This is a genomic window from Bdellovibrionales bacterium, from assembly GCA_018266295.1.
Lineage (GTDB): Bacteria > Bdellovibrionota > Bdellovibrionia > Bdellovibrionales > Bdellovibrionaceae > JACMRP01.
On record JAFEAQ010000011.1, the window covers coordinates 916,212 to 973,882 of the forward strand.

At 47.3% G+C, this 57,671-nt stretch carries 56 protein-coding genes and 1 pseudogene (1 of these 57 only partly in view); 26 read left to right on the plus strand and 31 right to left on the minus strand.

Annotation, left to right across the window (positions count from 1 at the left end):
* From JSU04_13205 to sfsA, 3 genes are all read right to left on the minus strand, one after another.
* On the minus strand, positions 1-810 hold the 5' portion of the coding sequence (locus tag JSU04_13205) for a hypothetical protein (GenBank protein ID MBS1971260.1). It extends 600 nt beyond the left edge of the window; only the first 810 of its 1,410 coding nucleotides appear in the window; its start codon is at positions 808-810; its stop codon lies off the left edge, out of view.
* A gap of 5 nt (positions 811-815) precedes the next feature.
* Positions 816-1,196: a hypothetical protein gene (locus JSU04_13210; GenBank protein ID MBS1971261.1), complete on the minus strand. Its 381-nt coding sequence runs from the start codon at positions 1,194-1,196 to the stop codon at positions 816-818.
* A 70-nt stretch (positions 1,197-1,266) separates the two neighbouring features.
* A complete protein-coding gene (gene sfsA, locus JSU04_13215; protein MBS1971262.1) occupies positions 1,267-2,001 on the minus strand; it encodes a DNA/RNA nuclease SfsA in 735 nt (244 codons plus the stop codon).
* Positions 2,002-2,071: 70 nt separating this feature from the next.
* On the opposite strand from sfsA, the gene JSU04_13220 reads away from it, so the two are divergent.
* On the plus strand, positions 2,072-2,998 hold the full coding sequence (locus tag JSU04_13220; GenBank protein ID MBS1971263.1) for a magnesium and cobalt transport protein: 927 nt from the start codon (positions 2,072-2,074) through the stop codon (positions 2,996-2,998).
* Between the two features lie 63 nt (positions 2,999-3,061).
* Here JSU04_13220 and JSU04_13225 read toward each other — a convergent pair whose 3' ends face one another.
* Together JSU04_13225 and JSU04_13230 are read right to left on the minus strand one after the other, a co-directional pair.
* Positions 3,062-4,081, minus strand: coding sequence for a hypothetical protein (locus tag JSU04_13225; protein MBS1971264.1), 1,020 nt, complete (start codon positions 4,079-4,081; stop codon positions 3,062-3,064).
* Positions 4,074-4,847 (minus strand): DUF4423 domain-containing protein, encoded by a 774-nt coding sequence (locus tag JSU04_13230; GenBank protein MBS1971265.1) that lies wholly within the window; start codon positions 4,845-4,847, stop codon positions 4,074-4,076. The genes JSU04_13225 and JSU04_13230 overlap by 8 nt, the downstream gene beginning before the upstream one ends.
* A gap of 224 nt (positions 4,848-5,071) precedes the next feature.
* On the opposite strand from JSU04_13230, the gene JSU04_13235 reads away from it, so the two are divergent.
* From JSU04_13235 to lpdA, 3 genes are all read left to right on the plus strand, one after another.
* Entirely contained in the window at positions 5,072-5,584 is a 513-nt protein-coding gene (locus JSU04_13235; GenBank protein MBS1971266.1) for a hypothetical protein, read from the plus strand.
* A gap of 210 nt (positions 5,585-5,794) precedes the next feature.
* A complete protein-coding gene (locus JSU04_13240; GenBank protein ID MBS1971267.1) occupies positions 5,795-7,462 on the plus strand; it encodes a dihydrolipoyllysine-residue acetyltransferase in 1,668 nt (555 codons plus the stop codon).
* A gap of 10 nt (positions 7,463-7,472) precedes the next feature.
* Positions 7,473-8,915, plus strand: a complete 1,443-nt coding sequence (gene lpdA / locus JSU04_13245; protein ID MBS1971268.1) for a dihydrolipoyl dehydrogenase — start codon at positions 7,473-7,475, stop codon at positions 8,913-8,915.
* A gap of 52 nt (positions 8,916-8,967) precedes the next feature.
* Here lpdA and JSU04_13250 read toward each other — a convergent pair whose 3' ends face one another.
* A complete protein-coding gene (locus JSU04_13250) occupies positions 8,968-10,179 on the minus strand; it encodes a HEAT repeat domain-containing protein (GenBank protein MBS1971269.1) in 1,212 nt (403 codons plus the stop codon).
* Positions 10,180-10,316: 137 nt separating this feature from the next.
* On the opposite strand from JSU04_13250, the gene JSU04_13255 reads away from it, so the two are divergent.
* Entirely contained in the window at positions 10,317-10,499 is a 183-nt protein-coding gene (locus JSU04_13255) for a hypothetical protein (GenBank protein MBS1971270.1), read from the plus strand.
* A 69-nt stretch (positions 10,500-10,568) separates the two neighbouring features.
* Here JSU04_13255 and JSU04_13260 read toward each other — a convergent pair whose 3' ends face one another.
* Together JSU04_13260 and JSU04_13265 are read right to left on the minus strand one after the other, a co-directional pair.
* On the minus strand, positions 10,569-11,072 hold the full coding sequence (locus tag JSU04_13260) for a hypothetical protein (protein ID MBS1971271.1): 504 nt from the start codon (positions 11,070-11,072) through the stop codon (positions 10,569-10,571).
* 298 nt (positions 11,073-11,370) lie between these two features.
* Positions 11,371-13,632, minus strand: coding sequence for a hypothetical protein (locus JSU04_13265; protein MBS1971272.1), 2,262 nt, complete (start codon positions 13,630-13,632; stop codon positions 11,371-11,373).
* A 267-nt stretch (positions 13,633-13,899) separates the two neighbouring features.
* Here JSU04_13265 and JSU04_13270 point away from each other — a divergent pair, with 267 nt between their 5' ends.
* Both JSU04_13270 and thpR read left to right on the plus strand, forming a co-directional pair.
* Entirely contained in the window at positions 13,900-14,454 is a 555-nt protein-coding gene (locus JSU04_13270) for a hypothetical protein (protein ID MBS1971273.1), read from the plus strand.
* Between the two features lie 12 nt (positions 14,455-14,466).
* Positions 14,467-15,084, plus strand: coding sequence for an RNA 2',3'-cyclic phosphodiesterase (gene thpR, locus JSU04_13275; protein MBS1971274.1), 618 nt, complete (start codon positions 14,467-14,469; stop codon positions 15,082-15,084).
* On the opposite strand, the gene JSU04_13280 is transcribed toward thpR, so the two are convergent.
* From JSU04_13280 to JSU04_13310, 7 genes are all read right to left on the minus strand, one after another.
* Entirely contained in the window at positions 15,053-15,712 is a 660-nt protein-coding gene (locus tag JSU04_13280; GenBank protein MBS1971275.1) for a hypothetical protein, read from the minus strand. The two genes, thpR and JSU04_13280, sit on opposite strands and share 32 nt — an antisense overlap.
* Positions 15,712-17,049 (minus strand): hypothetical protein, encoded by a 1,338-nt coding sequence (locus JSU04_13285; GenBank protein ID MBS1971276.1) that lies wholly within the window; start codon positions 17,047-17,049, stop codon positions 15,712-15,714. Before JSU04_13285 ends, JSU04_13280 begins: the two co-directional genes overlap by 1 nt.
* A 250-nt stretch (positions 17,050-17,299) precedes the next feature.
* Positions 17,300-18,499, minus strand: a complete 1,200-nt coding sequence (locus tag JSU04_13290) for a HAMP domain-containing histidine kinase (GenBank protein MBS1971277.1) — start codon at positions 18,497-18,499, stop codon at positions 17,300-17,302.
* 8 nt (positions 18,500-18,507) lie between these two features.
* Positions 18,508-19,179, minus strand: coding sequence for a response regulator transcription factor (locus JSU04_13295; protein ID MBS1971278.1), 672 nt, complete (start codon positions 19,177-19,179; stop codon positions 18,508-18,510).
* Positions 19,180-19,262: 83 nt separating this feature from the next.
* Complete coding sequence (locus tag JSU04_13300; protein MBS1971279.1) at positions 19,263-19,682, minus strand: MaoC family dehydratase; 420 nt, start codon at positions 19,680-19,682, stop codon at positions 19,263-19,265.
* 126 nt (positions 19,683-19,808) lie between these two features.
* Positions 19,809-21,128, minus strand: coding sequence for a PhoH family protein (locus JSU04_13305; protein MBS1971280.1), 1,320 nt, complete (start codon positions 21,126-21,128; stop codon positions 19,809-19,811).
* Positions 21,129-21,275: 147 nt separating this feature from the next.
* The gene (locus JSU04_13310) at positions 21,276-21,782 is read right to left on the minus strand and encodes a PilZ domain-containing protein (protein ID MBS1971281.1); all 507 of its coding nucleotides are present in this window, start codon (positions 21,780-21,782) and stop codon (positions 21,276-21,278) included.
* 99 nt (positions 21,783-21,881) lie between these two features.
* Between JSU04_13310 and JSU04_13315 the strand changes: the two genes are divergently transcribed.
* From JSU04_13315 to JSU04_13325, 3 genes are all read left to right on the plus strand, one after another.
* The gene (locus JSU04_13315; GenBank protein MBS1971282.1) at positions 21,882-22,778 is read left to right on the plus strand and encodes a TonB family protein; all 897 of its coding nucleotides are present in this window, start codon (positions 21,882-21,884) and stop codon (positions 22,776-22,778) included.
* A gap of 65 nt (positions 22,779-22,843) precedes the next feature.
* Complete coding sequence (locus tag JSU04_13320; GenBank protein MBS1971283.1) at positions 22,844-23,416, plus strand: outer membrane beta-barrel protein; 573 nt, start codon at positions 22,844-22,846, stop codon at positions 23,414-23,416.
* 47 nt (positions 23,417-23,463) lie between these two features.
* The gene (locus JSU04_13325; protein ID MBS1971284.1) at positions 23,464-24,447 is read left to right on the plus strand and encodes an aminopeptidase; all 984 of its coding nucleotides are present in this window, start codon (positions 23,464-23,466) and stop codon (positions 24,445-24,447) included.
* A gap of 76 nt (positions 24,448-24,523) precedes the next feature.
* Here JSU04_13325 and JSU04_13330 read toward each other — a convergent pair whose 3' ends face one another.
* Together JSU04_13330 and JSU04_13335 are read right to left on the minus strand one after the other, a co-directional pair.
* Entirely contained in the window at positions 24,524-24,736 is a 213-nt protein-coding gene (locus JSU04_13330; protein ID MBS1971285.1) for a hypothetical protein, read from the minus strand.
* Positions 24,733-25,350 carry a sigma-70 family RNA polymerase sigma factor gene (locus tag JSU04_13335; protein ID MBS1971286.1) on the minus strand — a complete coding sequence of 206 codons (618 nt, stop codon included), beginning with the start codon at positions 25,348-25,350 and terminating at the stop codon, positions 24,733-24,735. The genes JSU04_13330 and JSU04_13335 overlap by 4 nt, the downstream gene beginning before the upstream one ends.
* A gap of 506 nt (positions 25,351-25,856) precedes the next feature.
* Between JSU04_13335 and JSU04_13340 the strand changes: the two genes are divergently transcribed.
* Entirely contained in the window at positions 25,857-27,206 is a 1,350-nt protein-coding gene (locus JSU04_13340; protein ID MBS1971287.1) for a hypothetical protein, read from the plus strand.
* A 33-nt stretch (positions 27,207-27,239) separates the two neighbouring features.
* On the opposite strand, the gene JSU04_13345 is transcribed toward JSU04_13340, so the two are convergent.
* The 5 genes and pseudogenes from JSU04_13345 to JSU04_13365 form a co-directional block, all read right to left on the minus strand.
* Positions 27,240-28,028: a dipeptidyl aminopeptidase gene (locus tag JSU04_13345; GenBank protein MBS1971288.1), complete on the minus strand. Its 789-nt coding sequence runs from the start codon at positions 28,026-28,028 to the stop codon at positions 27,240-27,242.
* A 325-nt stretch (positions 28,029-28,353) separates the two neighbouring features.
* Positions 28,354-28,623 (minus strand): hypothetical protein, encoded by a 270-nt coding sequence (locus tag JSU04_13350; GenBank protein ID MBS1971289.1) that lies wholly within the window; start codon positions 28,621-28,623, stop codon positions 28,354-28,356.
* A gap of 34 nt (positions 28,624-28,657) precedes the next feature.
* Entirely contained in the window at positions 28,658-29,590 is a 933-nt protein-coding gene (locus JSU04_13355; GenBank protein ID MBS1971290.1) for a GGDEF domain-containing protein, read from the minus strand.
* A gap of 140 nt (positions 29,591-29,730) precedes the next feature.
* Positions 29,731-30,846 (minus strand): metallophosphoesterase, encoded by a 1,116-nt coding sequence (locus JSU04_13360; protein MBS1971291.1) that lies wholly within the window; start codon positions 30,844-30,846, stop codon positions 29,731-29,733.
* Between the two features lie 2 nt (positions 30,847-30,848).
* A pseudogene (locus JSU04_13365) lies at positions 30,849-31,592 on the minus strand (hypothetical protein).
* Positions 31,593-32,825: 1,233 nt separating this feature from the next.
* Between JSU04_13365 and JSU04_13370 the strand changes: the two are divergent.
* The 3 genes from JSU04_13370 (at position 32,826) to JSU04_13380 (ending at position 35,023) form a co-directional block, all read left to right on the plus strand.
* Positions 32,826-33,299, plus strand: a complete 474-nt coding sequence (locus JSU04_13370; protein MBS1971292.1) for a hypothetical protein — start codon at positions 32,826-32,828, stop codon at positions 33,297-33,299.
* Between the two features lie 141 nt (positions 33,300-33,440).
* Positions 33,441-34,196 carry a type II secretion system protein gene (locus tag JSU04_13375; GenBank protein MBS1971293.1) on the plus strand — a complete coding sequence of 252 codons (756 nt, stop codon included), beginning with the start codon at positions 33,441-33,443 and terminating at the stop codon, positions 34,194-34,196.
* Between the two features lie 8 nt (positions 34,197-34,204).
* Complete coding sequence (locus tag JSU04_13380) at positions 34,205-35,023, plus strand: hypothetical protein (protein ID MBS1971294.1); 819 nt, start codon at positions 34,205-34,207, stop codon at positions 35,021-35,023.
* An 18-nt stretch (positions 35,024-35,041) separates the two neighbouring features.
* Here JSU04_13380 and JSU04_13385 read toward each other — a convergent pair whose 3' ends face one another.
* From JSU04_13385 to rlmN, 4 genes are all read right to left on the minus strand, one after another.
* On the minus strand, positions 35,042-35,737 hold the full coding sequence (locus tag JSU04_13385) for a hypothetical protein (GenBank protein ID MBS1971295.1): 696 nt from the start codon (positions 35,735-35,737) through the stop codon (positions 35,042-35,044).
* Between the two features lie 237 nt (positions 35,738-35,974).
* Complete coding sequence (locus JSU04_13390) at positions 35,975-36,742, minus strand: hypothetical protein (GenBank protein ID MBS1971296.1); 768 nt, start codon at positions 36,740-36,742, stop codon at positions 35,975-35,977.
* Positions 36,743-36,900: 158 nt separating this feature from the next.
* Positions 36,901-37,809: a bifunctional hydroxymethylpyrimidine kinase/phosphomethylpyrimidine kinase gene (locus tag JSU04_13395; protein ID MBS1971297.1), complete on the minus strand. Its 909-nt coding sequence runs from the start codon at positions 37,807-37,809 to the stop codon at positions 36,901-36,903.
* Positions 37,772-38,944 (minus strand): 23S rRNA (adenine(2503)-C(2))-methyltransferase RlmN, encoded by a 1,173-nt coding sequence (gene rlmN, locus JSU04_13400; protein ID MBS1971298.1) that lies wholly within the window; start codon positions 38,942-38,944, stop codon positions 37,772-37,774. The genes JSU04_13395 and rlmN overlap by 38 nt, the downstream gene beginning before the upstream one ends.
* 275 nt (positions 38,945-39,219) lie before the next feature.
* Between rlmN and JSU04_13405 the strand changes: the two genes are divergently transcribed.
* Positions 39,220-42,897: a hypothetical protein gene (locus JSU04_13405; protein ID MBS1971299.1), complete on the plus strand. Its 3,678-nt coding sequence runs from the start codon at positions 39,220-39,222 to the stop codon at positions 42,895-42,897.
* On the opposite strand, the gene JSU04_13410 is transcribed toward JSU04_13405, so the two are convergent.
* Together JSU04_13410 and rfaE1 are read right to left on the minus strand one after the other, a co-directional pair.
* Positions 42,894-43,226 (minus strand): hypothetical protein, encoded by a 333-nt coding sequence (locus JSU04_13410; GenBank protein MBS1971300.1) that lies wholly within the window; start codon positions 43,224-43,226, stop codon positions 42,894-42,896. The two genes, JSU04_13405 and JSU04_13410, sit on opposite strands and share 4 nt — an antisense overlap.
* Before the next feature lie 50 nt (positions 43,227-43,276).
* The gene (gene rfaE1 / locus JSU04_13415; protein ID MBS1971301.1) at positions 43,277-44,317 is read right to left on the minus strand and encodes a D-glycero-beta-D-manno-heptose-7-phosphate kinase; all 1,041 of its coding nucleotides are present in this window, start codon (positions 44,315-44,317) and stop codon (positions 43,277-43,279) included.
* A 64-nt stretch (positions 44,318-44,381) separates the two neighbouring features.
* Between rfaE1 and JSU04_13420 the strand changes: the two genes are divergently transcribed.
* The 8 genes from JSU04_13420 (at position 44,382) to JSU04_13455 (ending at position 52,509) form a co-directional block, all read left to right on the plus strand.
* Complete coding sequence (locus tag JSU04_13420; GenBank protein MBS1971302.1) at positions 44,382-45,251, plus strand: alpha-ketoglutarate-dependent dioxygenase AlkB; 870 nt, start codon at positions 44,382-44,384, stop codon at positions 45,249-45,251.
* 131 nt (positions 45,252-45,382) lie between these two features.
* Complete coding sequence (locus tag JSU04_13425) at positions 45,383-46,660, plus strand: Glu/Leu/Phe/Val dehydrogenase (GenBank protein MBS1971303.1); 1,278 nt, start codon at positions 45,383-45,385, stop codon at positions 46,658-46,660.
* A gap of 10 nt (positions 46,661-46,670) precedes the next feature.
* Positions 46,671-47,654, plus strand: a complete 984-nt coding sequence (locus JSU04_13430; GenBank protein ID MBS1971304.1) for a quinone-dependent dihydroorotate dehydrogenase — start codon at positions 46,671-46,673, stop codon at positions 47,652-47,654.
* Between the two features lie 5 nt (positions 47,655-47,659).
* Positions 47,660-48,112 carry an 8-oxo-dGTP diphosphatase MutT gene (gene mutT / locus JSU04_13435; GenBank protein MBS1971305.1) on the plus strand — a complete coding sequence of 151 codons (453 nt, stop codon included), beginning with the start codon at positions 47,660-47,662 and terminating at the stop codon, positions 48,110-48,112.
* On the plus strand, positions 48,100-49,233 hold the full coding sequence (locus tag JSU04_13440; protein MBS1971306.1) for a hypothetical protein: 1,134 nt from the start codon (positions 48,100-48,102) through the stop codon (positions 49,231-49,233). The genes mutT and JSU04_13440 overlap by 13 nt, the downstream gene beginning before the upstream one ends.
* Before the next feature lie 4 nt (positions 49,234-49,237).
* On the plus strand, positions 49,238-50,488 hold the full coding sequence (locus tag JSU04_13445) for a glycosyltransferase family 4 protein (protein ID MBS1971307.1): 1,251 nt from the start codon (positions 49,238-49,240) through the stop codon (positions 50,486-50,488).
* A gap of 77 nt (positions 50,489-50,565) precedes the next feature.
* Positions 50,566-50,859, plus strand: coding sequence for an integration host factor subunit beta (locus JSU04_13450; protein ID MBS1971308.1), 294 nt, complete (start codon positions 50,566-50,568; stop codon positions 50,857-50,859).
* 312 nt (positions 50,860-51,171) lie between these two features.
* Entirely contained in the window at positions 51,172-52,509 is a 1,338-nt protein-coding gene (locus tag JSU04_13455) for a chemotaxis protein (protein MBS1971309.1), read from the plus strand.
* Here JSU04_13455 and JSU04_13460 read toward each other — a convergent pair.
* The gene (locus JSU04_13460) at positions 52,506-53,699 is read right to left on the minus strand and encodes an RsmB/NOP family class I SAM-dependent RNA methyltransferase (protein MBS1971310.1); all 1,194 of its coding nucleotides are present in this window, start codon (positions 53,697-53,699) and stop codon (positions 52,506-52,508) included. The genes JSU04_13455 and JSU04_13460 overlap by 4 nt on opposite strands.
* A gap of 198 nt (positions 53,700-53,897) precedes the next feature.
* Between JSU04_13460 and JSU04_13465 the strand changes: the two genes are divergently transcribed.
* The 3 genes from JSU04_13465 to JSU04_13475 all read left to right on the plus strand — a co-directional run bounded on the left by JSU04_13465 (position 53,898) and on the right by JSU04_13475 (position 55,976).
* Entirely contained in the window at positions 53,898-54,191 is a 294-nt protein-coding gene (locus JSU04_13465) for a DUF883 family protein (GenBank protein MBS1971311.1), read from the plus strand.
* Between the two features lie 37 nt (positions 54,192-54,228).
* Entirely contained in the window at positions 54,229-54,567 is a 339-nt protein-coding gene (locus JSU04_13470; protein MBS1971312.1) for a hypothetical protein, read from the plus strand.
* A 377-nt stretch (positions 54,568-54,944) separates the two neighbouring features.
* Complete coding sequence (locus JSU04_13475; GenBank protein MBS1971313.1) at positions 54,945-55,976, plus strand: HNH endonuclease; 1,032 nt, start codon at positions 54,945-54,947, stop codon at positions 55,974-55,976.
* Positions 55,977-55,981: 5 nt separating this feature from the next.
* Here the strand turns inward: JSU04_13475 and genX are convergent, their stop codons facing one another.
* Positions 55,982-57,220, minus strand: coding sequence for an EF-P lysine aminoacylase GenX (gene genX / locus JSU04_13480; protein ID MBS1971314.1), 1,239 nt, complete (start codon positions 57,218-57,220; stop codon positions 55,982-55,984).
* Positions 57,220-57,606: a hypothetical protein gene (locus JSU04_13485; GenBank protein ID MBS1971315.1), complete on the minus strand. Its 387-nt coding sequence runs from the start codon at positions 57,604-57,606 to the stop codon at positions 57,220-57,222. The genes genX and JSU04_13485 overlap by 1 nt, the downstream gene beginning before the upstream one ends.
* Between the last annotated feature and the right edge of the window lie 65 nt (positions 57,607-57,671).

A 57,671-nucleotide genomic window follows, 5' to 3' on the forward strand; every position in this document is an offset into this window, starting at 1 on the left:
GATGGGATCTAGGACAAATTTTTCCGTCGCCCACTTACTGTCCTTCAGGCTTTCTTGGCCGCCAGAATCATTCACCAAGGCCAGGGATGAAAAGCACGAATCAATCGAATGACCCAACTCATGCGCGATCACAGACATCAACACCATATCGGGCATTCCAAGGAGCTGAGGGCAAAGCTGCATCTTATTGCCACTCGGAATATACTTCGCATTTGGCAAAACGCAGCCCTCTTCAAGGAACTCTTCTTCGCTCTTTGGACGGAAACTGGTCCATTGAACTTTTTCGACTCTTTTAATCATGTTATCGATGTATTTTGCGTTCTTAGAATTTCTTCTGGATTTTAAAACATTCACCATGCGCTGCTGAACGTCTTGCCCGATACGCTTCGCCCGTGCGTCTTCTTGGGCAAAGACCTTATCGTATTTCTTCCCGTCAGGGCCCACGAGGAGTGACGGAGTCGCAAACGGATCCTGATCCGCGATTGTCTCGTACTTCTTGGCTTTTCCGTGAACAGAAAGACAGCCTTCGACATTGTCCTGCAAATAGAGAAGATTGTAGTTGATCAACTTACGTCCGGAAGAATCCTGATAGACATAAATTTGCTTTCTATTGGCATTTAGCGGCTCACACATATTAAAGAAGTCGCAGGCTTTACCGGACTCGAACGAGCACTTCGGCGCGCTTCCTGTGAGGCTCATAGCCTCAAGAGCACGCTGAATGCCTTGGAGTTTCATAACGGCCGCTTCTTCGGCATTCATCCCCCAGGCATTTAAACTCAGAAATAAAATCAGCGTTGTCAGATATCTCATGGTGCTTACTTCCCGCTTTTAACGATCACTTGTTGAATCTTTGAAAAGGCCATCGCTATCCGCGCAAATTCTTTTCCTTCAGCGCAGGCATGGATCTCTTTCTTTTTTCCGTTGTCATCAAGGGTGTAGTTGTATTGATTTTCATAGCAAAAGCGGCGCTTTTCATTGGGCATCTTCGCCAGCGTCTTGAGCGATGGCTGAACCTGCGAAACGAGCTTTTTAGGCACGGGAACGTCATTGAAGAATATCTTACCGGCACCTTCAACACGAATCACGTCTTGCTTACGAAAGCCCAAGTGATTAGACACGTAAAGAGTCATCTCGGTTTTCGCTTCAGCAAAAGCAGCACCAATCAGAATGAGTATAAAGACAATAGCAGATTTCATTGAGCGCCCTCTAGATTCTATTCTAGAGAGTCTCTGCACTACGAACAAGCCGATCCTGACCAAAGACCGCTTAGAATTTTACGGGCAGAACTTTATCGCTCAACACGGCTTCCACAGGACTGAGGTCAACGATAAACGGAGAAATCTTTAGCCCTTTTTGAGACGCTTTTCTAAGCAGTTTTCCATACTCAGGATCGATCTCGTCCGCCGGAGAAAACTCAGTGCAATCGCTACGCTGAATTGTGAATAGAATCTCAGCTGTATGCCCCTGATCCATCAAATCCATGAGCTCCTGCAAATGCTTCTGGCCCCGCGTGGTTTCAGCGTCCGGAAACATCGCAAGCTTCCCTTCGGCCAAAGTCACGTTCTTCACTTCAATAAAATGTTTTTTATCTGAGTTCTTTTTAGAAAGCGCAAAGTCCAAACGGGTCTCAGCCGAGATTTTGTACTCAGGCTTTACTTCGTCAAAGCCCGCCCAGTGCTGCCAGTTTTTCGGTAGTTTTCCACTGTCTTGTCCCACAAGACTCATCAGAGTTTCACGGACAACGGTGTTAGGTGTTGACGTATTCACTCCAACCCAAGAACCGCTCGGTGCTTTAATCATCTCCAAAGTTTGTTTCAATTTTCTTTCGGGATTGTCACTATGAGAAAACAGACAAAGCGCGCCGGGATTGTTTACGCTTTTCATGCTGCCGGTGTTCGGCACATGGGCCGTCAACGTTTCGCCCTTCCACTCGATATCTGCAAAAAAACGCTTATAACGCTTTAAAAAAACACCTTCATCTAAGGGGCGGCTGTATTTCATACTATCTCCCGGAAAGCCCTAAATTGACATAAGCCCTGGGGCGGAGCAAGCTTTTAGCCAGCGAGGACGCATGAAACGATTTGAGCATCAATGGCAAGACTTTAAATGGATTGATATCGAAGGACCGAGCCAACAAGATTTCGTAAATCTAGCCAGCGAATTCAACATACCGCTACATCCCCTGGCCAACTGCTTGGATCCCGAGCATTTGCCACGTGCGGAATTTTTCGAGGGCACCGCATTTTTCATTTTGCGTAACCACGACTCCAATGCCAAAGAGTCTGCTTTTACGATGCAGGCCCTGACCACCAAACTGGTTTTTGCCGTCGGCGAAAATTATGTCATGACGATTCACCGCGGCCCGATTGAAACGGTCACAGACCGCCGCGAGAAATGCAATTTCGAAAATCTCACAAAAACTAATTTTCTGCATAACATGATTAACGGCGTGATCCTTAGTTTTGATAGACCCATTGAAACCCTCGAAAGCAAAACCGAGGTGATCGAAGGCCGTGTCTTTGCCCTCCGCCGCCGTAATATCCTCAGAGAAGGCTACAAGCTCAAGCGTCAAGCCTCGACCTACAGGAAGGTCTTTAAATTCACGCTGGACCTGCTGATGAAGCTGAAAATCCGCACGGACTTCCCGATCGACGACGTGAGTGAAATCCGCGAGCCCCTTGATCGAATGATTTTCTATACGGACAATATCTATGAAGAAATCACGGGTCTGTTGAACCTGCATCTGTCATTGATGTCACAAAAAACTAACGAAGCCTCGTTCAAAACCAACGAGATCATGCGCATCCTGACCGTCGTATCGATCTTCTTCCTGCCGCTGAACTTTATTGCCGGCATCTACGGCATGAACTTCGAAAACATGCCGGAGCTGAAGCACGAGCATGGTTACGTCACGACACTCGGAGTGATGTTCTTTATCGCCGTTGCAATTCTTGCGTGGATCTACCGCAAGGGCTGGCTCAAAAAAGAAGACCTCTAGTTTTTAACCAGAGGCCTCGTATAAATCCTTTATGACATCTACTTCCGACCTGGATGGTCGGAACTAAGTGCCCGGCAACTTAATCAATTTCCACCAAGGGTCTTTAAACTGATTCATAGAAATAGAGTTCTTATCCGTCACCCACTTGTTGCCCAATTTGTTAATACGGAAAGAAACCGACAACTGGAAATTATTATTACGGATGCCGATATCGTTTTTGTATTGGCAATTGTTGGAAACGTTGCCCGTGATTTGCACCGTTAAATAGTCGCCTTTGTCTTTGATCTTTTCCCAATGAAGGTTATGGAACAAAGAGCCGCGCGGAGTTCTTGTGATGAGTTCCAAATCAGGGATTGGCAAAATTGGTATTGGAATCGTGAACACCTCGCAGTGAACTTCACGAGCATAGATGCTGCTGATATCCAAAACTTCGTCGCCAACACTCAAAAGAACCTGCGGGAAGCCGTTCAGCAAGTTCGTATTCAAAACACTTGCCGAGATCTCGTTCGGAGACCAAGGAATCAACGGAGTAGAAATGAACTTCTGTTGTAATAACAAAGAAACGCGCACTCCGAGCAAATCAAGCTCTTCATGGCTGTGGTAACCTTGATGATGCCCAAGTTCGTGAACCAAGATCGCCACTGCTTCCGGAATACTTACAGGATCCCAGCTATCGCTGTCACCTTTTGTGTAAAGCAAATCGCTGTTAATAAAGATCGGGCTACCGACATCGTTACCGGTCTTAGCAACGCGTACATTGCCGTCGATCATAAAGAAGCCTGGATTTTGCTTTTCAGAAGAGAATGACAACTGTTTTGCCGCGCGCTCTTGCGGAAGAGCACGATAGATTTGCAACAACAAGCTGCCTTGTTCCGGCGAAAGCTTGCAGGCCGCAGAACTTAAGCAAAGCTGAAGATAAGTATCGAGCTTTTCGTACGCGTAAAGAACATTCTTCTCGGCGATACCGCCACCGTTATTCACGAAAGTGCCGGCAAATGAAGTCATACTCGCCAAAGAGATCACGGCACCTAGCAAGCAACCGTGGACAAGCTGATTCCATTTTCTCAATTCAAACTTAACCATTTTCTTCCTCCGTTGTGCTCTGAAGTTTTGTGAGAGGGAACAGCTGAAAAGAGAGTGTGTAGACTTCAGAAGGCTCCCCAGTTTCTAGCAGATCGTTAATTTTTTTACGAGTTTTTAATAGGATCTGTTTCACCGCTGATAATTTTTCTAGATTGGCTGCGACAGTAACCGAGCTAAACTCACGAAAATCAACCGGGACATTATGCAGAGCCTCTTCTGCTAAGCGCAGGTTTTGGCTGTGATGTTTGCGAATCGCCGCCGAGGGAATATCCGTGGTCGTGGCCAAGTCGCGTCCCGTTTGCACAAGACGACCATGAGCTTTTCTCACAAGTTTTAAACGCTGCAGTCTCTCAATGGCATCTTCTGCTTCTTCGACTTTAATTCCGAGACGCTCTGCGATCCACTCGGGACGCGCTTGATTGTTTTTGATGTTCGCAAGATTGAGCACAGCTACATAATGCCAGTCGGCAATAAGTCGGAACACATCTTCTTCAAGAACCGTCTTATCATCTAATTCCCGAGGACGATTCACATTGTCTTTGTAATCATTCCAGAGTTTCTCTTTTTCAACTGGGGACACCAGTAATTTTTCCATGACCTTCCCAAGATTCGTCTTAGAGAGGCTGCGCTTGTCAGCAAGAACATCAGACAGAGTCGTCGCGCCGATACCTAGATCACGAGCGAAGGCACGCAGAGAATAAGAAGAGTTGCGAGTCTGTCTTCTGGTGAGTTCTTGTAATAATAAATTCTTAATCGTGATTTCCATAGGACCGGTATATCCCGGTCCTACGGCGAAAAGCAAGCGCGTCGGAACGATTTGTCCCGACTTCCAGGATCGGTACACAATGTCCCGATAGGGGGCTAGACAGCCGCGAGCGTTTCAAATATTTCTCTGCATGTTCCCGCAAGGGAGACTTTTTAAAAACAAAACACTGCGAGAAAAAAGTAGTGTCAAAAAATCACCGAGTGAAATCGGTAAGGAGAAATAAAATGAAAAAAATGATCTTGGCTATCGCGATGGTATTAGGTGCTTCATCTGCTCACGCGTTCACAGCTCCAGCATGGGCTTGCTCTTTGAGCTTCAAAGGTGAATCTCAAGGTTTGAAAGTCATCGTTGGTAACTACTCTTTCGACGGGAAAGGTGACCTTCTTTGCGTAACTCCAACGGGTCAAGTTGCTGACTACCCTGTAACAGTCACAATGGAAGCAAAGAAATTCTCTCCACAAGTTGCTTTGGGCCACATGAAAGTTGCGGGTCAAGCTGTTGAGTTCTCTTTATTGAACCTGAACCCAGAAGACGTCTTGGGCACATACTACGTAGCTCAAGGTCAAGCAGCCGTTGCTGGTGGTGTTGGTGTGATCGCAGCTACTAAAGTTGGTTTGCCACAGTTGGCTCTGCAAGTATCTTTGCAGTTCGCTCGTGGTTTGGGCGTGAACTTGGGCCTTAGCAAAATGACTATTGCTTTGGATCAAGAAGCAGCTCCAGCACCAGCTCCGAACTAATCTGATTTAGTGCATAATTAAGCGGCGGAAGTCGCTAGAAATAGAGCCGAAGAGGGTTTCAAGCGTCCCCCTTCGGCTCTTTTCTTTTGTGGCACGAGCTTTCGCTCTATGACCCGCAGCATAAAGCGATGCAATTAGCAGCCCCTGAGCATAGAACCATAGGGTTTAAATCACTATGAATTCTTTAAAATCGAAGGGAGCAATCTCAGCATGGCAACGGATGTAAAACTTCCAGAATTAGGCGAAGGCGTCACTGAAGGTGAATTGGTTAAATGGTTGGTTCAACCAGGTGACAGCGTAAAGGCAGATCAGCCGATCGCTGAAGTTATGACTGACAAAGCTACTGTAGAAGTTCCGACTCCAGTTGCAGGCACAGTCAAAGAATTGAAATTCAAACCGGGCCAAGTTGTGAAAGTGGATTCTGTCATGATCACTCTTGATGGCGCGGGCGCAGGCGCAACTGCGAAACCTGCGACGACAGCTCCAGCGGCACAACCGGCTGCAAGCAAACCAGCTCCGACAGCAACAGCTGCTCCAGCTTCAACTGGTGGAGGCGCTGCGACTCCTGTAAAACTTCCTGAATTGGGCGAGGGCGTGACTGAAGGCGAACTCGTAAAATGGTTGGTAAAACCAGGCGATGCTGTAAAAGCAGATCAACCTGTTGCTGAAGTGATGACTGACAAAGCGACTGTTGAAGTACCAACACCTATCGCGGGCACTGTGAAAGAACTGAAATTCAAATCTGGCGACGTTGTTAAAGTCGACAGCGTGATGTTGATCCTTGAAGGTGGCGCAGGCGCAGCGAAAGCAGCGACTCCAGCTCCTACAGCGCAACCAGCAGCGGCTAAACCTGCTACGACGGCGGCTTCTATGTCTGTTCCAGCAGCAGCGCACTTAAACTTCGGCGCAGCGGCTTCTAACGGCTCTACAATCTACCCGCCTGTTGCGGATTCTAAAGTTTTGGCGACTCCAGCGACTCGTCGTTTGGCTCGCGAAATGGGCGTTGATATCAATGGCATGACAGGCACAGGTCTCGCAGGCCGTGTGACTCGTGAAGATGTATTGGGTGCTAAAGGTGGCGGTATGGGTGCAGGCGCAACTCGCGCAGGTGCGGCAATGCCGGCTCAAGCTCCAGGCGTGACGATTCCTCGTCCAGCTTATCAAGGTGGCCAAGGCGTTGAAGAGCGCGTTCCACTCATCGGCATCCGTCGCAAGATCGCTGAAAACTTGCAACGTTCTAAGCAAATCATTCCTCACTTCACTTTGATGGATGAAGCCAATGTGACGGAGCTCGTTGCTTTCCGTGAGTCTTTGAAAGACTACGCAGAAAAGAACGGCACTAAGATCACTTACTTGCCAATCGTGATGAAAGCATTGATCGCGACTATTCGCGAGTTCCCAATGTTCAACGCTTCGATTGACGACGCCGCTTCTGAAATCGTTTACAAAAAATACTTCAACATCGGTTTCGCAGCAGACACTCCTCAAGGCTTGGTTGTTCCTGTGATCAAGAACGCCGACCAAAAAACCATCGTTGAGTTGTCTAAAGAGATCTTGGATCTTTCTAAACGCGCTCGCGATGGCAAGTTGAAACCAGACGAAATGAAGGGCGCAGGCATCACCATCACGAACATCGGTTCTGTAGGTGGTACGTACGCAACTCCTGTGATCAATCACCCTGAAGTGGCGATCTTGGGCATGTACAAAATCGACGAAAAACCGGTTATCAAAAATGGCCAGTTAGCAGCGATCAAAGTCATGAACTACACAGTGACTTGTGATCACCGTTTGATCGATGGCGCGGTTGCGGCTCGTTTCATGAAGTCATTCCTTGAGCGCATTCAAAACCCTGGCCGTCTAATGATGGACATGGTGTAGGAGATAACACATGCAAAATTTTGACGTAGTAGTTATCGGTTCTGGTCCTGGTGGTTACGTAGCAGCGATTCGCTCGGCTCAACTCGGTTTTAAAACCGCAGTTATCGAGCGCGAGTTCATCGGCGGCGTGTGCTTGAACGTTGGTTGCATCCCTTCGAAGGCGATGATCACAGCGACCCACCTTCTTCACAAGGCTCAGCATAACTTTAAAGACATGGGCCTGAATATCAAAGGCAGCATCGACGTAGACATGAAACAACTCGTGAAATGGAAGCAATCTGTTTGCGATAAAATGTCTGGCGGCGTGAATCAGCTTTTGAAAGGCAACACAGTGACTGTTCTTCGCGGCGATGCGGAGTTCAAGTCTTCTAAAGAAATCACTGTGAAATCTTCTTCAGGCACTGAGTCTGTTCAAGCAAAATACTTTATCGTAGCTACGGGTTCACGCCCGATTGAAATCCCTGGTTTCAAATTCGACGAGAAAGACGTTGTATCCTCAACTGGCGCATTGGCTTGGGATGAAATTCCTAAGCGTGTTGTGACGATCGGTGGCGGTTACATCGGTCTTGAGATCTCTTCGTACTTGCGTAAGCTTGGCTGCGAAGTGACCGTAGTTGAAGCACAAAGCTCGCTCTTGGCGGGTGTTGTCGATCCAGACTGCGCACAAATCGTGACTCGTAAGCTTGATAAATCCGGCGTGAAAATCATGTACGGCGCAAAAGCAAAAGGTCAGAAAAAAGTAAAAGACGGTTATGAAGTCACTGTTGAAGTAAATGGCAAAGAAGAAACAATCAAGTGCGACAAGATCCTTGTGACTGTGGGCCGCCGTCCAAACGGTGACCAAGCTAACTTGAAAGCTGCAGGCATTGCAGTGGACGAGCGTGGTTTCGTGAAAGTCGATGCTCAACGCCGCACGAATGTTCCAAATATCTTTGCGATCGGCGATATCGCTGGTCAACCGATGTTGGCTCATAAAGCTTCCCACGAAGGTATCTTGGTGGCTGAAGTTCTTAAAGGTTACAACCGCGTTTACGATGCGAAAACAGTTCCAGCTGTTGTGTTCACAGATCCAGAAATCGCAGCAGCCGGTATGACTGAGGCTGAAGCGAAGGCAAAAGGTTTCAACGATTTGAAAATCGCGAAATTCCCATTCGGTGCTAACGGCCGCGCAGTCAGCATGATGGAAACAGAAGGTTTCGTGAAAATGATCGCGGACGCTAAGACCAATGTGGTATTGGGCGTTCACATCGTGGGCCCTGAAGCTTCAAACTTGATCTCTGAAGCCGTTCTCGCAATCGAAATGGGCGCACGCCTTGAAGACATCGCGCTTTCTATCCATCCTCACCCTACTTTGGGCGAAACAATGATGGAAGCTGCTGAAGCAACTTTGGGCCACGCGATCCACATCATTCAAAAGCCGCTGACAAGCGCTAGTAAAAACGCTCACGCTTAGTTCGTAGTTTAAAAGTTAAAAACAAAGGCCCGGTGATAAACCGGGCCTTTTTTTATTTTCTCAAACTAAAGACGGCCGAACATTTTGCGCCTTCATAAGAGACTCGATGGAATGTTTCTATGAAAGATTCCTGAGTCAGGTCAAAGGATCGCATCTCTTGCGAAAAGAAATTCTTTTCCAAGAATGCTTGAGCCAGATCGGCTTCAGTGCGATTGCTGTACTGCCAACGCGAAATCCAATCTTTTGGCCGACGCAGACTGGTTGTAAAGGCCTCGGCCATTCCGATCCCGAGGCTTCCGGCGGCATAAGAGTTCATCCAATTAAAACTGTCTTTAAAATCGCGTACTTTCTCGGCCCAGCGTTCTTTCTGTGGAACCAAAGCCTCCTGCTGCACAGCTGTCCGCGGTTTTAAATCAGGATATTGAGCACTCACGAGTTCCAATAGCTGTTTTGCCTCTGGCTCTGGACGGCGGCCGAGTTCAAAAATCGTATGATAGCGGACCAAGGAGTCAGCATCCTTGAGACCCTCTTTATAAACGGCAAACACTGATGGATCTTTGATTTTCCCTAAGGCAGAGATCGCATAAAGCCTTGTCACAACATACAAAGAACGCAGCGACGACTCTGCCAAGGGCACGATTTCTTTTTCTGTTCTTCCTAAGAGAGCAAAAGTGGCCTCCGCTTTTTCTGCATGATGAACGCTGCTGAGACCCGCTTTAATCATGGATTGAATGTTTTTATCTTTAAAATCAAAATTGACCAGCATCTTGTAAGCCGCTGCACGGACCATGGAATCTTTTGATTTAATCGCAAGTTTAAAAAGCTCCAAACAATGTGGCCGATCACAATTCTGCAGGCTTCCAACCATTTTACGCAGAGGAAATGGACTTTGGATGGCACTGTAGACTCGAATAAAAGAATCCGTAAAACCTGGAAAATCAGCGAAGCGACCGTAGTTGTGAATCAAAACGTCCCTGGTAATGTGTTGTAGGTGATTTCTGAGCGAACCATTGAGACCTTGAGTAGAGATCGGATAGCCGGGAACTTTGGTTTCTTGCAGGATGATGAATTCCGCCAATGAGAGTGCCGCGGGATCTGTGCTTTCTAAAAGACGTTCGGCGGCTTCGTATTGTCGATCGGACCGCTTCTCAGACAGGCCCACCAAAATAGAGGACATTGTCGGCTCGAAAGCCCCCAGAGCGGGAGCCGCCAGGGCTTTTCCGAAAGACAAGAAAATCATCGCGAACACAAAGGCTCTTTTCATAAGGCCTCCTCTTGCCTTTTTGAGGTGCAAAGGCGAGACCTCGTAAGGACAAAGAAAACGGACCTGCAGTATCAAAAAATAAGACAGTGACGTAACTGGGAAAACGGGAGCGCAAGAACGCGCGAAAATTTTCCCGATTGTTGTCCGGGGCAACTTCGCCTGTTCCTGGCATTGGAAATGCGGGCGGCAATCGCTTTCCAGCAAAAATCTATATCCTAGATACCAAAGAAGATATGAAGGGCCGAGTTCAGCTGATCCTAATGATCTCGCTGGCTGGCAGCCCTCCCGATCTTGTCGGCGTCGATGTAAATTGCAAATAAAAAAAAAGCCCTGGCTGCGAAGTCAGGGCTTTTTTGATTGAAGAATGTATTAAGAACAAGGGATTGAATTCAAGAAAGTCGATAAACGATTGGTGGCGTGAATTTATGAAACTCTTTTCTCGTCTCAGGCGTCAACTTTCGAAAGGCTTGTGGCGAAATCACAAACTGTTTCTTACCCATTGAATAAACCATGGAAACAGCTTCACCAACGATTTCAAGCGAGTTGTTTCTGAGAGACCCGATAGCGGCTGCACCAACGTGGCCGTTCATAGCAAATTTGCTACCGGGTAGTCTCTTTTGAGCCCATTGGTCAACTTCGGTTTTGAGGTGAATCATGGCTTTTACGCCCGCATCGACCTGATCAGAAGGAAATGCAGCGATTCCACTGTCATTGGAGAATTTGATAACTCTTCCACCAAATTTATCAACAGCCTTTATGGATAACTCGCTGAATTCTTGTAGAACTTCTAGAACAGTTTGCGGAGAGTTACTTCTATAGAAACTTCCAAAATTTGTAAGATCAAAGAGGGCGACAAAATACTCTTTTTGTTCAGACATGGCCTGAGCTTGCATACGAACTCCTAACGCTTTTAGTTTTGTTTGCAGTCGACCTGGTCATTCGACAGTAATGAAAGGAATCGTCAGCCCATATGTCTGACAGTTAGACTAAGCATTTCTGAAAAGAAGGCTCCGTGCAAGCATGAGAATGGCGCATCAAAACCAAATACTTTCGAGCAAGCAACTGGTCACAAACACACAGACTTGCTGTTCCAGACAATACTTTTAAAATTAAAAAGGCCCGCTGTGAAAGCAGGCCTTTGGAAAAGCGGTATTAATTCGAAGCGCCGCGTCCGGAAAGAGGACCTGGCACCTATTGCTGGCTTGGATCTTCCGTCAAATCTACGCAAGCCAAATCAGTCATGCGTTGCTTGATTCTCAGAGCCCAGTCGCGGGTGTAGCTCTTCACCAAGCCGTCTTTGATCGATGCGATAGTTGAAGGGATGTCTTTGTTGTAAGCCGCTGCTGCGACGGCCGCCTTCGAGTAACCACGGCACATTTTTACGAGGGGCGCGTCTTCAGAGCGGTTGTCGTAAACATAGGGCTCAATCATGTTACAGAAAGCATCGGACGCTGCCAAATGGTCGATCGCAGCTGTCCAGTGGTTCCACACGTCTGTTAACTCGCGACAAACGTTGTCGTGTTCTTTCGTGCCGAGTGGCAGAGTCTTCAAGTTGAAGTTAACCAAGTTCTTTGCAGTCTGGGTATCCGCGTCTATCTGCTTTTTATTAATTTGGTAATAAGCCGGGTAAGTCGGAATCGTCTGACCTGACTTCGTCATTTTGTACGCACGAGAACGGAGGGATGTTAAACCGTCGTTGAAACGATTCACTTCAGCTCTGTGCAAACCATTCACGTATTCAAACCACTTCAACACTGGTGAAGAAGAGATGTAGCCGTTTTGGAAAAGACCACGGCGAACTTTACCCACTTCAGAGTCGATTTCAGACTGAGTGATCACGTTCGCATAAGCTTGGAGCTTATCCAAAGACTTCGTTACACGGTCCGCTTGGTATTGCTTCTGATTCAAAGAAGACAAACGAGCTTTGTACTGGCCGTATTCTTTGTTTGAAGCCAAAGACTTCTCAACACCGTCTTGAGCGAGTTTCACGAGTTGCTTCGCTGTTGTGCCCGATTGCTCGATCGTCTCAAGGAAAGATTTTGAAGTCTGCGCACACGTATTGAAGTTTACTTTACCCGAGAATTGGTTCGCAGCCACTTGCTCGAGGCTCTTCATCGCCATCATCGCGCTTGTTTTCAACGCTTGAGCTTGCGGTACGTTTGAAGAACCGTAAACCAACATCGCCTGATCAAGGCTCGCCATATACTGTGACACGTAAGAGTTTTTATCTTTCGTCATCACAGCCAATTGAACGCCCATAGAGCAAATCTTCAAAGGATCTGTCGTGCTCGTAACGAACTGTTTACTCATTTCAAGCTGGCTACGAGCCGCTGAAATAGTCGTGTTAATTTCATTCGCGGCAGCATCGATCGCATTCTTACGGTCCACCAAGCTATTAGAGCCGCCTGAAAGGCCACTGATCTTCGCACTAAACAGTCTTTGTGAAGCCGTCAAATCCGTCGTGATCTTAGAGATCTGTTCCTGACGTGACTTAATTAGGAATTTATACTTCTGATCCAAACGAATGAATTGGCAGGTATTCTCTACGATCGCACGGCGAACATCCGCCTGGTCAATCTTCACCGTGTTCTCTTCGATGATCTTCGTCATGCTGCTGACAGCACCTGTGATCACGCTGCCACCCACGATGAATGGAACAGCCGCGGCACCACCCGTTGTAAGGGTTGCTGCCATCAAAGCATACGGAGTCAAGCCGTTGATAACATCATTAATAGAAGTCGCGATTTGGCCGGCACTCATGCTCTCGCGACATTCTTTTCTGAGAAGATCCGTTTGCGCAAAAGAGTTCGCAATCGAAGTCGCGGCACGAATCGCGATATCCACGCGGTTTGAAATATCCGCCGCCGTTTCAGGCTGGATGGTGTCCGGATTCTCTACATACCCACGGAGGTCCTTCACCGCGTCGGCAACTGCTTTGTTGTTATTAATGATACCTTGAACGTCGACCTTAGAATCACCCGCGCAAGCCGGTGAAGTCACAGCGGAGTTCAATGCATTTACTGCGCTCAAGATGTCGTTATAAGGAACGCTCTCGAACAAGTTACACTGGAAATCATCGCTGATTCTCGATTTAGAAACAGACTGATAACCGTCCGTATTGCCGCTACGGTTTCTATTCCCGTTGTTATTGTTATTATTACGGTTCTGATTGTTATTGTTGTTGCGATTCTGGTTGTTATTATTATTGCCGTTCTTGTTCTGATTATTATTGTTATTACGATTGCCGTTGTTGTTATTACCGGAACCGTCTTCAGGACCGAAGAGCTCATCAATCAGACTTTTGTTCACGTTCGATGTTTCAATAGGAAGAATCCCCGCATCGTTAGGATTCGATGTGGGCGCGGCAACGGCCGGCTTGATCTGTAAACTTAACGACATAAGGATGGCCATACCCATTCGGCTACCACGTACTACAAATTGGGAACCCTTCATAATAGAACTCCTTTGAACGCAAAATGATTCAGGTCCAATGGATGCACGGAAGGTGCCACAACCAATTCGTTTTTAGCTGTCTACGGGACATCATGGCTGTCTCAATCTTAGACAGGGGCCTAAAATAGGCGCCACTAACACCCCTGGGAACCAATTTCGTCAGATCTGGCATGCCAGTTCGAATATAGAGGCGGTTCGTGAGAAAGCGTCCCGGCCGATGTTTTGCTTTATTTAAAAGTAAGTACTGTTTTAGGAGCAAAACCAGCCGTGAGAACATTTTTAGAATTTCAGCACCATATAGAATTACACCGAGAACGCGTTATTAAGTTAGGCCTGACCCTCGCTCAACACCAGTTTCCCCGCCTGCACCGCGGGATTCTAGCGGATTTCCTAGCCTTACATGATTTTTCAAAGACCATCGTCTCCCGATCTCAGCTTCCTCAGTTTAATTACTCTCACCGCGATTTGCCGGTACAGAGACTTTATACCTTCTATGGCCGCACTCCAAAAACTGAGAGCGAAATGCAGCGTTTGATGGACATTATTACCGATATCAACGACATCGATAAAAAAGTCGGCGAAGATTTCTTTGCCAAACACCCGCAGCTTTCCTGGGGTGTTCAGGAAGATTTCTATACTATTGAAAGAGTCGCAGACCTTGTCGATCGCAGCCTGGATCCCATGGCCGCTGAAGAATTTGGTCATTCGATGTTGCTGGCAAGTGAATACATTGATGACCCTTACATGTCTCGGCTTTCTTTGTGGCTTGAAAGTCATTACCCGCAGATCACAAAAAATCTCAGTTTCTCGACTGTTTCATGATATTGATAAGGAATGAAGAAACTATTTCTTGCGATTGCGACCCAAGAAGGACTTGAGCCCTCAGGTCCTCAAATCATAAAAAAATTAAGAATGAATGCGGATCAACGCGATCTCGACATTCGCTGGGTGCCGCTGGAAAACTACCATGTGACATTGGTTTTTCTGGGGAACACCCCCGAAGACAAGCTTCCGGAAATTGAAGCGATCATGCATGAGAGCGCTTCCGCCACCTCTCCATTTCAGCTAAAAATTTCTGATATTGGTGCTTTCCCGGATGAGTTTTCTTCGCGCGTACTTTGGTTTGGAGTGCAGAACTCGCGCACTCTACGAGCGCTACAAGATAACCTGTCACAAAAATTCAGAGATCATCACTATCGCCTCGAGGACCGTGCTTACTCTCCGCACTTGACAATCGCGCGGCTTCGCAACCCGCACAAAACAAAAGACATGATGTCGCCTTTTCGGCGAAAGAAAATCGGTAAAGTCAGTGTTTCAGAAATTGTTTTGTATGAAAGTGTCGGCTCGGCACCCTTTCCGGTTTATAAGCCACTCCTGAGAGTGCCTTTAACCGGAGAGCCCGTAAATTTGGACGAAGACTCTAGCGAGAATTCTTTTTCAGAAGCTGAGTAAGCGCTGCCTGATCCTGCTGCTCCGGAGAAGAAGCTTTGCCCTCTAAATAGAGCAAATTTCTTTGCGCGCGATCATTGATAAACGTATTGTCTGAACGAGCCAGCACACGTTTGAGTGTCTCGGCTTGGCGGATAGACTCGACAGCCTGCCCCCGAATGATTTCTTCTTGCGTAGTCAAACGGCCTTCATGTGTTTCCGGAATCGGCGCCGTCGCAATAGCCTCGAGACTTTCTTGCGCTTTCGCCAACGTGCTTTCACCCAAAATATAAACAGACAAGAATCTTTGATCGCCGTTCAGGTTCGGATTTAAAGCATTTTGTTGAAGGCTCGGAACGTCGGACTCTTGCATCTTGTCGGCCAATTCCTTTAAACGCTTCTGCACTTCTTCCGGGTGATCGTTCAATTGAGACATCGCAGCCGCTTCTTCCTGAACTTGGGCTGCGAAGTTTTCAGCGGGCTTTACAGCCACCGGCCTCACGCTTTGAGAAGCGCTCACAGCAGCAGGAGAAGAGGTGGAGTTTGTCGCGTGCGCCAAAGGGCTGTTCGTTTCAATCTCATGCAGATTGCGCCAGGCCGTGCCCACCGCAATCAACAATCCTACTATCACCACTGCCTGAAGCTTCTTCATTACTTCACCTCAAAGGCGTCGTAAAGAGGCACATTCACCATTTGAGTGTACTTGCCACCGTCAAAAGCAGATTCAGAACCGTCAGTATTTCTTTGATAGATCATACCGTCGTTTTTAAGAACCAATGTTTTTCCGCCAAGCAAAGCAACGCTCTGAACTTGGGCGTCCCATTTTTTACCAACGGAAGTCACTTGCTGGTTGTCACCATTCACAGAGTACACATCGCCGTTGCTAATCAGGAAATACCCTTGCTCGCCTGTTGGCAAAGTCGTCGCCGTTCTATCAACAGTGATTTGCAACTGACTTGGGCTATTCCAAGCGCCGCGTGGAAAGTTGTAAGTCACAAGCTGGTTAGAACCCGTCACGACGGCCACGTAACGTTTTTGATTGCGGTCATACTCTTCAAAGTCCTTGAGTGAACCCATTTGGCTCATGCCCAAAAGTTTGAAGTAAGAGTAATCGTCGTTGATGCTTGGATGAGAACCGTTGAGTTCATACAAATCCAAAGCGACTGCTTGCAGGCCATTGAAGATCGCTGCACCGAAAGAAGTGCGCTTCAAACGACCCACGAAGTCCGTACCTTCACGCTGAAGTTTATTAGTTCCGTCGAAAAGCACCGGCCCATGGCTGTCTTCGAGAGCCACAACCGCTTCACGCTTTTGAATTGGAGATTGGTTGAACACGAAGTTCGTGCGGCCCATCGCCATCAAACGTGCCATGGCTTTATAAACCGGATGGAAGTTCTGACCGGCAACGCTCACACGTGCATAGTATTCCATCTCAATCGCGTGCGAACCCGCTTGCGCATAGTTCTGGTCACAGCCGTCAAGATTAGCGCCCATGTACGGGCCTTGATTACAAGGATAGTGACGATAGCCTGCTGTGTGGCGTGCTTCATGAATCACGGTGCCTACGCGGCCCAAAGTCGACAACTTCGCCCAACCGTCTTGCATCGTGAAATAGCCCCAGCGGTTGTAAGCTGTTGCATAAGGCACGTCATTGCCACGGTTCATACCGCGCGTTTGTGATTTCATCCATGCGTAGTACTGATCCGCTGGAACGTAACCTTTGATAAGTAAGTTCGAAGCCCCCACTGCGAACTGACCTTGTTCAATGATTTGCAAATCGTTGAACAATTTTTTTGAATCCACGTTGCTATTGCAAAGCTCAACACCGCCAAAAGAATTAACGTCGACTTCAAAGTCGCTTGTATATTTCTGAGCTTGTTGTTGAGTGATGCAGGCAAAGTCTTTATCTGCGTAAGGCATGTCGGCTGCGGAAGCTTGAATTGTGGCAAATGCCAAAGCCCCCAAAAGCCCCATAGTTGCTAGTTTCATAGTAAATCCCCCCTCGCACTCAACTTTAGTCGGGTGTTCGATGAAGGCAATAAAAAGCGCCTTTTGCTTTCGCGTCATTGGCTGAAATTCACACGCTTTCGTCACAGACCGGGGTCAGATGTGCAGCGCACGCCCAGTAAGTGGCACAACGATGGCCGTCAGTAGCTGGGGTTCGGGGACAGAGTCCCCGATTATCAGGATGTAGAAAAAAGTGCGGAGCCATCCAAATCAAGGGAGCCAGAACAGAAACCTAGGAAGGTCTGAGGAAATACCTAAGGTTCTTGCGTCCCTGCGCCTGGGTCTTGAGCGGCACAGAGATCTTAATCTGAGCGCCATCCACACCATTGGTGAAATAGACACGGCCGCCGAGGGTTTGCACTCCATTCCACACAAGGAAGAGCCCCATGCCTGTGCCATCAAAGGCATCGAAACGATAGTTTGCAATAGATTTCAAAATTGCTTCCGGGAAGCCCCCGGCATTATCCGAGATCACGAAAGCATCGCTGTCGCAGAACACGCGAATCACCGGATGCGAGATCTTATTCCGGCGGAATGCGTGGATCGAGTTCATCATAATGTTGAACAAGATGGATTTCACCAAAGCCTTCTCGGTGACCATGCGAAGGTCACCGCGCGCTTGCAGCTCGATACTGCGCGACTGCAGGCTCAGCGTTTCTCCGACTTCAATGACAATATCACGAACCGAGAACTCTTCTTTCTTTTGATCCTGCAAAGCCACCACTTGGTTAAGTCCCGTCACCGCTCGATTGATGTTCATGAGTTGTTTTTCGAGACTGTCTACCAGGATGCTGAGCTCCGAGTCGTTCTGCGGGATTTTTTGCTTTAAAAGATCCGTATAGAGACGCGGAGCCGACAGCATGCTTTTGATGTCATGGACGATCGTCGCCGCCTGTACGCCGATAATACCGAATTTGCGAATGAGTTCTTCGCGGTATGTTCTGTCCGCCGTAAAAAAGTTATGGCACATCCATGCAACCACGGCCGCGGAAACAGTCGTTGTCACCAGATCCATCGGCTGCGATTCATACATCCACCGATAGACTTCATCATAGCGATAGATCGAAATGCCTAAGAACGCCGCTGTTCCGACAATCAACAAAATGTTAAAAGGCTTTCGCGGCACCGGAAATAAAAACGAGTATGCCAAAATCATTTCAATGTATGAAAACACATACCATGGTGAGAAGTACTGCCCATGGATATTTGAAACAATGATGTGAATCCCCACCATAATATTCGGCCAGAGACCATATGGATTCATTGGGTACCAAATACAAATACCGAGCAACCAGATTTGCAAAATGACTTTGGTGCCGAGATAAAGTTCTCGGCCTTCGAGTACAGCAGGGTATTCTTGGAAAGTGACAAGGGTGGAAATAACAAAATAGAGCCAGAGACCTACGATGCTGGCTTTTTTATATTTTTCCAAAACTTCTCCTATGGCTCGAAAATATAGCCAACACCACGAACACCTTTGATCATGGTTTTAAAGAAGGGAGCTTTCTTACGGAGATTTGTCAGATGAGTATCCAGGGTATTATCGGCAACATTCATCGAGCCCCAAATAGCTTGCACCAACTTGTCGCGAGACACGACTTGATTTGTGGCTACAATGAGGACATCTAAAATTTTAACTTCAGTTGAAGTCAACATGATCACATCAGGACCGCAGCGGAAAACTCTTCTTTCGCGATCCAGAGACCAAGCATCATTCGACTTACGAGCGAGAACTTCTTTCTTTTTCTTTGTCTCTAGCAAAGCAGCCTGAACTTTAGTCAACGCTGTCTCAAGAGAATAAGGTTTTTCAAGCACATCGAAAACTCGATGCGAGAATGAATCGACGGCGATTTTTTTATCGAGACGTGCACTGATGAGAATGACAGAACACCAAGGCATGTTGTTCGCAATCCAACTTGCAACATCGTGCCCATTGCCATCATTCAAGAAGTAATCAATAAGCACGCAATCGAATTCTTTTGTCTTGAGAATTTGCAGAGCAGAGTTCACGCCTTCAGCGGACACAATATCATAGCCAGCACCAAAAGCAGCAGTTTGCGCTTTGATAAACTCGCGATCGTCGTCAATCAAAAGTAGCGTCGGTAAACTCATGTTCAAAAAAATATATATGAACCAAAGTTCTTCGCGCAAACTTAATTTTGATTATTTACACGAAAGTATAAATACTTGAGTTTTTATTGAGACATCATGATGATCGCTTCGCCTTTTACAACAGTCTCACCAGTTTGCTTTTTCGCAGTGGTATCGACAGTTGCAATTCCTTTTTCTTTGCGAAGACCAGTTATAGTCAATTCTATGTTTACAACATCATCAATGAAAACTGGATTAACAAATTTCAAGTTTTGTCCGAGATAAACCCCACCTTGTCCAATTTTTTCATTCAATGCACGCGAGATCAATGCACCAACGATCATGCCGTGGGCGATGCGACGACCAAAGCGAGTGGTTTTTGCATAATTATCATCGAGATGAATAGGATTGAAGTCGCCAGACATTTCAGCAAACTGACGAACCATTTGGTCAGTCACTTTCACTTCCACATTTGCCTTAAATCCGACTTCTTTATCTCTACCGTTATTACTGAGGGTAACCATGCTTAACGAGCCTTTCTCATTTTTTTTGACAGGCTCTTATAGAAAGCTAAGAAGATGCAACAGGCAAGTCTTTGCCTGTTGCAAAAAGAACACATTTTTGATTTTTTCTTGATGCTATTGCTCTAATTACAGAATATTCGCTGCCAACTCTGCAAGCTCGGAACGCTCACCCTTCGTGAGAGTTACGTGTCCAGCAATTGGATGGCCCTTAAAACGCTCTACTGCGTAGGTCAGACCGCTATTCGCTGAGTCAACGTAAGGGTTGTCGATCTGATAAACGTCGCCCGTCAGAATCACTTTTGTCCCGCGGCCCGCACGGGTCACGATCGTTTTGATCTCATGGGGAGTTAGGTTTTGCGCCTCATCCACAATTAAATATTGTTTAGGAATACTTCGACCACGAATATATGTCAGAGGTTCGATATTCAACATCCCCTGATTGATCAACTCTTGAGCTCGGCCGGAAGCTTTTTTGTCAGCTCCCATTAAGAATTCAACGTTGTCGAAAATCGGCTGCATCCATGGATTGAGCTTCTGTTCAATGTCCCCCGGCAAGTAACCAATGTCTTTACCCATTGGAAAAATTGGGCGCGACACCAAAAGCCTTTGAAAGCGGCCTTCGTCCAAGGTTTTAAACAAACCCGCAGCTAAAGCCATCAAGGTCTTCCCTGTTCCCGCTTTGCCCACCAGTGAAACAAACAGAATGTCATCATTCAACAAACTGTCGAGAGCAAAGGCCTGCTCGACGTTGCGGGCGTGAACGCCCCAAATGCTGTCCGACGGATTGATCAAAGGAATGATCGCTTGATCTGCTTGCGAGTAGCGGCCGATCGCTGAGTGATTCGGATTCGAAGCATCTTTCATGATCACGTACTGATTCGCATAAAGCTTTGCGCCCTCTGGAACGTACTTTTTATCTTTGTAGAAAGCATCGATGCGCTCTGGAGAAATCTCGAGCTCAAGGTAGCCTTCGTACATGTCTTCTTGAGAAACATCCGTCGGCTCATAGTCTTTGGCGAAGATGCCGTAGACGTCGGCCTTAATACGCAGATTGATGTCTTTTGTGATCAATTCTACTTTTGTACGGGGATGTTGCTTCTGCAAAGCAAGAGCCGTGTTCAAGATTCTATTATCTGCTTTGGCCTGATCAAACTCCGGAGGCATCCCTCCGAGCATCAAGTCCGTGCTGATATAAACGACCGTTTCGCTGTTATCAAGCTGCACTCCTTGAGCCAACGAGCCTTTTGCTCTGAGCACGTCCACGAAGCGGCTAAACTGACGGGCATTTCGACCGTTCTCGCCTTGGTCACGTTTGAACTTATCAACTTCTTCAATGACGGAAATAGGAATATGGACGTCTGCTTCGCCGAAGCGAAGAATTGCCTGAGCATCGAAAAGAATGACATTGGTATCAACGACAATTTTTCTGCGTTTGGATTTACTCAACTTTTACCCTCCGTGGATAGCCTACTTCGAAAATGAATCAGGCCTTAAGTCTATTCGACAATAAGGCCTGGCTAATGTCCACGAAAAGGTTTCAAGATTATTGGTTAAAACAAAACCAAAAAATTTCGGCCGTCAGCCGAATAAGCATTACGAGATGTTTGAAACGAGAATGTCACCGTCGTCTTTGCGAAGACCCGCACTCACGTTTTCGATGAACTTAACAAAATGATGAAGCGCAACATCGTTCACGGTGCCTTTTACAAACTGAGCCCCATGGCGGATCACAGCTTCGTCATCCAAGCGGCGAGAATTCAACACAGAGACTGTGAACGGAAAGTAAGTCGTATGATTAAGATATACGCGGAATGCGACTTCCTCCCCTTCGAGGAAGGTCCCCTCTTGAAGTTCGAGATCGAAAGCGATTCCATTTTCTGAGATATCATACAGAGTCACTTTCATGAGACCCTTTTCAGGAAGGACCACGTAAGCACCCACAAACTCAGTCAGGATCGTTCTTTTGACTTCACGGCGATCCTTATTGAGCATTTCTTCACGAGCCACCGTCATATCCAATACAGGAGCGGCCAGCTGTTTTGATTTTTCTGAAGAATTCTGATGCTTTACGCGACTTGTGATATCAATGACCTTTGCCATTTTACCCCCGATGACAACAATCACTTTTCGGCAGAAATCGTTTCAACTTTAGCCGTCATCCTTGGATTTTGGTCCAGGATCGTTTTATAGTGAGACAAGATGAGCATTTTGCGCGCTTTAATCCTCAGCTTGATTGTGCACTCTCTCTTGGTCCTTATCTTGGACAAAGGGGCGCCTTATTTTGAGCCAAAACATGTTGATATCACGACCATCGACTTGGTTGAAAAGCCCGAAACTCCCGCACAAAAAAAAGCTGAAAAGAAAAGCAAAAATGACCGCCAGATTATTCGCCAGGCGTTGGCTCCGAAAGAAGAGCTGAAGGAAGATGACACCGATCTTGCGCGCTTTCTTTCTGCCGACAAACAGCGTGTCCGCAAAGAGATGCAAGCGGCGGCAAGTGGCATGACTCAAAATCGCGCCGCCGGTCAGAAAGACCCTTCAGAATCCAAAGAAGAAAAGCTCAAGCAGCAAAAAGATCCGCGCAAGGAACGTCCGAAGGACTACGATCCCGAGGGAGTCGACATTGCTAAAAACCTGAAAGAGTATGCACAAAGTGTGCAGGATGCTCCGTCCACCATGGGGGATGCGCTTCCACAAGACGTGTCCATCGGTAGCTTCACGGCACTCAATACCGATCGCTACATGTATTACTCATTCTATGCGCGCATCGAAGAGCTCGTTCGTTTCCGTTGGGAAAGCCGCGTTCGCTCCGTCGTCGACTCGTTTGACCGCAATTATATCTTGAGCGTTGTCGGCCGCCGTAACTGGATTACAGCCGTTGATATTTGGCTCACAAAAGATGGCCGCTATCACTCTGCGCATATTTTGAAAGAGTCCGGCATTCAACGTTTTGACCAAGCCGCCGTTTTGGCTTTCAAAGAGGCCGCCATGTTTCCGAATCCCCCTCAGGACATGGTCGAGGACGATGGCTTTATTCATCTCAAATATAGCTTTAATGTCAGCTTCAGACCCTCGGCCGTCGTCCAATCTGAGTAAGACCTAGCTCCAGTCCAGAGGCGAATACGCTCTTTTTTCATTCTGAGTTTTGTTATCCTGAGAGTATGAAAAAGACTCTGCGAATACTGCCATTTCTGATGTTGTTTTTACTGCCGATGGGCGCGCACGCGATGTTTACTGAAGTCGGTCTGACCTATGGTCGCAAAAAAACCACTTTCGATGCCAATAATAATTACGACTCTGAAACGACAACCGCGTCCGTGTCTTTCTATTTCGCAGAAAAGCTCGCGCTTGAATTGAGTTACACTGAAGCCACGGGAATTCAGAATCAACAGGCCTCCGCTGCAGATACTCCTCGCACGATTTATCAAAAAACTCAGATTATAGGCGCCGACCTCATCGTGGTTTTTGCTGATAAGAAAGCCCTGTTCCAGCCTTTTATTAAGGGCGGGATGGCGCAGATCTCACGCCGCCAAGAAATCAAAGACGGCAACTTCCCAACTCAGGTGCTTGAGCCCGATGTCGCCGTGGCTCCTAGTTACGGCTTAGGGATCAAGATTGCCCTCACTGATACCTTCGGCTTGAAGGCGAGCTACAGCGTTTGGCAAACGCCAATTGGTGGTGGCGCCAAGACCAACGACGACGCGGTCTCTGCGGGTATCACATGGATGTTCTAAGGGCCGCTGCGGCTGTCTTGAGTGCCGTGCTACTGTCTTCATGCCAAATCAATTATATTGTTAAATCCGCTTACAATCAGTTTTCGATGATGAATTCTCAGGTCTCGCTGGATGAGGCGCTGAAGGATCCAAAGCTCACTGACGAACAGAAACGCAAAATTCAGCTCGCCCAAAAAGCGCGTGAGTTTGCTGAGACCGAACTTGCACTGAAGCCGACAAAGAACTACACGAAGTTTGTTTTACTCGATCGCCCTTATGTCACTTACGTAGTGAGTGCCGCACCAAAATGGAAACTCGAAGCTTACAAGTGGCACTACCCGATTGTGGGCTCAATGCCTTACAAAGGTTTCTTTAACGAAGAAGATGCTAAAAAAGAGCAAGAGAGCTTGAAAGAAGAAAACCTCGACACTTACATGCGCGGAGTTTCTGCTTACTCAACACTCGGCTGGTTTAAAGATCCTTTATTGTCGTCCATGTTGCAGTACAAGGACTATGACCTCGTCAATACGATTATCCACGAAACCGTTCACGCCACTTTGTACATCAAGCACGAAGCAGACTTTAATGAGCGCATGGCGGTCTTTCTCGGCAACAAGGGTGCTGAGATGTTTTACTTGAAACTGGAAGGGCCGAACTCTCCGACTCTGGCGACGGTTAAGAATGAAAACGGTGATGATAAGCTTTTTTCGACATGGCTCTCTGTGAAATTGAAAGCTCTGCAGGCGTGGTATGAAAATCTGCCGAAAGACCAACAGATTGAAGAAAAGCGTCAAGAGCAGTTCAAACAGCTGCAAGAGGATTTTAAAAAGGAACTTTTGCCACAGCTTAAAACGGATACTTACAAAAAATTCCAGGATATCAAGCTCAACAATGCGCGCTTACTGGTGTACCGCACTTACATGCAAGATCTTGGGGATTTCGAAAAGCTCTATGACAAAGTCGGCGGGGACTTTAAGAAATTCGTCGATGAATGCAAGAGCCTCGAAAAAGAAAAAGATCCTGTGGAAGCTCTCAAGAAAAAGATCGAATAATCTTTTAAAAAATAAAAAGCCCGTTCTCCAAGGACGGGCTTTTTCAATTTCAACTAGAATTTAGGCTGCAATAGAATTAGGTTTCACGAGAGTAAAGCCACCCTCGCCAGTGATCACGAAGAAGTTCTTTCGATTTCTCGAAGCTTCGCATCGCTGGGCGTACGGGAGCCTCCATTTCTGTGTCTTCGATCTTTGCCATGATTTTGTCATGTAAACGATCGAAGTATGCTTGGTTATTTGGGAGTTGCACTTCTTCAAGTACTCCACCCAGTAATTGCTTTCTGTTCATCCTTCGGCCTCCGCATATTGGTTGGTTTCGACCAAGAAGCCCCCGACCTCCTCCGTCCAGGACTTCAAGTCTTGTTGTTCATCAAATACTTCGCGAAGTTTCATCAGAGCATGACGATAGTTCGCTTTTGCAGTGTCATAAGGGCAACCCATGATCTCCGCAATCTCCTTGAAACTGAGATCCTCGTAAACACGCAACACCAGCGCTGTTCTTTGTCTGTCAGGGAGTTTGTCCACTTCTTCCTGCAGCATACCCGCTACAGCTCCGTGAACCATGCCACTTTCGGCTTCAGCACCGACAGCAAGTTGAACATTCTCGATGTCCATCATGTTTTTACGAGAGTCGCGGATTCTGTTGCGTGCATTGTTCACCGCGATTTGGAAGAGCCAGCTTTTGAAACTCGCTCTGCCCTCAAAGCTGTGAAGCTTTTCAAATGCCTTGATGAAGCTTTCCTGCACTACATCTTCCGCCGTATCGAGATCCTTTACGAATCTCAAACTCATTCTCAGAAGTCCTTTCTGATGTCGCTTTACAAGTTCAGAAAAAGATCGTCTGTTACCAGCCTTCACTTCTTCCACCAGCTCAAGATCCGTTTTCATAAGATCTCGCAACATATAGACTCACCTTCTAGGAGTTTCGGTTAATGGGAGCTTCCCCCCTTGTGACCCCTTGCTAAGTTATTGTGCAAGAGCAGTGCCGTGTGCTTTAGAGCCACAATGACTCTAAATATTTGAAATTGTTTACCTTTTAATGATTTCTTGGGTCTAATATAAGAGAAACTTATGCATGATGATTTTCGAGCAGAAACGCATACTTCACGCGGGTAACCTATACTGGCACGCATAATATGTTTCATGAAATGAATAATAAAGCAGGACTTTGGGCTCGTCTGCATGGTGCAAAAAGTAGTGGCCACTAGAGCCTTTTTTTCACTGGAGTCATGGTGACAAAACCCTTGAATCCGCACACAGGCAAAGGCTCTTTTAGGCCACTCGCCGTCTAAAAAATCATCGCAGCCTGCAATTCACAGAGGCCGAAAGTCCGTCTCGGGCCGATTAATGAGATTTCAAGGGAGCTGTTTGGGCTCGAAGGGGCATGTGCCTTGCATTCATAGATCCGTATGAATAAAGCTCTCATTTCTTTAACTACATTCGCTTTGATTCAACTCTTGCCTCTCGCAAGTTTCGCGCAGATGACGTGCGAAAAAGTGTTTCATATTGAGACAAAGACATCCTCAAAGAAAGTATCTAAATTCACAGAGAAGCTTGCGGGATCTCTCCGCGAGCTTAAAAGCTGGGATGATGTCTATACTGCGAAGACAAAACCCACTTGGGAAGACTATCAAACTCTGGCGACACTCATATCTAAGCTCGAAACACAGCTAACAGCAAAAGGTCAAACGCAGCTTCCGAGTCATGAAATAGAGTATTTAAAAGCTGAGTTGCAAGCTTGGGCTTTGCCTTATCACCGCATGGCTAAAAAGCTCTCTGAAAGGCCTTTGGCTGAAGAGGAAATCAATTTCATAGATAGGAACTATGCATTCTTTAAACTCCAACAACGAGTCAATGAACTCGTCGGTTTGAATGTCTTTCCGGACTATTACATAAAACAAGTTCCGCCAGATACCGCGTTGATAGAACAAGGCACTCAAACCGTCAGCAACTTAAAAGCGGCGCAAGGGAAATTGCTCTCTACAACCGGATACAAAAACCCCTCTGAATTGCGAAAGGCCCTCAAGAACCATTCCAAAGCCTATTCGGAGACTCTGAATATGGTCGACGACAAACTGGTCATCGCCATCCACCGTCCTGAAAATGCACGTTTTTGGATTCCTTTGGCTGGCTTTCAAAATCAACGTGTCACAGGTAGTTCTAATGGGTCTTTCAACCCTGACTATAGAAACCAAGTCGAATCTCAGCTTACTTTTCAAAATACTGAGACCTACTCGAAACAAAGCGTCCGCTATATGCCTAATTATGGCGAGGTTCGCCCTGAAGCAGGAACGACATTGTTCGAGCCTAATACTGGTGCCGACCGCTATGGTTCGGATCTTTGGATTGTTAAAAAATCTCTCTACGAGAGCCGTGCAAGCTGGACTCCTCGAGACTCATTTGGGCAACCCCGTGTCCCCAACTTTGAAGCCGCGACTTCTTGGGATCATATGTTTGTACCTTGGACCTCGCGAGAACTCATGGTTCCCTATGCCGTGGGAGACAAAACCGATATTCGCGGAAGCAGATTCACACCTGGTGTGACCGGAGCTAAGTTTCCCCTGAAGGGACACAGTTATGGTAGCAATTATTTCGAAGCACAGATTTGGGGACCACTCTCTTTGAATGACATTGAAGCCTTTCACTTCAAAGTAAACCCACCAAGCAGAGAGCTTTACGACTTGCTTATCTCAAAAGGTATTAAGGTCTACGATGAGCGCACTTTGCCGGCCAAAATCTATACCTTCGAGGCAGAATAGCATCGAACTCATCGATAGGTCCCTTTGGCACACTTAGCGATATTTCAAGAACCACTTCGTGATGAGTTCCGGCGCTTCGCTCAGCCACTGGTGATATGCCAGAGCATCAATCTGCATATCTGTCGGAATCCCCGCTTCTTTAAGTCGTGAGTGATACGACAACATTGTCGTCACAGGTACCACGTTATCAAGTGCCCCATGCAAAAAGAATGTCGGCGGATGATTCGACGGCAAGTCCCTTGGAATGATACACAGCGGGCCGCCACAGGTGGCGTAAGATGCAGATTCAATCGCGAGGGCCTTGAAAACTCCCGGAAAACTCACAGCCATGCGACTTGAGTGATAACCGCCGCTAGAAATTCCCGCCGCGAAAAGTTTATCCATGTTGAGAGGGCCGAACTCGCCAGTTCTCATTTTATTGAGGATCTCAGTCACGAAATAAAAATCTTCTGAAGTTTCGTAGTCAACACCGACGATGTTTGTTTCCCATGCGACACGTGCGAGAGCGCGCGGAGCAATCACTGCAAAGCCATGATCCATCAGGCTTTTAATCAGACGGATCTCGTTAAAGCCGCCAAAAGGCATAAGTTCGCCACGATCAAACTCTACCGCAAAAAAACTGCCTTGATAAATAATCACCGTCGGCCAACCACCTTTTGGTGGATTTCCCTGGGGAATACCGAACTTCACATCGCGAGTGATATCTTTACCTGTGACAGCCAGCGTTTGGTACGGACAATGAATCACCGCGGGGAAACTCGAATCCACAGTACAACCCGAGCGTTTCGCTGCAGCCGCTTGAGCATTTGATACAACCATCATCAAAACCAGAGAAATAATCGCCTTTGTCACCGCAACCTCACTGATTGTGTTGTACCCGTGTTGAAAGCCATAATCCAGTCAGATTTCAGACAGAGTATTCCGATCCGTTCGAATCGGGATATTATCTATTTATGATTCTCAGGTCTATTGCGATCACAGAGTTCTTGAGCGTTCGGCTCATTTTTTCTGCAGGCCTTACCAATCTCATCCCAACAGCCTCCGCCCTCGGCACAATCACCTATTGGGTCTGGAAAAATGAAATCGAAAGCTACCACGAGAATAAAAATAGAAAGTATTGAAATGCCGAACCACTTCAAAAATTTTTTCATTTGCGAGTGCGGGAGCAGTCTTTGACGGCTTTTTCGAATTTGGTGTAAGTCAGTTGCTTGGCTTGCATATTCGCGACGGCGCAGTCGATGGTGACTTGCGAATAGTCTTCGCAGAACTTTTCGGCTTCTTTTTTCTTGGTACTATCCCACCAGAGTTTGGTTTTAAGATCTTGTGCGCACTCACTAACCGTACGCTGATCATTTCCCTGCTGAGCAAAAGAGGTGAGGGAGAAAAAAAGGCTGATAATCAAGATTGAAGTCTTCATTTTTTCTCCCCTCAATAAAAATTGAAAGATAGAACTACTGAGCGATGGTGACGCGGTTACGGCCGCCCTGCTTAGAAGCGTACAAAGCTTTATCCGCGCGATCAAAGAGTTCAGACCATTCAGCATCACTTGTGCTTTTTGTCACAACACCCAATGAGATCGTGACCGGAATCACTTTGCCTTCGTACACAAAAGCGTGCGTCTCAATCGTCTGACGAATACGCTCAGCGATTTCACTCGCCATCTTCGCCGTACCACCTGACAAGATCAGAACAAACTCTTCACCACCATAACGGGCAAAGTAGTCATTTGAACGGATAAGCTTGTTGGTCACAATGCCTGAAAGCTCTTTCAACACGAAGTCGCCGGCGGGATGGCCGTGACCGTCGTTGATTTTCTTGAAATGATCGATATCGAAAACAATCACACTCATCGCTTCGTTCAGAAGCTCAGAACGTTTTACGGCCTCAGGGCCTTTTTCCAACAACGAGCCTTTGCTATAAGCACCGGTCAAAGCATCACGATTGGCTTTTTCGTAGAGAGACTGATTCGTAAGAGCCTCGATGTTTCCTGTCTCGAGGAACTTGAAAACAACGTTGCCCGTTTTGATCTGGTCATTATTCTTTAATTTGCATGGAGCGAGTGGCGGTAACGCCTGACCATTGACGATGGTTTTGTTCGTAGATCCCAAATCGATGATAGAAACTTCACCACCAACGATGGCAAACTTCGCATGCGAGCGGCTTAAGCTCTTGTCATCAATATACACTTGCGTCTCGACAGATCGGCCGATCACAATATCGTTCGAAGAAATTGGGTACTGTTTTCCAACGTATCCCGGAGGACCAATCAAAACCACAACAACGGGAGGTGCCCCGTCCGCAGCTTGAATACGGCCTTTAAAAGTGTCCGAGCTAACTACGCTCGTCTTCTCTGATACATCTCTTGAGTCATCATCGTGATTCATCATAACAGCACCCAGTATAAAGCCCCTCGGACTTTGAAGACAATCTTGGTCTCATCAAGAATTTTTTTGCTAGTCTTTCGCTTAGGGTCCGGTGGAGGCTTTATGACGCCGGACCAAATGCCGGTCCTGTTTCCAGCGTTCTAGGAAACAGCAACATCTTCCTCGATACGGTGATAACCACGCCATTCTTTTAAACGGCCCCGTGGTCGTCCGCCATCTTCGGGATATTCAATTAACACATATGTGAGTTTGGTGATCTTACCTAAGGAAACGATATCCAATGAGGTCAACTCGGTCCATGTTCCCGTATTAAAGTATTCTTTATCTGTGGACCACTGACGATATTGGTAAACATGAGTATGGCCGAAGATCACCGTGTGGACGCGTTCGTCCCCCAACACACGGCGAGCGGCCTCACTCAAATCCGGAAAGATCGCACTCTCAAGAATAACCTGCAGAATACGTTTAAACGGCCAGTTACGGCGTGGATCTTTCACCACCAATGTTTTTGCAAAATAAATAATCAACGAGAAGAACGAAGACACCAACATACGTGTCTCATTAAACATTGCCCACTTCACCATTTTCGAGAAGGGACGAATCTTATCTACGTGTGGATACTTGTGCTTCACCTTCAAAACAAGCTCGACAAAGAAGTGCGAACCAAACGGCAGATTCAAAATCGGCTCCGCCAAGTCCTTCTTCAAGAAGAACTTCTTTGGATCCATACGGTTCGCCGCTTCGTGCATGTGACCATGCTCAATATGAACACCATCAAAGAAGTAAACGATGTTTTTATAACGAATCGGAGTTCCGACCACTTGATTTAAGTAAGCACGGCACGCGGGCCACAGCATCGCCTGATCATGATTGCCAACGATATAGGTTACAGAGTTGCCGGGTTTTGCGGCAAACTCCGCCATCGCTTTAAAGACTTTCTCATGGCCTTTAATGATGGACTTGATAACCTCAAGAGCGACGTTTTCAGTAATCACCGTCAAGAAGTGGCCACGATAGTCCACTTGCAGGCAATTGAGGAAGTCCCCGTTGATAATCAACTCGACCTCGTAATCACGATAAATACCAGAAGAGTAATAATGAATGAACTCAACGAGTTTTTCAGAGAAATAAAATTCTTCGAGGGAGTTAATACCGCCGTTTTCTAGAATACGGCCTTTGCCAAGATGCAAATCACTAATAACGACTTTAATCTTTTTAACAGCTTGAGCGGTTTCAACTGAAGTGACTTGTTCCATGTCTAATCAGCTTTCTTTAAAGGAACGATGTTCTCCTCTTTAACCTCTAAGTTGCTCAAAGCCAAGCGCAATGCACGCACCGTGCGTTTAAATTGTTCTTGGTTCGCATCAATCGTCTTGTTGAGTTCGAGAACTTTACTTCTGTAATTATCCAATTCGCTCTGAAGATGATCAATTTTTCTCTTCAGCTCGAGAATATTCTCATCCTTAGCCCTAAGCAGCGCTGTCTTTTCTGCTTTGACGAGTTCTAGACGATTTTCCAATTCTCTTTCACGAACGCGGATTTTCTTGAAATCAGATTTAAGACGAGTCTCAAGCTCTTCAATCTTTTGTCGAGCTTTACCAACTTCGGTTTCTTTGTACTGCAGAGTCCCTTTGACGATAATCAACTCGTTTTGTAACGAGTCCGAAACTTCTTGCTTCTCTTTTTCGAGAGCAAAAATTCTAGCCGTCAACTCCTCAGAACGATTGCGAATGATATCACCGGCTGACGCCAGCTCTTCGTTTTCAAGGCGGTACTTTTCCACTTCTTTTTCAAGTTCAAGAATACGCTGTTGTGCGAGCTTCAGGCTTTCAGCCTGAGCCAATGTTGCATCTCCCGACGCATAAACACTTCCACCCGACATGCCACCGGCTGCCTGACGTGGATCACGCAATGAACCAAAACTGATTTTCGGGGCCACACTCGTTTGCGCTTTCGGCTGGCGATTTGCAAAACCCTCCACGGCCACTGTTCTTTCAGAGTCAGCAGTGCTGGCTTCGGAAGATTCGCCATCCAAAGAATCAAAACCACTGGCTGAACTATCAAGCTCTTGGATATTCATCGTTTTATCGTCAATGCCCGATGGATTCGATTCTTCTTCTTCAGCCGCCATAACCGGTGGCTCCATTGCAGAACCCAGAGAATCTTCGCGGAACTCTTCGACATCAGGAATTTCTTCAAGGTTGGCCGGGCTATCAACACCGGGCTCTTTCATCTGTTGCCAGAGACCGGCAACGTGAGAGTTCTGTTCATCAACACGATTTTCTTCTCCGCCGAAACCGACGAGGAATTCGTCATCGCTTTGAACGCCGCTGCGTTCATCATCCAGAAATAAAGATTCCGCGGCACGTTTTCCATGCTGCGTAGGTTGATCGCTAATCTCTTGAACATCGTTCATGAGCGATTCGATCAAGTCATCTTTAGGTGTCTGTTTCTTCGTTTTTTTCTTAGCCATGACTTAAGATAACTATCGGAAAATAGAGGAGCTTTCTTTATGAATTCCCTCGAACGCAAGTCGAAATTCAGGCTTTGGTCTAGGACTTTCTCAGAGTGAGACAAGGACAAAAGAAAAACCCAGGCTTGGGGGGAAAGCCTGGGTTTAGGGGGTGAACTTGGGGGGAAGTTCGTTTGTTACTTAATACCTATTGCAGGCGGCATGCCAGCGGATGCGACCTGCGATCGCAGAGTTACAGAGCGAAAATTCTCAGGGTGAAACACGTGCCGGAGCGAGCGACAAAGATTGCTAACACTTGTACTAGTTAGGAAAAGCGCTTCTGCAGAATCCAGATTTGAACTCTTAGGTCAGGATTTAAAGTCCCATCCCTGGTCCTAAATTACAGAGTAACTAGAACACGTTCAGAGTTTTATACAGATCTCAATACTTGCTTAGAGCAGTTCTTTGAGGATTTTCAGGATCAACAAAATTAATCCTAAAACCTGCTTTAAATTTCTTAAGAAACGCCGATACGATACTTGTTGGGGTATCATAGGACTCCTTTGAGGTTAAGACCTGAAGAGTCCATCCAAAAGCGATCCTGCAGAAGCAGTGGTCGCTTTTGCATTTTTAGCGCCGTCGTATTGAGTCAACTGCTTTCAAATGGCATCCGGAAATTAAATAAGCGGAACGAATCCCGGAATACGTATCTCTGATTGAGATTTCGATAGTTTCCAATGCCGGGCCTCATCTTAAGTCCAGGGATGCCGATAAATATAAACAATGAGCCGTCCGGTGGAAGTCCTCGCAAAAATCTTTAGTGCAGTTGTTAAGAGCCTTTTCGTCAGCGGGGTCATGTTCATCATTTTCTTCTCGATCGTGACCGGTGGCTTTCCGCCCGACTTTCGAAAAATCAGCCGCGCTTTCGGCGGCGTCCAAGAACTGCACAAGATGTCGCACCAACCGAGTATGAAATCCACGAATGAAATTTCTCCCGCAGGTTTTGACGACGAAAAAGATGTTGCCGACTTAGAAGCTTACAATCGCAAGCGCGCCAAGCTGGGTGAAGATCTCTTCGGCCAAGGTAGCGGCTCTCAAGATGAAGAAGAGGGCCGCATTGTTCCCATGCGACAAATTAGTTCTGTGGATCCGAATGAAGAACTCAAAAATCAACTGCGTGATATGCAACAAGAGATCTTCCGTCTGCAACAACGTGTGAACGAACTCGAAGAGCAAACTACAAAAACCAAACGCTAGAACTGTTCTCCAAAGATCCACCATTATCCCAAAGCTCCCTTCCGCAGAATGGTATCAATTCCTCGCAGGTCTATTGTCTACAATGAGCTTTCCTATGAATACGCGTAGGTGGTTTCTCGCTAAGCTAGTTCATAGCGAAGCATGAAAAAACACCTCTGCAATCAACTGGGCATCACTCTCATCGAAGTTTTGATTTCTCTTGGCGTTACTGCGTTTTTGACAGCAGTGATTATGCCCTTCATTTTCCGTCAAATGGAGGAATTTGAATCCGAAAAGATGTCGATGGCAAGAATCTCCCTGCAGCTGCAAGTTGAGCGCTACCTTTCTAATCCCAACATCAAAGGTTTTGCTGTCTATACCTTAGATGCAGATACGAATTTAAAAAATTGCGTGATGGGCACAGGCGCCTGCCAACAAGTAACGAACCAGGGCTTTTCTCTCTACGATTCCGCTCAGTCGGTCATCGCGGGTCCCGGACCTGCCAATCCCGCCCGCTTCGATAGAACCGGCGCGCCCTGCACCTCGGGACCTCGCTGCATCTTTGAAATCTGGACAACCTATTCCACTCTTTGCGAGGGCGGCGCACCTTCATGCCTCCAGGCCATGAGTGTAACGGCTTCCTACACTGTTCAACAAAGCCCCACGGCAAATACCGGAACGACTCGGCAAATGCGTCCGATTCAGAGCCCTCTCATTCCCATTCAGAGAAAACAAAGCAATGTGCCGCCCTTTAAAGTCACGAGCTACAATGCGCCCGGAATTTTGGGGGTTCATCAACTATGTATGATGACTGCACTTCAGATTGGTCCTTCGTGTGCGCTGACTGGGAATTACAATCAGAACTGGGTATTAACAGGCGCATCTTGTGAAACCGCCATTTGCTTTGATTTCCTGTAGGAGATTTTATGAACGTCACACGCTTTAAAATATTTGAGAATGACGGTCAGGTCTTGATCCAAGTGCTCTTGGCTATGGGAATCTTTGCCTTTCTCATCGCAAGCTTTATGAGCATGGTCAGTTCTCAACGAAAAGACATTAAGTACAATCAAGCGCTCACTGCCCGCGGTCTACTAGAGCTACGCCTTGAAAAGTATCTGACCAACTCTGCGGCTCTTGATAAAACTCGCAAGCTGACCTCTTTTGAAGGCAACGTTAAATTTAATGCGTGTTACTCTTCAACCGGAACTGTTTGCACGCAAACTCTGCAGCCGGCAGGTTTCCAACTAGTAGACCCTAATGGCACTGTTGTCGCCGGCGGCTCACCCGATGCGCCGATTCGTTACAACTCGCGCGGAGAAATCTGCCCTGCTGTGAGCGACGACTGTCTCTTTGAAGTATTCTCTTATTTTACGGCCGCATGCCCTGGCGGAACAGCCACTTGCTCGCGCCCTTCAAGCTTTAATGCCACCTATACGATTCAGCAAGCCGCGGGCGCAAATCCACTCGGTGGTCTTGTCATGAAGACTTTTACGAGCTCACTGGTACCAGTGGGATCTCCTCCGTACAACTTGGTGCCATATACTCGCTCTTTTGCTGATGGCACCGGGACTTTCCCGATTGGCGCGCATGATTTTTGTGTTTTGAATCAGTATATTTATGACGGCGACGGCGTCGGTAATTGCATGGTGACCGGCGCGAAGAAAGACATTTGGACCATCACCATTCAAGACGAAGGCGACGCCCAGGTCCAAACCTGCGGCGTGCTCTGTATCGATTTCTTGTAGTGAAATCTAACTAGGAAACTAGCGCTGAACTGTGCGAAGAACTTTTTCGGTCTTCTTGCGAGCCACGTTGGCTTTGTCAGCACGTTTTCGGGCTTTAGCCGCGCGCATTTGAGCGGCCTTCACTTTCGCCTTTGATTGCATTTGCGCCATCTTTAGTTCGCGATTGGCTTGCGCTAAACGGTGTTCAACGTCGCGGGCATCGGTTTCGGCATCTCTGACTTCGGCATTGGCTTGCTCGACGTTTTTGTACTGTGCTTTGACCTCATCATGAACGCGCTCAACTTCTTGTTGCTTGGCCTGTTTGCGCGCTTTCACTTCATCGCGTTTTTGGTAGAGCTTTGCTGTTTTCTGCTTAGTGAGTTCGATTTGTTTGTAAGCTTCTGCTTTTTGAACTTCGAGAGCTTTGATTTGTTTTTCAAGGTTTGCGCTTTCAGCGTTGGTCTTCTCTGCTTCACGACGGGCATTCTCAGCCTCGCGAGAAGCTTGGGCATTGGCCGCCTTCGCCTCATTCATTTTTTGGCGATATTCTTCTTTCATTTTGGCGTGACGTTTCTTATCTTCGGCAGCTTGTTTTTTTGCTTCCTCAGCATCCGCGCGCGCACCGTCGACATCGGCAATGGCTTGCTCCGCATCCATTTGCACATCAATGCTATCGTAAGCGTATGTGGCGCTTGCAAAAAATAAAATCGAAAGAGCGTACAGCACTGGCTTCATGTCGTGCCTCCTTGTCCCAAAGTGATACACGTGAAGAGCTTAGTTACTGATTTTAAAGAGCAAAAATCATACTCACCAGCGCCCTTTAAAGTGTTCCCTAGTTCTGTACTCTGTCGATATCACGGGTTTTGAGTGAAACTTCATCAGTTTGCTTTGAGACGCGTACACAGACAACCACAGCGCTCGATTTAGAAACCATTCTTCTGACGATTATAGATTGTACAATGGAACAGCTAGCTAATCATATCGCGTGTACTTCCGTTTGACTGCATCAGTGGTCACTTCAAAAATCTCGATACCTGACCAAGTGTCACATTCCGAGCACACCGCGGAAGAATTAAAAAACATACGATCGTTGATTTCATAAGCAAAAATATCGTCCATCCTATTCCACCCTCCCGTCGGCAAACTAAATACTTTTTTCCCAACGAGTATTCCCACACGTGGCTCTGAGACTTGATTTGCCGATAGCCCCTGGAGTTGATATATCGCAATATTAATCTTTCGGTTTTTATAGGAAATTTCGATGAGTTTTTTCAAATCATAGATAGGAGATGGCGACAGAGATAGCGTTGGAATAAAGTCTTCGTCACGAAAGATTTTATCAGTCTTAGAAATTTCTTTTTTATTAGAAACGACTTTGACCTTTGCCTTCGAGTAATTTTTAACCTCGACTCCAGTAATTCCCAAATAAAACTTTTCGAGATCACCACACTGAGAGGAGGATAATATTTCCGTTGCTTGAAACTCAGTTTTTTCTCCATAGTGTTCATCACTTGGATCGCCACCTATAGGTTTACTAACAAAACTATAATTCTTCCCTGCACTCACAACGCATTTTTCAGAAGTTCCATTTTTAACGAGAGTCACCTGCGTACCTTTTTTGATAACTTCATCAAAGCAGTACTGCTCGTTTGTACATCTTCTAACATTATGAAAGGTTAGTTCCGTCGCAAAGCTGTGCAAGGAAAACAGTGTTAACAAAGCCCCTATAATTTTATTCATATCCTAAATCATACCAACGAATATTAGCTAAAGTAGATATTTGTTATTCCAGGATGAGACCTTTGGCCAATGAGACAACAAAAATAAAAAACGCCCCCGGTTTCCCAGAGGCGTTTCAAAGATTTTATCACTGTGCGTCCGTAAACAGGACCTGGCACCTAGATCGAAATAACTTTCTTGTATTCAGCCATGCGTTTTTCGATATCAGCGATGGTTGTTTTCGCCAACGCTTTCACGCTGAAGTCTTGGATCGTGTGGCTGGCAAGGATGCTGCCGTTGATGCAAGCTTGTTTCATATCTTTCACAGTTGGCTTGCCTGGGCGGCTTGCCAAGTAACCGAAGAAGCCACCGGCAAATGTATCACCAGCACCTGTTGGATCTGTCACTTTCGCGATTGGGAAAGCCGGAAGAACAAAATAACCTTCTTCCTTCGAGAACATGATGAAACCATACTCACCGCGCTTGATCACAACAGCTTTTGGACCAAGCTCAACGATTTTTGCTGCCGCTTCAATCGCGTTACCAGCACCTGTCAGCATTTCTGCTTCCGTTTCGTTGATCAAGATCACATCAACCTTCGCCAAAACCTTCAAAAGGTCTGCATTGGCGATATCGATCCAAAGATTCATTGTATCCATGCCCACGAATTGTGGGTTTTTAACTTGGTTCAAAACTTCGAGCTGCAAAGCAGGAACGATGTTTGCCAAGAATACGAATGAAGAATTTTTATAACTTTCTGGCAATTTCGGATTGAAGTGTTCAAACACGTTGAGTTCAGTTCTCAGCGTCTTTGCTTCGTTCATGTCGCCTTCGTATTTGCCTTCCCAGTGGAATGTCTTACCAGGAACTTTTTCAAGTCCTTCGAGATCTACGCCACGGTCTTTGAGAAGCTTGTAATCAGCTTCTTCGTAATCTTCACCAACAACACCGACAACACGCACTTTTGCGTAGAGGCTCGCCGCCAAAGAGAAGTAATTCGCCGAACCACCCAGAGCGCGATCTACGCGTCCTGAAGGAGTTTCGATGCTATCATAGGCTAGGCTGCCCACCACTAAAATGTCGCTCATTTGTGCCACCAATTTTTGAGTTAGAAATATCCATTGTTTCTGGTCTGTCTTTAACTGTCGTCAGCTGACCGCAGGCTGCGTAGATATCGCGGCCCATGGTTCTGCGCAACAATACGTGCGCGCCCAAGCGGATCAATTCCGTGTGAAACTTCTGGATTTGCTCGTCATCAGGACGCTCAAAACCTGAACCCGGATGTTCATTGAAAGGAATGATATTGATCTTGCTTGGAACGTCTTTCAAAAGTTTCACGAGTTCTTTTGCGTGCTCCATTTGGTCTGTTACGCCTTTCAACAAAACGTACTCGAAAGTAATTTTGTCTTTCGTAACTTTGCAGTATTCACGGCAAGCATCGAGAAGTTCTTTGATGTTATACTTCTTATTGATCGGCATCACGCGAGAACGGATCTCGTCGTTAGAGCCATTCAAGCTCACTGCCAAACGCACGCGTGCATCAGACACCAGCTTAATTTGCGGCACAAGGCCTGAAGTTGAAACTGTGATCTTACGGCGTGAAAGCATCATGCCCCAAGGGTTCGTCAAAACTTCGATGGATTTAAAAACCGCTTCTGGATTATCAAGGGGCTCGCCCATCCCCATGAACACGATATTCGAAATACGTTGGCCTTCTGCCAAACGATCGTGAACTTGCATGAACTGACCGACGATTTCTTCTGTCGTCAAACGGCGCTTCAATTTTTGCTTGCCCGTGAAGCAGAATTTGCAAGCCATGTTGCAACCCACTTCCGAAGAGATACACAAAGTCAGACGGTCGTCAGACGGAATCAATACCGCCTCAACGCTGTTACCTTGTTTCATGTCGAAAAGAAATTTCTGAGTGCCATCGACGGATTTGAGATGTTTCAAAACCGGTGGCAAATCAAAGCTCAAAATATCCGGCAATTCAGCGCGGAAGGCTTTCGAAAGATTGCTCATCTGCTCAACGTCCGTCACACGCTGCTCATAGACCCATTTAAAGATCTGCTGTGCGCGGAACTGTTCTTTTCCGAGACCTTTTAAGAAGCTTTTTAAGTCTTCTAAAGTCATCGAATAAAAGTTTACTTTTCCTGTGGGAGTGGTCGTTTCGAGAAACTTGGGTTCAATTGCGGACGAATCATTTTCGTATGCGTTGAACATAACTTGAGTCTCCTTCTTGCTTGCTACAGCATTTTCAAAAGGTTTGTTTGAAGTCATTTTTTCAAAGAGGCAAGAACTTACAATAAGTTGTATTGAAACGCCAGAGATAGCGTTGAACGCTCGAACTTTTCCTTTTTTTTCATAGATAAACTGTGAGCGGTTGAAAGTGGCGTGCTCCACGAAGAACCCGCAAACCTCAAAGTGTTTGCTCCCATTTCTCAAAATTTCTCTCTCACTCTTCATTAGTGTTTCCGATAAGTTAACTAGAGGGAACCATGCAACTCAGGTACGTTATCGGACTCGTTCTAGTCGGACTATCTTTGCTAATTCAAGAGTCCTCGCTGCGCGCGGCGATGATCCCTTTCGCCTTTTGGAAAAAATCCGGGCCAGCAACCTGCACTTTCTCTTCTAACACGACGGTGACCGCCGCCAACGTAGCGACCTATTCAAATTGCATTTGGAGTATCGGAGCTGGGGTGACTGTCACCATCAACTATCCTGGCGCAATCGGAATTTCGGGATTAACGATGACCTCTACCAGTACTCTCACCCAAACTGGTTGCACCACTACCGGATGCGGAGCCGTGATCTACCTCTTAATTTCCGGCAACGCGACAATCCCTAGCGGCGCAAAAATCACCGCTGACGGAACTGGATATCTCGGCGGTTATCAAACAGGTTCTGATAGTGTCACGAATAATGCGACCACAGGTCGGACTTTGAATAACGCTACCGGCGCCGGAGCCACCGCCGGAGGATCTTACGGAGGCTGGGGAGGATGGAACTCCAGCAAGGCGACCAATGTGCCACCCCCTCCCTATGGACAACCGAAAGGCCCCCTCTCTTATGGCAGTGGCGGCGGCGGAAGTGCGGCCGCGAAAAAAGGCGGGAACGGTGGTGGAGTCATCGCTCTCCTCGTCAATGGCGACTTAACCATCGATGGCAATGGAAGCACTCCAGCGATCAGTTCCAATGGTGGCAGCGCTCAATGTGGCGGTGGATCTGGCGGATCTATTTATATTTCGGTGATGGGTACTTTTTCCAGCTCGAGCAGCGGGGTTCTTGTGGGTGCCAGTGGTGGCACCGGCGGAGGCACTGCAACTTGTGGCTCCGGCAATAACTCCGGTGGCGGCGGCGGCGGACGAGTTGCGATCAACTATTCAACTATCAGCGGCACCCTATGGTCAGGAAGCATTCAAACCTATGGCGGAACAAGCACCGGTGGCGCCGCGTATGCCGGCGGCTCCGGCACCGTTGTGATCAAAGGTCCCAGCGCGACCTACGGCGACCTCTATGTTAACGGCAGCAACAACTCCACTTACAAGATCAACGGAACACCCATTGGAGCGTTTGGTCGCATCACCTCTGTCACCTCAAGCAGCGTCGGATTTTCAAGCTTATATTATGCCGTTGGCACATCCGATTACTCCGCTGGCGCGAATCTCGTACCAGATACGGATGCTTTGTCTATCAGTCAAAACGCCATCACGACCTACTCTGCATCCAGCATAAGTGTGGGCAGTGGCGATCTGACGACTTTGACTTCCGTTGGAAAAATGTGGGGAGTCTATGACAACAACAGCACCGTCTATGATACGATCTACATCTCAGACTCCGTCATCGTTCATGCCGCTGTGCTTGTTGCGGCGAACTCAATCAATGTCAGCAACACTGCGACACTCGTAGCTTCGACAATCTCTGCAAACTACGTGTACTTGAATGACACTTCTGTGCTGTCACCGTTTCCAGGGGACACCAATTACATTGGTCGACTCAAGATTTCTGCCGTCGCACTGACGGTAGCCTCTGGTGCCAAAATCTCGGCAGATGGACTTGGATATTTGGGTGCCGGGGCCTCGGGATTGCTGGGTACAAACTCACAGTTCAAAGGCATGACATTTAACTTTGTCACCTCTGCGGGCTCGGATAAAGATTGCGGCGGATCCCATGGGGGCCTTGGTGGATACTGGGCAGATCCCAGTTGGGCGACGATCATTCCGGGCCCCGCTTACGATAGCATCTCTCAACCGACAGAAGCCGGCGCCGGCGGCGGCACCGATACAATGACAGATATAGCAGGTAATGGTGGCGGGACTATTATCATCAGCGTTAGCCAGCTTTCGGTTGATGGACTCATCAGTGCGAAGGGTAATACTGGCGGCGGCACCGGCGCGGGCGGTGGTGGCGGAGCCGGCGGAACTATCAATATCTCGACGAGCACGTTCACCTCTGCTTCGACTGGCACCGTGCTCAATGCTTCCGGCGGAGCGGCCACTAACAATGGTGGAGGTGCCGGCGGGCGCATCGCCATTTCGTACAGCACTTTGGGCGGCACCATGGCTTTTACCCCGGCAAAAATCACCGCGAATGGTGCTGCAGGCTTTGACTCCGGCACTGCTGGAGGAGCCGGCACAGTCTTCACCTATAAGCCCGGAACTTCCACTGATGGGGATCTCTATGTCATGGACAATAGCTTCTCAAATTTCAGAGGGTCTCTCACGGCGCCTTATGGATTTATCTCTTCGACAACGGCGAGCACAATCACAGACAGCGGACTGACAACTTATGCTCGTGATTTCTATTTCACCAAAGCGCAAGTGGTCGGAAAAGTCATCGCGGTTGGGGTAGAAGGCACAACCGCTCTGACTGAATTCACCATCACAGATTACAATGCTTCAACCGGAGTGTTCACCGTTTCTGGTGGCAGCGCCGCGGGCCTAACCGTCGGAAATATGTGGATCATCAAAGGATTCAACACTCAGTACGACAATGTGAATTTCTATGGCACCGGAAAGTTCGATGCTCCTTACTTGAAAGCCAACAACACTATAAAAACTTACTCTAGCGCCAACGTCTACGCTCGAATTATGCGTTTAGATGCCGCCACAATTGACTTTTCAGCCGGCGCAATCTCCCTCGATACCTGGTTATCTAATGGCCCGATCCCACCCAAGCCTTTAGTTATCAATGCCACAACGATGAATATCGGTACAAACTCTTCAATTGATCTCACCGGCAGCGGTTATGTCGGAGGATTCTGTACCTATAATATCAACAATGGCCGAGAAGGCTTCTGCAACAATACGTCTAACACGGGTTACACTCAGGGAAATACCACAACCGGTGGCTCGGGCTCTTATTCCGGCGGCTCTGGAGCCGGTTATGGTGGTATGTATTCCACCAACACCCCCGCATCTCCTGCTGGGGACGCTCTAGCGCCTACGACTTTTGGCTCTGGAGGCGGCGGAGACTCGACCAACACATCTGCTTGGGGCGGATCCGGTGGAGGCGTGCTTTCTCTGAATGTCAGTGGCACTCTGACGATCAATGGCTATATCAGCGCGGCCGGCTCACCTAGCGCTGCCAGTGCTGGCGGCGCTAGCGGCGGCGGCGGCGGCAGTGTTTACATCAGCGCGGATACCATCACTTCATCGAGCTCCAGCTCAGATCTCGTCGACGCATGGGGCGGCTGGCTCGACACCAACGCTGTAACGAATGCCTGCGCCGGCGGTGGCGGACGCATCGCTATTTATTACAATACAATGGCAGGAACTTTCGGCAACGGAGACCTCTCTGCAAATGGCGGTATCAGTAAAATCAATACATGCCACGGCGGTGCCGGCACAGCCTTTGTCAAAAAGAACTCAGATTCTGGGGGTCAGTTGACTCTCTGGAACTACGATCGCGTTCCAAACTATCTACCAACTCCTTTACCGGCGTATAATGTAACCTTTAAGTCTATGTCGATCCTAAATGCTGCCGTCGGGAAAATGATGTCGAGTGCGTATGCCTATAACTTTGGAACCACAGGCACGGTCTATGTCGACGGAACTTCGACACTTTATATTCCGAATGACCAATCGAATGTTCCACCATACAACAACGCCGTGCCGGTGGGCACGTGGTTCAACGTTTTATCCGGAAAGAAAACCGGTAACATCACTGAGTACTAAACCTCTGGCTTTTTATCGTCATCGCGAAAATGATTTCTGAGTTGCCTGACAAAATCCCCTAAAACTTGCGCAAGTGCCCCGAGCTGCCACTCCCGTGGCCAGCCGCGAATGTGCTGCTTACGAAAAGCGGATTCTGAGCTGAAAAGTTTTTTATCAAAAGTGGCCCCGACCACCGAAACATGAAACTGCTCGCCTTCGTCGCTTATGACGACCCGGGCACTCCCCGCCACAGGCGATTCATCCAAAAGTTTTTGTGAGACTTTTTCGGCTTGGTCTGTGACCTCTTGACGAGGTTTGAAACCGCGATACTGCAAACGTTCTAGATCCACGCGATCCTCCTACGAGCGAAGACGCGCGGAATTAAGGGACAGGTTAATTTTTATGAGTGAACTGTCTGAATATATTCAATGAGCTCAGGAATTTCGCACGGAACGCAACCGACTTTGCCAACAACGACACCGGCCGCGAAGTTCGCGATGGTGCAAGACTTCACCAGTGGCAATTTGGCAGCCACTCCCAATGAAATTGCTGCGATCACAGTATCACCAGCCCCCGTGACATCGAAGACCTTACGAGCAAAAGTTGGAACCTGATCCACTTTATCACCCGAGAAGATCGTCATGCCCTCTTTACCGCGGGTCAAAACCACTTCTGTGGCGCCGGTTTTCTTCTGAATCGCACGGCCCACTTCAAGAATCTTATTCGGGTTCTCGCGAAGGTCGTCGAATTTAAGGCCCGAAAGCGCCAGCGACTCTTCATAGTTTGGTTTTACGAGGTCCACTCCATAGTAGAACTCCGCAGGGTTCGCGCGAGTTGGATCAACTAAAAGTTTCTTTCCATGCTTTTTACAAATTTCCGCAACCTGTTTCACCAGTTGCTGTGAAACAACGCCCTTGTTGTAATCCTGAAGGACTACCACATCGGCCTCATCAATCACTTCATTGATTCTGTGAATAACTTTCGCCTCGGTTTCAGGTGAAAGGTACTTCACCATTTCGTAGTCCACACGCACGATGTGGTGAGGACCCGTCATAATACGCATTTTACGAGTGGTTGGTCTGCGCTCAGAGTGAACCATGTAATCCCAAGATACATGGGCTTTGTGGCAGATCTCCTGCAAAGTCGTTGCGCCCACATCGCGGCCGACCACACCGACCATCATCGGAATCCCGCCAAGGCTTGCGACGTTTTGTGCAACATTGGCCGCCAACCCCAAACGTTTGTCTTCTTCAGTTACGGCCAATACCGGAACCGGAGCCTCAGGACTAATGCGGCGAACATCACCCATCACGTACTCATCCAAACCAACGTCACCGATGATAAGGACTTTTTTGCCCTTAAAAGCATTGAGAGTTTGAATAAGATCCTGGCGCTGTTCTGTTCCGATATTCACGGGCTGACTCCCTTGTAGAAATTTCAGTTTTTAACCACTTTCTTAAAGGTAGGCCATACTTTTTAGTACGGCAATGTGTTAAAAGAGGCCCATGCGCAAAACGACCTCTAAATTTTCGGGCCAATTCCAGAATCTGATCTATAAGCCGGGCTATATTTCGAAGGCCGAGCGCTCTGAAATCTTAGCTTATTTGGCAACTTTGCACCCGATCTGGGAAATGCGCTATTCCAAGCACAACCCACCCCCTGCGGATCAACAACAACGCCGGTTACTGCGTCCGGTGTACTGGCTTGGGAACTGGCAATTTGCCTGCTTGAATTATTATCATCCACCAAAGGGTTTGTACCATCGCTGCGTCTCGGCCGAACCCTATCCGCCGGTTCTCGCCAACCTCGTCCACAATATCGAAGCGATGGTGAAAAGCGAGTTTGATCCCAAAGACGTTCCGCGCGGCTGGCACCTCAACACCTGCTTGATTAATTTTTACGGCGATCAAATCAATGATGGAAAACGTATTGATTGCGCGCGCGTGGGTGAGCACAAAGACTTCGAGCCCGGCCCCGTTGCCTCGGTTTCATTCGGCGAGAAAGCTCTGTTCCAATTCGTGAAAAGTCATGGAACTCAGTCTCAGAGCAACGTTATCTTGCAGCAATGGCTCGAAGACAGTTCGTTACAGATTTTCGGTGGCGATAAATTTAAGAAACAGTTATTCCACCGCGTCCAACGAGTGGAAAAGAAGAGTGATGACGTGTTCAAACTCAATGTCACAGAGTTTGAAACTCGCAGAATCAACTTCACTTTCCGCTATGTTCCTGATGAGCATATCCAACCGTTTTTCAAGCTTCCGCCTGAGGCCCAAGAAGACACTTTGGAGTACATGCAAACTCTTGCTCAAAACTCGTCCTTCTTCCAAAAACACGTTCAACTTTGGCAACAAAGAAGCGCCGAAAGAAAAGCCTAACGCCCTGGGTTTAGCCGTCCCGACCTTTGCATAGAACCCTCTAGAACCACTGAGTCAAACCGTTTTACCGATGGACTCCGAGTTTTTACACCATTAGGATGACTCCGTGTGATTTTAAGGAGTTAGATCAAATGGAAATGCACAAATCAGAAGCTCATTTAGATGGTCCTTTGTTCAAGAACGCTCTTCAAACTGTCGAAGAAGCGGCGAAACTGATCAACTGTGATCCGAATGTTTTAGAACGTCTCAAAAAACCACGCCGTTGCGTGACTGTTAGTATTCCTGTTCGTATGGACGACTACTCTGTGAAAGTTTTCACAGGCTACCGCGTTCAGTACAATGCGACTCTCGGTCCTTACAAAGGCGGTATCCGTTATCATCAAAACGTAGATCTTCCAGAAGTTGTGGGTCTTGCGGCTTTGATGACTTTTAAAAACTCTGTTCTTGGTTTGCCTCTCGGCGGAGCTAAGGGTGGCGTTTGCGTAGATCCGAACACTTTGTCTCGCACTGAAAAACAAAATCTCACTCGCCGTTATGCTTCTGAGATTTCTAGCTTCGTTGGTCCAACAAAAGATATCCCAGCTCCAGACGTGGGCACAGATCCACAAACTATGGCATGGTTCATGGACACTTACTCTCAAGAGCAAGGTGGCTATGCACAACCGGGCGTTGTCACTGGTAAGCCAGTTGAAATCGGCGGTTCCCTCGGCCGCAACCACGCAACAGGCTTGGGTGTGGTTTACACTGCTGAGAAAGCTTTCGAAAAAGTCGGCATGAAAATGGCTGGCTCTACGATCGCGATTCAAGGTTTCGGTAACGTAGGTTCTTTCGCAGCTTTGTTTGCTCACCAACGTGGCGCTAAAATCGTTGCCATCAGCGACGTGAGTGGCGCGATCTTCAACGGTGATGGCTTGAACATCCCTGAGATCATCGAGTTCATCAAAACGAATAAAGTTTTGAAAGGCTACCCAAAAGCTCAATCATTGACGAACGAAGAACTTCTGACTTTAAAAGTCGATGCTTTGTTCCCTTGTGCGCTTGAAGGCCAGATCGACATGCACAACGTTGAAAACGTAAAAGCAAAAATCATCGTTGAAGGCGCGAACGGTCCTGTTTCTGTGAACGCAACGAAAGTTCTTCACAAGAAAGGCACTTTCATCGCTCCAGACGTTATCGCCAACGGTGGCGGTGTGATCGTTTCTTACTTCGAATGGGTTCAGGACATCATGTCTTTGTTCTGGGACGAAGAAGAAGTGAACAACCGTTTGAAAACAATCATTCACCGCGCATTCGACGTGGGCTTCAAGTTCCACCAAGAAAAGAACGTAGATATGCGTTCTGCGGCGATGGCCGTTTCTGTACAACGTCTTGAAAAAGCTATGTTGCTCAGAGGTCTGTACCCACGCTAAACTGTGGGGCATGATTAAAAAGCCTTGGCTATTACTACCACCACAATGGGCCCATGATCTGGGCCCTTTTGGTTTAAAGATCTTCTCCCTTTTCAATTCCGCTCCAATTCCTGAATGGAAATCTTTTACCTGGAACGGTCTTTACTTTAAAAATCCTCTCGGCCTTGCCGGTGGCGTTGATAAGAATGCCGAAAGTCTCAATGAATGGTGGGCTCTAGGAGCCGGCTTTGTTGAGGTCGGCACCGTGACTCCGCGTCCGCAATCAGCCAACCCCGGAAAGATCATGGATCGTGATATGGAACGCCACGCTCTCTGGAATAAGATGGGCTTTCCGAGCTATGGTGCTCATGAGGTGTTCTTTAATCTGCGTGACTACGAAGAGAAAAAAACTCCGGTCTTCGTGAACATCGGCAAAAACCGCGACACTGCGAATGAAGATGCCGGCGAAGATTATCTTTATCTGATTAAACACTTCAAACCCCAGGCTGATGGCTTTGTCGTGAACATCAGTAGTCCCAACACCAAGGGGCTTCGTGATTTGCAAAATAAAGAAGCACTCACAAAGCTTTTGCAGCCACTCGTTGAAGCCTCGCACTCGGCTCCCATGAAGCCGATTCTTTTGAAACTCAGTCCCGACCTCAATGACGAGAGCCTCGCAGAAGCTCTCAACGTCGCAGTGGAGCTCGGAATTGATGGTTTTGTGCTGACAAATACCACTCTGTCCCGCCCTCAAGGCATCGATTTCCCCTCTGAGGGAGGCCTTTCGGGAGCGCCTTTAAAACCCCTTTCCTGCCAAATTCTGCAGAAAAGTTTGCAAATTCTTGGGAAGCATCGCTCTGGAAAGCTCATTATTAGCGCTGGCGGCGCTATGACCCCAGAAGATGTCTTTGAAAGGTTGCAAATGGGCGCAGATCTTGTTGAAATTTACTCTGCCCTTATTTTTGAGGGCCCTGGTTTTTTCCGCAATGTGGCAGCGAAATATTCTGGTAGGTAAGAGGAATGGCAGAGGGTGATGAAAAAACACGCAAAGTAAAGAGCCGTAAGGGTCATTGGATCCCTGTGGTTGCCGGCTTTCTGAAAAAAGACGGAAAGATCCTGGTCGGTCAACGACCAGAGAACAACTCTTTGCCTGGCCAATGGGAATTCCCAGGTGGCAAAATCGAACCCGGTGAAACACCGGAGCAAGCCCTCGTGCGCGAGCTTCAAGAAGAGCTCGGCATTGACGCGGAAGTCGGCGATCTCAAACTTGCTTGTACACACTCTTATGGTGATGTCGGCATTTTGATTCTCTTTTACGAAATCCTCTTCTGGAAAGGGCAACCCAAGGCACAACATCATATGATGCTGGAGTGGATCCATCCGGAGGAACTCAAACACCGCAACATCCCTGAAGCCAACCGCAAGATCTTGGATCGAATCTACAAAGCACTGGGACTGGAATGGCGAAAATAATTTTAGTTACCGAGAAAGTAAACTCCACTTCATGGCCACTGGCTCTGTCACTCAAAGCCCAGCAGCATGAAGTGATCTTTCTCACCAGCTTTGGTGAAGAAGCCGCCGACACCAACGGCATTCGCTTCATGGCCTATTTCAAAAAATGGTCATTCCTCGAAGCCCTTCGCATCTTGCCGATGATTTTCTCTTATGAGCCCCAGGTGTTGCATATCATTCTTGATCAGGGGGGCCTCACTCCGGCCCATGCGGTTTTGGCAAGCTATGCGAAATCACATCCTCTGATGGTTTTGACGACTTCACTTTTGCAATTTGAAAGACGTCTTCGTACCGGCAGTCCGACCCGTTTACTCCTACAGGAAAGCGACATCGTCACGTGTCCATCCGTGGATTCGCTGGCGAAATTGCGTGGCATGAGTGTGCGCTCGAAGAAACAAGGCCGTGGAATTTTACCTCCAGCTTTGGATCTCTATGAAAGCACGATGCTGGAGCAGCCTCATTATGAGGAAGCCGAATCTGAAATCGTTGCTAGTGAAAACCTGTCTCAGCAGCTCAAAGACGAACCTTACTTCGTCATTCCGTGCTTTGAAAAAAACTTTTCAGCGGAGAGTTTGTTCTTCCGTCGCCTCGCCCGCATTGCTGAGACTCATTTCGTTGTTTTATGGGGCTCCAATCAAGACTGGCCTCTGCGCAGCCGTAAGCAATTTGAGACTTGGATGGAGTCTCAAGGTCTCGCCGACCGCTGGATGTTCTCGGGGGCTTTGCCTCGCTCACTGGAGCGTGAGCTTTTGCAAAACACACAGTGCTTGATTTTGGCTGGAATTAAGCTGAGTCCTCAGGCAATTTCGCAGTTCTACTTAAAAGCCATCCAAAGCAACACGCCTTTGGCACTGGACTCAAAACAAGCCAGCGTTCACGCCCATCTATGGCAGAAAAACATCAACTGCTGGATCCTTAATCACGAGTCCCTGGATCGTGAGTTCAGCACGTTCCTGACAAAAGAAAACTTCCGCCCGCCAGAAAGCCTAAAGGCTAAATTAAGTGAAGATCGTCATTTAACGGATACTCCGCTGAACGAACTCAATCGCCTTTACACCCGCGCACTCAGTCAGTTAAAATAACTGAGTGAAGAAAAAGAACACCCTTCCGGAATCTTTGAACATCTGTTTGGTGAGCAATCGCTTTCAGATTCTTAGCCGCTCGACGGATGCCGGTTTTCTTTGGCCTATTGCCCGCGGTTTAGCGAAGCAAGGCCACAAAGTCACGGTGATCTCTACGAAAAGTCCGATCGGAAAAGCCGAAATCAATCGCGATGGCGTTCGCACATTCTATCTTCAGGAAAGCGGCAGCAATTTAAAGAATCTTAAATTCGAAGAAGCGGCTCTGCAAAAATTCATCGAGCTGCATAAGAGCGAGCCGTTTCACATACTTCACAGCCTTGATAACTCCGGCCGACGTATTGCCCGCAGAAAAGACGAATTTAAGGTCGCTGTTGCCTACGATGCCGAAGCCACGCAAATGTCTCAGCTGTTTTCTATTTTAGGGATGAGCCAGGAAACTCTCGGAAGTTTGATCACCACGGCGGTCGCAGTGACTTATAAGTTCCTGACGACTTATTTCGGTACGGACCGCAAGCTTTTGAAAACTGCTGACGGCGTATTCGTGAACAATCCTCAGCAGCGAATTATCCTAGAGCGCTATTATCTCTACCCGGATTTTCATATCTATACTGTGCCTTACGGAATGGAGCTCGGGGATCTTTCCCCGAAAGAGGAGTCCGTCGAATACCGTAAAAAATGGAATCTCTCTTCAAATGCCCATGTGGTTGTGACGATTTCAGACATGACCGAGATTCGCGAGCTGCAAAACCTGCTTCGCTCGTTTGAAAAAGTCGCGGTCAAAAAACCGAATGCTTATCTGATTATTGTTGGTAACGGCCCTTATTTTAAGCAGGTCGAGTTCGAAATGCTGAATTTGGCGCTGGGAAACCGCGTGATTCTACCGGGAGCTTTAAGCTCACGGGACCTCATTGAATTTATCCTCATGGCCGACGTTTATGTCGACATGAGTTCCCGCTCTACCGGTTTTGAAGCCAGTCTTATTGAGGCCATGGCCCAAAAGAAAGTCATTATCGGTTCCGAAGTCAGCCCGATTGCCAATGTGGTTGAGGACGGAGTGGATGGATTCCTTCTCCGCCCTGCCGATATCGAGTCCCTCGCGAGTTTATTAATTGAAATCTTCTCCGGCACCATGCCTGCTGAAGAAATTGGCGATAAAGCCCGCCAAAAGGTCATTGATCTCTTCGATACCCAGAAAATGATCCGCTCTGTCCTCGACGCCTATCGGAAGATCCTCTTAAATACTGGTTTGTACTAACTAAATCGCGTCTTCGCGCATCGGGCCATAAGGGTTTTTCACTAGTCAGAGCCCCTTTGATCTGTATAATTGATTGCATGACAAAAGCGGATTTAATCAATCTTATTGCTGAAAAAGCAGGCATTACTCGCGTTAAAGCAGAGACTGTCGTAAACACTATTTTTGATTCCATGGTCGAAGCTCTGATGCGCGATGATCGTATTGAAATTCGTGGTTTTGGTTCATTCGTGAATCGTCAGTACGATGCTTATAAAGGTCGTAATCCGCGCACGGGTGAAGTGATCAACGTTGAAGAAAAGAAATTACCATTCTTCAAAGTTGGTAAAGAGCTCAAAGAGGACATCAACAAAGGTCCGAAAAAGAAAGCTTAGTACTCACTTCATAGTAAGTAGAAAAGGATCCCAGAGAGGATCCTTTTTTTATGTCTTTTCCCTCTGAAAACCTCTTCTTAAACTGACTTTGTTTCTAATCAAAAATCTATGGAGTGGGCTTAATCCCCGACTTTGCTCGCTTTTTTTTAGGCTATTTCTGGCGTTAACTCTTAAAAACTTTCTCCGATAAGTTTGATACTAAAGGGGAGTACTATGAGTTTTTTTAGGAATGTTCGAGCACTCAGTATCACGAGTGGCGCTCTTATTTTCGCACTTATCGTTGTCGTTGCCGTCACCGTAAAAATCGAAGTGATGATGAACGATGCTCACAATAACAAATTTGTTTCTTTCGGTCTGGCCAATGACCTCCGCCAAAGCTCACAAGACCTCACTCGCCTGGCAAGAACTTACGTAGTCACCGGCGATTCAAAATACAAAGACCAATACTGGGACATTGTGAAAATCCGCTCTGGAGAAAAAGCTCGCCCGGATGGCAGAAAAATCTCTGCGAATGACCTCTTCAAACAACAAGGTTTCACCGACGAAGAAATGGGTAAACTGACTGAAGCGGCCAACAAGTCCAACACACTGATTGGCCTTGAAGAGAAGGCGATGAAAGCCGTCGAAGCTAAAGACTTCGAAACCGCTCGTACGCTCATGCATGATGAAAACTATCACAAACAAGTTGAAATCATCATGGGCCCAATCAAAGAGTTCGAGCATTTAATGACAGATCGTACTGATAAAGCCGTTGCTGACTTTGTTTGGTATGGGAAAGTTTTGCACGTCGTGATTTTGGGTCTGACGCTACTTTTGGGTGCGACTTTCTTCCTGATGAGTCGCGCGCTGAAAGCGAACATCAAAGTCATCGTAACGAGTTTGCAAACTGTTTCTAGCTCAGTTTCAGAAGCTCTCGGTCAGTTGAATGAGTCCGGCATGAGCTTATCCTCTTCGTCAACGGAAAGCGCCGCTTCGATGGAAGAAACTGTGGCTTCACTTGAGGAAATTGCCAGCTTGATCAAAACGAATACTGACAATGCTCACGTCGCAGCGACATTAGCTCAGGACTCTCAAGGTGTTGCGACTTTGGGCCACAAAGACATCACAGGTCTCGTTTCTTCCATGAGTGAAATCGCTGCGAGCTCTGTGAAGATGAAAGACATTATCCAAGTTATCGATGATATCGCTTTCCAAACAAACTTACTGGCCCTGAACGCTTCTGTTGAGGCCGCCCGTGCCGGTGAACAAGGAAAAGGCTTTGCAGTCGTTGCTGATGCCGTTCGCGCCCTTGCACAAAGAAGTGCAACTTCAGCAAAAGAAATTGGTTCGTTGATCACGGACGTCAACGCTAAGATCGATACGGGCACTGACAAAGTGACTGCGAGTGGCGAAGTCTTTAATAAGATTCTCGGCTCTGTGGGCAAGGTTTCAAACCTGAGCCAAGAGATCTCTCTCGCCGCTCAACAACAACAAACTGGTATTGGTCAGATTTCTACAGCGATGAATCAGCTCGATCAAACATCGCAAGCCAATGCCGCTGCTGCGGAGCAAATCTCTGCAACGGTGACAGAGCTTAAAGATCAGGGTGTGGAACTCAACCGCCTTGTGATTCAATTATCTTCAATGGTTAGCAACGAAAAATCTGCTTAATTGCGTTTGAGAAGGGCTGCGTAGAAACCGTCGTAGCCCTCGACATCAGGACGGAGATGGATTTCTTTTACCAAAGACCAATCTCCGTTTTTCTCTTTTAAAAACTTCGCAATTTGCTGTTCATTTTCTGACGGCAAGATACTGCAAGTTGAGTAAACCATCAGGCCACCCTTCTTCGTCATTGCAGAATAGCTCGTCAGAATTTGATATTGCTCTTTATTAATTTGCTCGACGTCTTCAGCGTGCAAACGCCATTTTGCATCGGGATTGCGGCGCAGAACGCCAAGGCCCGTACAAGGCACATCGAGGAGTACACGGTCCGCCTGCTCTTTCAGACGCTTGATTGTTTTAGAAGATTCAATCACGCGAGTTTCAATATTCGTCGCTCCGGCGCGGCGGGCGCGGAGTTTGAGCTCGTGCAACTTCCAGTCTTTGATATCCATGGAAATCAAACGTCCCTTGTTCTGCAAGTAAGAAGCGATATGCAAACTCTTACCGCCAGATCCAGCGCACGCATCGATCACACGTTGGCCCGGTTGCACATCTAGCAAAGGTACAACCATCTGAGAACCGGCATCTTGAACTTCAAACATTCCATTGCGGAAAGCATCTGTTCTGAAAAGATCTTTACGGTCTTTGACTTTCAAAGCATACGGAACATCGCTCGATACTTTTTCAGCGACGATCTCTTTCGTCGCTAAGGCCGCGATCACATCATCAGGTGTAGCCTTCAAAGAGTTCACGCGAAGGTAGAGCTCACCGGGCTGATTCATTGCGATCACGGCTTTTTCCCACGAATCGCCGCCGAGCTCTTTACGGCCAAGCTCATCAATCCAGTCAGGAATAGACTGGCGAATGGCAAAGTCGCCGCTGGCTTCTTTTTCTTTGCGTCTCACGAAATCATAACTGAGGCCGTCGAACTCTTCCCAATCTGGCAGATCATGACCTGTGCGCAACCACTGCGTGCCGATCACGCGTGCGAGACTGTCGTTGCCAGCGATGAATACGAGCAAACGTTCCCAGCGTAAAACTCCGTACAAAGTTTCGGCAAAGAATCGGCGTTCAGACAGGGACCAGTCGGCATTGTGCTTCAGGCAAGACTCAATCACTTTGTCGGCGTACTTACCGTCAAAGAACACTTCTTCTAAAGAGGTCAAAAGTTCGTCGAGCAGAGGGCGATTGATTTTCACGAGAGTCACCTGGCCGAGGGGCTTATTTGAGTTCGAATTGAGAGCTGGATTTTTATCCTGCTAACTATGAAAAAGCCAGACTTTTAGGGAAGTTGGGAGTTTTTTACCGTTTCTTCGTCCGTTTACTTCTGGGGCATTTATGCCGATCTAAACTGGGTGATAGCCTGTAGATATGCAGGTTGAATGAGGAGCCACCGTATGAGCAAAAATCCCGGATCGCTGTCTGAAGCTATTTCAAATCTCGAATCTGCGGGCCAATCGAAGGCCCAAGAACTCCGTGATCATTTGGAGAAGGACTACAAAGAAATCCAAAAGGCTCTTGAGACCTTGCGTCCCCTATTGGACGATGTGAAGGCGCGTGCCGAGAGTGAAGTAAAAGCCACAAAGGGCCAAATCGAAGAGCAAGTAAAAGCCAATCCTTGGGTGACATTGGGTGTGGTGGGCTTAGTAGCTTTCGTTCTAGGCTGGATTTTCGGCAGCAACCGCAAATAGGTAAATAGAAATGAATTTCTTAAAGGACTTCCTTTTCATGCTAGTGCGATCTTTCTTGTACAAGAAGGCCGCGCGAAGCATTCGCAAAAAAGGAGTCTTGGCCTACTTGCGTGCTTTGCAGGTTTTGCGTAAATCCCTGGCGGGCTCCGTGCTGTTATTCGTTTTCCTCCAACTGATGGTGGTGGGCTTCATCGGCTCCATTGTCGTGGGCGTTTTCTTAATCCCCCAAGACCTCGAAGTGCGCCTGTGGATTTTGCTGGGAGTCTTCGGCGTATTCTTCTTACTGCCGTTCGTGATTCTGTTATTCATTTTCTCCGAACGAGTTTGGTACCGCCTCTCCGGCGCCGAGAAAATGGTCGCCGAGCTGCGGGAGTAATTTGCTTTCGTTTGCCACTCCCCCTCTGATCTTCCCTTATTTTTTATCATCGGCATTACCCTGAAGCTCTGCAGAAACTCTCCGTGAAAAAAAATACCGCTGCCTTTTAATTCCGAATTTCGGAACTTTATCTTTTTTTGCGATTTTTCTTGTGGGGAGTCTACTCACCTCCATCTTCCTATATAAGCGTCGTGGTTCTTATTCTCGAGAAACTTCTTAAAGAGAGAAAATTCAGCTCATAAACGCCTAGTGTGTGCGTTTACGAACGCACTATCCCGAACCTCTAAACGTGGCTTGCAAATTGAAAAAGCATAAAATTTCACTCTAAAAAGTCATGTTATAAATTCACTGAAATAAGAAAACCAAAGGAGCTAGTAATGACTTTAGCAAAAGAATTCAACCTAGATCTATCGAAGAACTCTTTAAATCTTTCAAAAATTCCTAGCGCGGAAATCCTTTTCCGCCTAGAGAGACTCACTAAGTCTGAAAGAAAAATCACTCACCTAGTTCTTTGGCATCTCGTTGAGATGGATAATCGTAAGCTTTATTTAGAACTAAATTATGATTCTCTTTATCAGTATCTCACAAAGCACTTAGCTTATAGTGAAAGTGCCGCTTATGACCGCATTCAAGCCATGCGGGTTCTTAGACAAGCTCCCCAAGTCGCAAGTAAAATCGAAGAAGGAAGTTTAAATCTCACTCAGCTTGTCCGTGTCGAGCAAAGTCTTAAACAAGAAAAGCGTCTCGGCAAAGAAGTTAGCAAAGACCAAGTTTTTGATCTCCTTAATAAAGTAGAAAATAAAACGAGCTTTGAAACCGAGCAAATTATTGCCTGTGAACTTAGGCAAGCTCCAAAAACTTATCAGAAAGTAAAACCCCAGAGTGATAAATCTATCCGCTTAGAACTGACTCTTTCAAAAGAGCAGTATGAGATATTGAAGAAAGCTCAGAGTTATATCTCTCATATTATTCCAGAAAATGATTTAGCAGCTGTTATTAGTTACCTAGCAAAAGCCTCGATCCAGAAAAAAGAAGGTAAAGAATCTGAGCAAGAAGTACAGGCGCTAAAGACGCAAGAAGAGAAATTTAAGGCCTTTGAATCAAGTAATTTTAAAGCAGAGGGCTCCCCGGCCCCGTCAACGCAAAGCTTCAGGGGAATCCCGAAAGCCCGTCGTAAATATATTGCTGAAAGTGTGAAGCGAGCCTTGCTTAAGAAAGCTCACTACCGCTGCGAACATGTAAATCCAAAAACCAAGCAAAGATGCAATTCCAAATACCAGCTACAAATTGATCATATCATGCCGCTAGCTAAAGGTGGGTCGGATAAAATCTCAAATCTACGGGTGCTTTGTGGAGTCCACAATCGTTATGAGGCACGCAGATGGGGACTAAACCCGCTCAGACAATAAGAATATCATTTCATCGGAAAAAGCCGTGTGTCAGAGATGCTGGCAATACCCGTCAGTGCCATGAACAGCCGCTCGACACCCAAAGCGATACCGGCAGACGGTGGCATCCCTGCTTCGAGGCATTGCATGAATTCGGCGTCCAAAGAGATTTCTTCTTTACCCATCGCCCGCTTCTTCGCTAAGTCTTCGGCGAAGCGCTGCTTTTGCACTGCTGGGTCGTTCAGCTCGTGGAAGGCGTTGGCGAGTTCTAAGCCCTGCCAATACACCTCGAAACGATCGCCCCACCCGTCTGCAGTCAAACGCGCTAAGGCTGCTTGATATGGCGGATATTTTTCGACGAAAACCAAACGCTCTTGAATAAACTGCGTTTCAATTTTTTCCATGAAGATCAGGAAGAAGTAATCGTCGATCGTCCGAGCCGACGATACATCTACGCCAGACTTCTCTGCCAGCGCCTTCATCTGCTCCAGCGTTGTATCCGGGCGAAGCTCGTAGCCACAGTGACGGTAAAACAATTGCGGGATCTGAACCGTGTCGAAACCCAACGGCGTCTTCAGCGATGGCATCTTACGAACCAAGTAGTTCACCAAGTCCGCCACATCTCGCTTGATCGCCAGCATTCCGTCATAGGCACGATACCACTCGATCATCGTGAATTCGGGCTGATGATGATCCGTGACTTCGCCGTTTCTAAAAACATTTTTAATTTCAAAAATTTTCTCTGCCCCCAAAGCCAGCGCCTTTTTCAAGTGCAGCTCCGGGCTCGTCGGCAAGTATAGCTTCTGACGGCGAGATCCATTCACAAACTCGGTGCTGAAAACATCCAGCGACGGCTCGGTCCCCGGGCACGGCACCAATGACGGCGTTCGGACTTCAACAAAGCCCTGCTCACGGAAATATTCGCGCATCCAGTAAACGTAATCCTGCCACAAACGCAGGTATTCCAAACGCAAAACACGCGGTGGTAATTTCTGAGTATAAGGTGCGAGCAACGTCACGACTCCGCCATCAGAGATCGCAACGAGATCACCGACGATCAGCAAACGATCCGCTTCAACCGTCTGATGCTCCAACAAAACCAAGCGCGGAAAAATGCGGTTGTGAGTCTTGCCCTCGCGGGTGACTGTGACTTCCCATTCTTGATCGTAAGGGTGAATTTCGTGAATGCGGCCGATAAAAGAAACCCCCTTCGGAAGAAGAGGGTAACGATTCCATTTCTGAGCTAAGAACTCTGCTCGAGTCACTATTGGCAGAAGCCCATTCGGCGAAGCATGGAGAGCTGGCTCAATGCCGTCGCCATGTCATCAGCTCCGAAAACCATGTCCCCGTCCATCTGCAAACGGTGCTTCATCCATACACCGCCCACGATGCCTTCGCTTGCCATGCGACAATCTTGAACCCTAGGAGAGCAAATTTGCGAATCTACCAGGTTTTGCCCCATGGAAATGGCTTCCGAAAAATTGTCAGCGCCGGCGATCGTAGCACCGCCCAAGCTCTGAATTCTGATTTTTTTCCAAGATTGCTGAACAGCGCCTTCGGAAACGTATTTGCAAGCCTGTGAAGCCGACGCTAGAGTGGTCCACAAGTTCACGCTGAGGAGTATAAGGGTGATTCCGATGAGTTGTTTCATAACGCCTCTTATTTTGCCATTTCATGTTGTTGACATCTAGAGTCCGAACGTCCAGAACCGAGGCC

Coding starts and splice junctions, on each gene's coding strand:
- JSU04_13210 (MBS1971261.1), bottom strand. CDS start 1,196: ATGAAATCTGCTATTGTCTTTATACTCATTCTGATTGGTGCTGCTTTT.
- sfsA (MBS1971262.1), bottom strand. CDS start 2,001: ATGAAATACAGCCGCCCCTTAGATGAAGGTGTTTTTTTAAAGCGTTAT.
- JSU04_13220 (MBS1971263.1), top strand. CDS start 2,072: ATGAAACGATTTGAGCATCAATGGCAAGACTTTAAATGGATTGATATC.
- JSU04_13225 (MBS1971264.1), bottom strand. CDS start 4,081: ATGGTTAAGTTTGAATTGAGAAAATGGAATCAGCTTGTCCACGGTTGC.
- JSU04_13230 (MBS1971265.1), bottom strand. CDS start 4,847: ATGGAAATCACGATTAAGAATTTATTATTACAAGAACTCACCAGAAGA.
- JSU04_13235 (MBS1971266.1), top strand. CDS start 5,072: ATGAAAAAAATGATCTTGGCTATCGCGATGGTATTAGGTGCTTCATCT.
- JSU04_13240 (MBS1971267.1), top strand. CDS start 5,795: ATGGCAACGGATGTAAAACTTCCAGAATTAGGCGAAGGCGTCACTGAA.
- lpdA (MBS1971268.1), top strand. CDS start 7,473: ATGCAAAATTTTGACGTAGTAGTTATCGGTTCTGGTCCTGGTGGTTAC.
- JSU04_13250 (MBS1971269.1), bottom strand. CDS start 10,179: ATGAAAAGAGCCTTTGTGTTCGCGATGATTTTCTTGTCTTTCGGAAAA.
- JSU04_13260 (MBS1971271.1), bottom strand. CDS start 11,072: ATGCAAGCTCAGGCCATGTCTGAACAAAAAGAGTATTTTGTCGCCCTC.
- JSU04_13265 (MBS1971272.1), bottom strand. CDS start 13,632: ATGAAGGGTTCCCAATTTGTAGTACGTGGTAGCCGAATGGGTATGGCC.
- thpR (MBS1971274.1), top strand. CDS start 14,467: ATGAAGAAACTATTTCTTGCGATTGCGACCCAAGAAGGACTTGAGCCC.
- JSU04_13280 (MBS1971275.1), bottom strand. CDS start 15,712: ATGAAGAAGCTTCAGGCAGTGGTGATAGTAGGATTGTTGATTGCGGTG.
- JSU04_13285 (MBS1971276.1), bottom strand. CDS start 17,049: ATGAAACTAGCAACTATGGGGCTTTTGGGGGCTTTGGCATTTGCCACA.
- JSU04_13295 (MBS1971278.1), bottom strand. CDS start 19,179: ATGAGTTTACCGACGCTACTTTTGATTGACGACGATCGCGAGTTTATC.
- JSU04_13300 (MBS1971279.1), bottom strand. CDS start 19,682: ATGGTTACCCTCAGTAATAACGGTAGAGATAAAGAAGTCGGATTTAAG.
- JSU04_13310 (MBS1971281.1), bottom strand. CDS start 21,782: ATGGCAAAGGTCATTGATATCACAAGTCGCGTAAAGCATCAGAATTCT.
- JSU04_13315 (MBS1971282.1), top strand. CDS start 21,882: ATGAGCATTTTGCGCGCTTTAATCCTCAGCTTGATTGTGCACTCTCTC.
- JSU04_13320 (MBS1971283.1), top strand. CDS start 22,844: ATGAAAAAGACTCTGCGAATACTGCCATTTCTGATGTTGTTTTTACTG.
- JSU04_13330 (MBS1971285.1), bottom strand. CDS start 24,736: ATGAACAGAAAGCAATTACTGGGTGGAGTACTTGAAGAAGTGCAACTC.
- JSU04_13335 (MBS1971286.1), bottom strand. CDS start 25,350: ATGTTGCGAGATCTTATGAAAACGGATCTTGAGCTGGTGGAAGAAGTG.
- JSU04_13340 (MBS1971287.1), top strand. CDS start 25,857: ATGAATAAAGCTCTCATTTCTTTAACTACATTCGCTTTGATTCAACTC.
- JSU04_13345 (MBS1971288.1), bottom strand. CDS start 28,028: ATGATGGTTGTATCAAATGCTCAAGCGGCTGCAGCGAAACGCTCGGGT.
- JSU04_13350 (MBS1971289.1), bottom strand. CDS start 28,623: ATGAAGACTTCAATCTTGATTATCAGCCTTTTTTTCTCCCTCACCTCT.
- JSU04_13355 (MBS1971290.1), bottom strand. CDS start 29,590: ATGAATCACGATGATGACTCAAGAGATGTATCAGAGAAGACGAGCGTA.
- JSU04_13360 (MBS1971291.1), bottom strand. CDS start 30,846: ATGGAACAAGTCACTTCAGTTGAAACCGCTCAAGCTGTTAAAAAGATT.
- JSU04_13370 (MBS1971292.1), top strand. CDS start 32,826: ATGAGCCGTCCGGTGGAAGTCCTCGCAAAAATCTTTAGTGCAGTTGTT.
- JSU04_13375 (MBS1971293.1), top strand. CDS start 33,441: ATGAAAAAACACCTCTGCAATCAACTGGGCATCACTCTCATCGAAGTT.
- JSU04_13380 (MBS1971294.1), top strand. CDS start 34,205: ATGAACGTCACACGCTTTAAAATATTTGAGAATGACGGTCAGGTCTTG.
- JSU04_13385 (MBS1971295.1), bottom strand. CDS start 35,737: ATGAAGCCAGTGCTGTACGCTCTTTCGATTTTATTTTTTGCAAGCGCC.
- JSU04_13390 (MBS1971296.1), bottom strand. CDS start 36,742: ATGAATAAAATTATAGGGGCTTTGTTAACACTGTTTTCCTTGCACAGC.
- JSU04_13395 (MBS1971297.1), bottom strand. CDS start 37,809: ATGAGCGACATTTTAGTGGTGGGCAGCCTAGCCTATGATAGCATCGAA.
- rlmN (MBS1971298.1), bottom strand. CDS start 38,944: ATGTTCAACGCATACGAAAATGATTCGTCCGCAATTGAACCCAAGTTT.
- JSU04_13405 (MBS1971299.1), top strand. CDS start 39,220: ATGCAACTCAGGTACGTTATCGGACTCGTTCTAGTCGGACTATCTTTG.
- JSU04_13420 (MBS1971302.1), top strand. CDS start 44,382: ATGCGCAAAACGACCTCTAAATTTTCGGGCCAATTCCAGAATCTGATC.
- JSU04_13425 (MBS1971303.1), top strand. CDS start 45,383: ATGGAAATGCACAAATCAGAAGCTCATTTAGATGGTCCTTTGTTCAAG.
- JSU04_13430 (MBS1971304.1), top strand. CDS start 46,671: ATGATTAAAAAGCCTTGGCTATTACTACCACCACAATGGGCCCATGAT.
- mutT (MBS1971305.1), top strand. CDS start 47,660: ATGGCAGAGGGTGATGAAAAAACACGCAAAGTAAAGAGCCGTAAGGGT.
- JSU04_13440 (MBS1971306.1), top strand. CDS start 48,100: ATGGCGAAAATAATTTTAGTTACCGAGAAAGTAAACTCCACTTCATGG.
- JSU04_13450 (MBS1971308.1), top strand. CDS start 50,566: ATGACAAAAGCGGATTTAATCAATCTTATTGCTGAAAAAGCAGGCATT.
- JSU04_13455 (MBS1971309.1), top strand. CDS start 51,172: ATGATGAACGATGCTCACAATAACAAATTTGTTTCTTTCGGTCTGGCC.
- JSU04_13465 (MBS1971311.1), top strand. CDS start 53,898: ATGAGCAAAAATCCCGGATCGCTGTCTGAAGCTATTTCAAATCTCGAA.
- JSU04_13470 (MBS1971312.1), top strand. CDS start 54,229: ATGCTAGTGCGATCTTTCTTGTACAAGAAGGCCGCGCGAAGCATTCGC.
- JSU04_13475 (MBS1971313.1), top strand. CDS start 54,945: ATGACTTTAGCAAAAGAATTCAACCTAGATCTATCGAAGAACTCTTTA.
- JSU04_13485 (MBS1971315.1), bottom strand. CDS start 57,606: ATGAAACAACTCATCGGAATCACCCTTATACTCCTCAGCGTGAACTTG.